The following is a 57671-nucleotide window of genomic DNA, read 5'->3' as shown; positions in this document are numbered from 1 at the left end:
GTGTTCCACAGCAGCACGGAGCGCCCCGGAACCTTCGCGATCTCACCGGCACTCGACAGGCTCGCCGCGCGGGTCAACGCCGCGGGAAACCTCACCTCCCAGGCAGGCACCGGAGCCTGGAACCCGACGCTGGTCGAGATCGCCGTACTCGGCTGCCATACGGAGCCGGACGCCGAGCCGCCGTCACCTCCTGTGCCCGACGAACCCGAGGCCATCGCCCTCGCGACGCACCAACTGCGTATGGCCCCCGACTATCCTGTCGCGCTCTCCCTTCCGCTTCCTCTGCACCTCGCCGGACTCGCTCAGGCGTATGTCCTTCCCACCGTCGCGGCAGGCGAGCCGGGAGCGGAGACGACGGACGGGGAGACCGTGCCTGAGCCTTCGGACGAGATGGCCGAGAGCCCTCCGGTCGGCCCGGACCCGGATGCCGCCGACCCACCCGGTCCGGGCGCGGAGCCCGAGGCACCCGACGAGCCTCCTCTCCGCTGATTCCGGCACCGGACTCCCGGTACGGCTGCCGCCCGGGTGGGCGGTCCATGCCCCGCTCGCCCCACCGGAAGCGGGCCGGGAACTCTCCCGGCCCGCCTCTCGCCGGTGCCGCTCAGGCCCCGCCTTCGCCCGGCTCCGGCATCATCGTTTCGGGCCCCGGTGGCCCGGTCCTACTCGAATTCGGAGAACAACGCCGATTCGCGGGCGAGCTCGGCCGCCGGCCGGACCGGCTTCCAGACCCGGCCGTGCCATGCGGCGGAGGCCGTACTGAGCGTCCGACGGGCATCGTGCCGCCGGGAGGAAACCGTCCCCCTGGCGCAGCGCCTCGGTGTGGGCCGACTGACACGGTGTTCGATGTGGCTTCGATTCACGAGCTTCTCCTTTTTCTGGGTTTTCCGCTGCTCAATCACCGGGTTGGATTCCTCCCGCATTCGACAATCGGTCGAGGCGTTCGAATGAGTCTCCCAGTGAATCCCCGTTCCGCCGAAGTGGTCGGAGTGGAGTGATCGAAGACTGACAGATCGACTCCGTCGCGGCCAAGTCATCAGCGTTAGGCGAACGTTAACAACCCGTCGTTGAGGTATGGCATGCTTTCCCTCCCGATGTTCGCGGATCCGCCGCGCACGGGAAGAGAGCGAGGCATCATGGAGTTCCGCTTATTGGGTCCGGTGACTGTCCTCCGGGGGGACCGGCCCGTCAGCATGAGATCGCGAAAAGTCTCTGAACTGCTGGCCGTTCTGCTCGTCTCACCCGGACATCGCGCGTCCCATGCCGAGGTCATGCGGTATCTGTGGCCGGGGGAGCCTTCGAACCAGAATCGAATTCGGCAGAACTTTCACCAGCTTCGGCTTTCCGTTCCCGAGATTTGCTCGGAGAGCAATGAGCGGGGGTTCTGCCGGATTCACGTCCAGTCGCAGGACCTCGATCACCTGCGCTTCCGTGGATTGCTACGGGCGGCGGATTCCACGCGTGACTCCTCGGTACGACTCAAGTCGCTCCGCGACGCGATCGACGAGTGGCGGGGGATTCCCTTCGAGGGAATGCAGGGTGCCGCGTTCGAGCGGAAACGGCATGAACTGATGACGGAGCTCCGGGAGACCACGATTGCCTGTGTCCTGGCAGAACTGGAGTGCTCTCAGTCGCGGGCCGCACTCGACCGGGCCGATTCCGCCATGACCCACTGGCCGACAAGTGAGGCGTTGCTCGAACTCAAGGTGCGCGCACTGCGCATGCTCGGCAGGCAGGACGAGATCCCGCCGCTCCTGGCCGAGTGGGAGCGGGAATGCGGCCGTCCCACCGCTCACCTGCTGCTCGCGGACACGTCGGAGGAACACGATCGGGGGAGTACCACCTCCCTCCGTGCGATGGCCCCTCCGAGGCCCCGTCAGCTTCCCCTCGGACCGGTCGAGCTGGTGGGGCGCCGACGTCGGCGCGAGCGGCTGGCGGAGGTCCTTCTGGGTCGAGCCCAGGGGCGGACCCGGCTGGCCGCCCTTTCGGGAATGCCCGGCGTCGGAAAATCCGCGCTCGCCGTCGAGGTCGCGGTGGCGCTCGATCAGTACTTCGCCGACGGCATCCTTCACGTCGATCTCGGAGGGGTCACCCCCGAAGGGCTGCTGCGCCACGAGCATGTGATCGCCCGGCTTCTGAACGATCTCGGAGTGCGCCCGGCGACGCCGACGCTGGACGGCATGGTGTCCGCGTACCGCACGGCGCTCGCGGACCGTGCGGTCCTCCTGATTCTGGACAACGCGCGGGACGAGGAGCACGTCCGTCCGCTGCTCCCCCCGGCCGGGCCCAGCGCGGCGATCGTCACCGGCCGCCGCCACTTGCACGGACTGGAGATCCGGGAGGACGCCGAACTCATCGCTCTCGAACCACTGGACCGGGCGGACGCCACCGAACTCCTTCGAGTGCGGCTCGGTGAGGACCGCATGCGCACAGCCGCTCCCTTCGTGGCCGACATCGTGGAACACTGTTCAGGTCTCCCGCTGGCGCTCGGAATCATGGCCGCGAGAATCACCCGGCGTCCCGCGCGGGCACTGTCGGACATGGTCCGTGAGCTGCGGGTGGAGAGCACCCGGCTGCGCTCACTCGATCTGGGTTCTGAGGACCTGAGCGTGCGCCTGTCGCTCGACGCGTCCCACCGGCAGCTCTCCGCGCCGGCGTCGAGACTGCTCCGACGACTGGCGATCCATCCGGGCCCGACGATCAGCTGGGCGGCACTGCGGGCGATCGACCCCGAGGACGAGGCCCATGTCAGTGAAGCGACCGACGAGCTTCTGCGGATGAGCCTGGTGACCGAGCCCTCTTTCGAGCGATACGCCCTGCATGATCTGGTCCGGGTTCATGCCGAAGCGCTGACCTGCGAGTGGGCCCAAGCCGAGCGGATCCGTGTGGTGAAGCGAGTGCTGCACTTCCTGCTGCACCATGCCTGGGCCTGCGATCGCCGGTTGGAGACCGGGCGTCGGTTGCCGATCGACCGGCCCGGCACACTCAGGGTCATGGCTCCGGCCGACGCGGCGGAGGCGATGAAGTGGTTCGAGGCGGAGTACTCGACTCTGACCGCCGCCGTCGGACTGGCCCAGCGGCACGGACTCGACCGCTACACATGGTTGTTGTCGATGACCCTGGTGACCTTCCAATGGCGGTCCGATCGCCATCTGGACGCGCTCGCCGGTCTCACCCGTGCTCTCCCCGCGGCGACACGGGAGTCGGGCCCGGCCGACGTCGCCATGGTGCGCCGCATGCTCGCGGGCACTCACCGGGCCGTGGGGAATGTCGCGGATGCCGTGCGGGAGCTGAACAGCGCGGTGCGGATCAGCGACGACGACGGAGACATGCTGGGGGCGGCCCTGGGGCGCCACGCCCTCGGGGTCCTGCTGCGGGAGAGCGGTGCACCCGGGGAGGCGCTGGAGCACTTCGGTGCGGCTCTGTCGGCCTTCGAAGAACTCCACGACACCCTTGGCCAAGGGGCTGTGCTGAACGGCATCGGCAGTGCGCGATACGACCTGGGACACCATGAAGAGGCGGTGGAGCACTGTCTGCGGTCCCTGTCCCTGCTGGCGGGCACGGGCGACATCAATGGGCAGGCGCATGCGCACTTCAGCCTGGGCCGCATCCGGATGGCGCGGGCAGATCCCGAGGCTGCTGTCGTCGAGTTGGTGCGTGCCCGCGTGCTGTACCGGTCGCTGACCTATGGGAGCAGGGAGGCCAGGACACTGGTCTGGCTCGCGAAGGCGCTCCGCGCCGCTGGACGGATCACCGAGTCGGCTGAGGCGATGGGGCAGGCCAGAGCCGTACTGAGAAGGGTAGGAGAGATGGATATCGACGCAGCCCTCGACGGGCTCGCCTGCCTTCCGTGACCGGTTCGGTGAGCGGCTGAGGAGGACATCACCCCCCTGCGCACGGCCTGAGGTCCGGTCCTGGCAGCACCCCGCCGAGGAATCCGATCACGGAATGCCGTGGCCCGGCAGTTTGGAATGCATGGCGCCCGGACAAGTGCTGGGCAAACCGGTCGATCCGGCCCACGCGGGCGAGGTTTGGCTGCGGCTCGCCCCCTGGCTCCCCGAACGCGGCGACCCGGCGGCGGCGCTCACCCCCTGGACCGAAGTTGATCCCCTGCGCCCCTTCCGGCACCCGATGGGACCAGAGGCGCGGCCGGTACGCGCGTGGGCGAACACGCGGCGGCCTGACCTCCCGAGGTGACGTACACGCCGGCGCTGTGCTTGTCTTCGATTCGGACATCCCTCACAGGTGAGGGCACCGGTCCGGAAGAATGGACCGACGATGACATCCCAGACCTCCGAGCCCGCTCAGCCGCCCGAGCCATCCGCCCCGGTCCCCGTCGGCTACGCCCCCTTCACCCATCTCACCGTCCCCAACGCCGCTCTCTACCGGCAGGTGATGAGGGCCTTTCTCGTCGCCAAGGAGCGGTTCGCGGTGCATCTGCGGCCGGAGGATGTGTACGCCGCGCTGGACGCGGGGAGCCGGCCCGCTGACGTCGAGGCGGTGGTGAAGGCGCTGGACAGCCTTGTGACCTGGGGCAATTTGCGTGCCGATCCGGACCACGCACGGGTGACGGCGGTCGAAGACTTCTACCGCAGACGGTTCATCTACCAGCTCACCCGGGCCGGTGAGGCGGCCGAGGCGGCGCTGGGGACGTATGACGAGGTGCTGGGGCGGCGCGGCGAACTTCAAGCGGTCGCGCTGCACGACATCGTCACGCAGCTGAGGGCGCTGCTCGTGATCGCGTCGCAGGACGAGCCCGACCCGGCGAAGGCGTACATCGCCCTGTCCGTGCTGACGGCGCGCTTCACCGACCTCGCGGACAACGCCCGTGCCTTCATGGGGTCGCTCCAGCGGAGCATCGACCTGCACGACATCGAGGTCGAGGCGTTCCTCGCGTACAAGGACCGGCTGATCCAGTACCTGGAGCGGTTCATCCAGGACCTCATCACCCTCGGGGGACGGATCGCCCTGCTGATCGGGGAGTTGGAGGATCAGGGGCGGGTCGGGCCGCTGCTGCGGCTCGCCGCCGCCCGCGGGGCCGCCGACGCCGCTCCCGAGGACGCCGAGCACGCGGAGGCGGTGGCGTACGAGAAGTGGGCTGCCCGGTGGTCCGGGCTCGCCCAGTGGTTCGTGTCGGCGGAGGGACGGGAGTCGCAGGCCCGGCTGCTGCGTGGTCGAGCTCTCGGGTCCATCCCGCAGCTTCTCGCCGTCGTACGGCAGTTGAACGAGCGGCGGGCCGGGCGATCAGACCGCTCGGCCGACTTCCGCACGCTGGCGCGGTGGTTCGCCCAGGCGCCGGATGACGTGGCGAGGCACCGGCTGTGGCGGGTGGCGTTCGGGCTGCACGCCTCCCGACACCTCACCGTCGACGCCGACACCCTCGCCGAGCGGACGGCCGCGCCGGAGCCGGCCTCGACCCCGTGGGGCGAGGCGCGACCGCTGCGGATCAGTCCCCAGCTGCGCCGTACCGGCAGTTACGAACGGCGCGGCAAGCCACGCCGGGTGGCCGACCGGGGCGAGGCGAAGCGCAGGCTCGCTGAGATCGCGGCCCGGCAGGCGGGGGAGGCCAGAGAGGCGCGGGACCGTCTCGTGACGGGCGGGCCGGTGAGGTTGTCCCGGCTGGGAGAACTCGATCCGTTCGCCTTCCAGTTGTTCCTGCGCCTGCTCGGCGACGCGCTCGCCACCTGGCGGCCGGGCATGACGACCACCGTGGTCGCCGGCGGTGACGGTTCGATGGAGATCCGGCTGACCGCGCTCGACGACGGCTCGACCGCCGAAGTGCACACCCCAGACGGGGTGTTCAGCGGCCCGGACCATCTGATCGACATCACCGACCTCACGGCGGGGGAAGAGGGCGGTGGCGAGGCCGGTGCGCCCGCCGGGGGTCCTTCCACCGGGGGACAGCCGACTCCACCGACAGCCATGCCCACAGCCATGCCCACAGCCATGCCCACAGCCATGCCCGCGTCCGTCCCCCGGCAGAGCGGCCCCCTACCGCCCGCTCGGGCCGCCGCGCACCTTCCGGAGGAACGATGAGCGGCCCCCTGGCCGAGGTCCTGGACGGCCAGCGCCAGGCCGACCTGCGGCGGGCCGCGCGAGCACTGCTGAAGGAGCCGCTGCTCACCGCCGACGGGCCGTACCCCGACGAGTTCCCGCTGGTGCGCCGGCACGTCGCCGAACTGCGGGAGTGGTTCGAGCGCAACACCGGCTGGACGCTCCGTACGGACGCCGACGCCGCACGGCTGCGCAAGACACCCGGCACCCTCACCGACGCCACGCACCCCGCGCGCGAGGCCGTCCGGACCGCCCTGCCCTTCACCCGCCGCCGCTACGTTCTGCTCTGTCTGACCCTGGCCGCGCTGGAAAGGGGCGAGTCGCAGGTGGCACTCGGACGCCTCGCCGAACAGGTCGTCCTGGCCGCCGCCGATCCCGAACTCGTCGCCGCCGGTATCACGTTCACCCTGGAGCGGCGCGACGAGCGCATCGACCTCGCGGCTGTCGTCCGCCTGCTGCTGCGACTCGGCGTACTGCGGCGGGTCGCCGGCGACGAGGACGCGTACGTCAGTGGCTCGGGGGACGTGCTGTACGACGTGAGACGGCGCGTGCTGGCAGGGATGCCGGCGTCCCTGCGGGGCCCCTCCACGGTCGAGGCCGAGGACTTCGAAGGACGCCTGGTGGAGATGACGGCGCAGACCGCGCTCGACAGCGACGAGCTCAGGTTCCGTGCGATCCGCTGGAAGCTGACCCGCCGCCTCCTCGACGACCCGGTGCTCTACTACGACGACCTGACCGACGACGAACTGGCCTACCTCACCCGGCAGCGCGGCTTCATCACCGCGCGTATCAACGAACTGACCGGGCTGGTCGCGGAGGTCCGGGCCGAAGGCATTGCCATGGTCGACCCGCTGGACGACCTGACGGACGTACGCATGCCGGAGCAGGGCACGCACGGACACATCACTCTGCTGCTGGCAGGGCACTTGGTCCGGGCGGCCGGGCCCGTCGCCCCGGCGGATCTGGCGTCCCGGGTAAGGGAACTGGCCGTGGAGCACGGCAGTTTCTGGTCCAAGTCGGCGAGGGAGGCGGGAGCGGAGCCCGAACTCGTGGAGCAGGCGCTGACGAAGCTGGTGGCCCTGGGACTCGCCGAGCGCACGGAACGGGGTGTCGTGCCGCGACCGGCCCTCGCCCGGTACGCGGTCGGCGAGCCCGTCGTCAGGGAACCGGGGCCGGTCCGCCGCCCGGCCGTGACACCGGACACGACCATGAAGGACGAAAGGTGAACAGCGCCGTGACCGCATTGCCCACCCCCGTGCCCGGCCGGTGGCGGCCCCTGCGTATCGGGCTCGTCGATCTGTTCCACTATGACGTCGAGGAGTTCTGGTTCCGCGACGGCCGACTGCTGCTGCGCGGCAACAACGGCACCGGCAAGTCCAAAGTGCTCGCCCTTACCCTGCCGTTCCTGCTGGACGGCGACCTCTCCGCCCGCCGTGTCGAACCCGACGGCGACCCGGGCAAGCGGATGGAGTGGAACCTGCTCCTGGGCGGCGAGCACCCGCATCCGGAACGGCTCGGCTACACCTGGATCGAGTTCGGACGGCTCGACGGGACCACGGGTGAGGCGTATTTCCGTACGCTGCTGTGCGGGCTGAAGGCGGTCGCCGGACGTGGCATCGCCCGCCACTGGTTCGCGGTGACGGATCAGCGGGTCGGCGCCGGCCTCGATCTGCTGGACGCGACCGGCACCGCTCTGTCCCGGGACCGGCTCGCGGAGGCCGTCGGCAGCCGCGGAATGGTCTACGACACCGCGAAGACCTACCGCAGAGCGGTCGACGAAGCTCTCTTCGGGCTCGGGGAGCGACGCTACGGCGCGCTGGTCGACCTCCTGATCCAGCTGCGCCAGCCCCAACTGTCCAAGCGCCCCAACGAAGCCGCCCTGTCCCGGGCGCTGACCGAGGCGCTGCCGCCGATGGACCAGGCGGTCGTCGCCGACGCGGCGGAGGCGTTCAGATCGCTGGACGAGGAGAAGGAGGAACTGCGGGCGGCCCGCGAGGCCGAGCAGGCGTCCACGGCATTCCTCGACCACTACCGGCGCTACGCCCGCCTCGCCTCCCGGCGCCGCGCCCGCCTGCCCCGCCGCGAGCACGCCCGGTACGAGAACCTTCAGCGTGAACTCGTCAGGGCGCAGGCGGACCGGGACCAGGCCGTGAAGGACCGGGAGGCGGCCGGGGAGCGGGGCGCGGCGCTGGACGAGAGGGCCGCGCGGTTGAGCGCCCAGGACGCCGCGCTGCGGTCCGGACCCGAGATGCGCGACGCCCGCGCACTCGACCGGGCGGCGGCCGACGCCTCCCGCACGGCCGGAGAACTGACACGGGCCGAGGCGGACCGGCGGACGGCGGCCGAAGCCCACACGCGGGCCCTGGGACGGCTGGCCACCGCGGACAACCGGCTCACAGCGGCCCAGGGGGCCTTGGAAGACATCCAGGACCGCGCGGCGGACAGCGCCGCGGCGGCCCGGCTCGGCGCCCCCCGGACGCGGGGAGCCCCCGACGCGGTCCTGCGCCGGGAGGCGGACGAGGCGACGTCGGGCAGGCGGCGCGCCGTCGAGCACGTGGAGGAACTCGCCACGCGGGCCGAGCGGACCGAGGAACAGCACAGGGCCGCCCGGCTGCGCGCGGACGAGGCCGACGAGGAGGTCGTGCACAGCGGGGAGAGGCTGGCCGAGGCGGAGGAGAACGTCGCCGGGGCGGGACGGACGCTGATCACAGCCGTGCGGGAGCACCTTTCCGGGTGCGTGGAACTGCGGGTACCCGGGCTGCCGGGGGTCTTGGACGCGGTGCAGGACTGGGTGAACGGTCTGGCCGGCCCTCTGCCGGCCCGCGCCGCGGCGGCCACGGCCCATCGCACCGCCGCCTCCCGTCTGGCCGACCGCGCGGCCGGACTGGCCCACCGCGAGGCGGTGCGGGCGGAACGGCAGCGGCTCACGGCCGAGGAACTGGCGGCGCTCGAAACGGGCGGTGAGCGCGGCCCGGCGGTTCCCCACACGCGCACGTCCGATGTCCGGGACCGGGGCCTCGGCGCCCCCCTGTGGCGGCTCGTCGACTTCCGCCCGCATGTCACCGAGCCCGAACGCGCGGGCCTGGAAGCCGCGCTGGAGGCGTCGGGGCTCCTCGACGCCTGGGTACGGCCGGACGGATCCGCGGTCGGGGCGGACGGCCACGACGTACTGCTCGACCCGGTCGGACCGTTCGGCGGAGCGCGCCTCGACCGTGCGCTGTGCCCGGCGGTCAACCACGCGGACGTGGGCGCCGCCACCGTGGGGGAGGCGACGGTCGCGCGACTGCTCGCCTCGATCGGGCTGGCCGGGATGAACGAGGACAGGCCCGAGGAGACCTCCTGGGAGGCCCGCGGCAACGACACCTGGGTCCGCGTGGACGGGCGCTTCCGGGTCGGTGCGCTCACCGGGAGCTGGGCCAAGGACAGCGCCCAGTACGTCGGAGAAGGCGCGCGGGAACAAGCGCGCCGCTCCCGGATCGGCGAACTGCGCACCGAACTGGACGCATTGGCGGCGCAACGCGAACGACTGGCTCAGGAGTCCCTGGCCGTGGCCGAGCGCCGTGGCGTGCTCGACGCCGAACTCGCCGCCGTACCGGGCGAGGACGACCTGCGTCATGCCCACGCACGCGTCACCGCCGCGGCCGAAGCGGCCCACCGGGCCCGGGCCCGGCAGAACGAGCGGGCCGCGGAACTGGCCGTGGTGGCGGAGCGGGCCGACCGTGCGGCGGCCGAACTCGCCGAGATCGCCGCCGCCCTGAACCTCCCCACCGACAGGGCGGGACTGGGCGCCGTGCGTCAGGCGCTCGCCGACCACACCGCCCTCTTGGCCGCGCTGTGGCCCGCGCTGCGCGAACGCGCGGAGGCTCAGCGCGCGGTGACCGGCGAGCGGGCGGAGACCCGCCGGGCCGAACTGCGCGTGGCCGAACTCGCGGAGCGCGTGACGGAGACCGCCCGGGTCGGCGCGGCGGCGGACGAACACCTCAGGACACTTCGGTCCACCGTCGGAGCGGCCGTCGCCGAACTCCAGCGGCTGCTGGCGGAAACGGCGGCGGCCGCCCGTACCTGCGAGCACGAACAGCGGCGGGCCCAGGCGGACTTCGGTGACGCGGACCGGCGGGCCAGTCGCGCCGAGGGGCGCATCGAGCGGCTGGCCGAGGACGTCACCGACGCGACCGCCGCGCGCGGAGAAGCCATCGCCGCTCTCCAACGGTTCGCCTCGACAGGGCTGCTCTCCGTCGCCCTGCCCGACATCGCCGTACCGGACGACGACGGAGGGACATGGGCGGCGACCCCCGCCGTCACTCTCGCTCGCGCCATCGAGTCCCGGCTCGCTTCCGTAGACGACTCGGACGCGGCCTGGGAGCGCGTACAGAAACGGCTGAGCGAGGAGTTCGGCAGGCTGCAGGACGCGCTGTCGCGGCACGGCCACACCGCCACCGCCCGCCCGAGTGAGGACGGGATGCGGGTCGACATCGTCTACCAGGGCCGGGAACGGGCCGTGCCCGAACTCGCCGAGGCACTGGTAGTCGAGGTCACCGAACTGACCCGCATCCTGTCCGCGCACGAGCGCGAGATCCTTCAGACCCACCTGATCACCGAGGTCGCCGGGACGCTCCAGGAGCTCATCGGGGCAGCCGAACGACAGGTACGCGCGATGAACAGAGAGCTGGAGGAACGCCCGACCTCGACAGGGATGACACTGCGGCTGGTGTGGCGGGCGTCCCGCCGGGCGCCGCGGGGACTGGCGCAGGCTCGTGAACGACTGCGTCAGTCCGCGGACGCCTGGTCACCCGAGGACCGGGCCGCGGTCGGCGCGTTCCTCCAGGAGCAGATCGCCCGTCGGCAGGCCGACGACAGCGCCGGGAGCTGGCTGGAGGACCTTACCGCCGCCCTCGACTACCGGACCTGGCATGAGTTCGGCGTCGAACGCCACCAGCACGGCAAATGGGTACCGGCCACCGGGCCCGCCTCGGGCGGTGAACGGGTACTGGCCGCGTCCGTGCCCCTGTTCGCCGCCGCGTCCTCCCATTACGCGAGCGCGGCGGGCGCCCACGCACCCCGTCTGGTCACCCTTGACGAGGCGTTCGCCGGCGTCGACGACGACTCGCGCGCCAAGTGTCTGGGTCTGTTGCGCGCCTTCGACCTCGACGTCGTCATGACCAGCGAACGGGAATGGGCCTGCTATCCCCAGGTACCGGGAATCGCGATCGCGCAGCTCTCGCGCGTGGACGACATCGCCGCCGTGCTGGTGACGCGGTGGGAGTGGGACGGCAGCGACCGACGGCGCGGCACGGAGCCCGGTGGACAGGCGGGCGCGTGGAAGGTGAACTCCCGTGCCGCCGGGCCCGGCGAGGTGGCGGGTGGGGCGACGAGCCCCTTCGGCGAGCCGGGGCGTAACACCGTCCTCGACGGCACCGGCGAACAGGAGTCCCTGTGGAGGTGAATCCCGCGGCGGAGGACCAGGCCGACATCGACGCCCGGCGCCTCGGCCGTCTGCTCGGTGACCCCGCCCTTGCCTGGCTCGTGGACCGCGCCCGGCAGCGGATGGAACGCGGCCGGCCGCTCACCGGCTCCGTCACACTGTCCGACCCCGGCGAATCCCAACGCCACGCCGCCGAACGCCTGCTGGGACGCGCACCACGAGCCGGTGGCTCCCTGAGCGTTCGCCTCGACACTGTGGACGCGATCCTCCGGCGCTCCGGTGTCAGCCCCGACGGCCTGGGGGCGGCCGTGGTGGCACTCACCGGGCCCGTGACACCTCGGTCGGAGATACGGAACAGGGAGGAACGGGCCTGGGAGGAGGCGTACGCGCCGCTGGGCACCCTCGACGCCGAGCTCGCCCACTGGGCGGAGCGGATCCGCGGAGACGGTCTCGTACGACGCCTCGCCCGCACACCGGAAGCGGCCGGCCCGCTGGTGAAGGCCGCCGTGCGCGCGCTGCGTGCGCTGCCCGCGTCACCCCCGACGTCGCGAGCGACGTTCGCGGCACAGAATCTCTCGGGCGCCCATGCCCTGGACGAGGGGACACCGCTCGCCACTCTTGTCCTGTCCGGGCTCCGTTCCCTCACCGGCTTTCCGGACGGCGCCGGTGCCCAGTGGCGGCGGGAGGCATGGGCTTCGGCGGGTCTGCTCAAGGACGACCTGTCATCGACCGTCCTCACCCTCAACCTGCGCGGTACTCCATCCCTCGACTGGATGGCCGACGCGGGTGAGCCCGCCGTACTGACGCTCCGGTCTCTCACCCGTCGCACACCGGTCGCCGCCGTCCCGGCCACGGGAACCGTCCACGTATGTGAGAACCCGGCCGTGCTGTCCGCCGCCGCCGACGCCTTCGGCCCGAAGTGTCCGCCGCTGGTGTGCCTCCAAGGGCAGCCGTCGGCCGCCGCCATCACGCTGCTGCGCGACCTGTCCGCGCGGGGGGCGGGCCTTCTTCTCCACGGCGACTTCGACTGGGGCGGGGTACGCATCGCCACGGCGCTGCGGCGCGGCGTCCCTTGGCGGCCGTGGCGCTACACCGCCGCCCACTACCGGGAAGCGGTGACCGGAGTGGCCGAGGCCCCGGACTTGACGGGCCCGCCCGCCGCGACGCCGTGGGATCCGGACCTGGCCGTCGCTCTCGCCGAGTGCGGTGTTCGGGTCGAGGAGGAAGCGGTGCTGGACGACTTGCTGGCGGACCTGGGACGCGGGGCCCGCTGAGGCGCGTCCCCACGTACGCGGTACGGGTACGGGTACGGCACAGCAGGCAGCGGGAACCAGTCCGACCTGGTCCGAACCGGTCCGAACCGGTCTGAACCGGGCCGGACCGCCGACTTCGCTTCGTGCGCCCCCGCTTCGCGACAGGGGCCGTTGGTCAATCCGTCGGTGCATACCCATTGACCCACTCGCGTCTGCATATCTAGTCTCCGTCTCTATACGTAGACGCCGTCTTTGTATGAAGACCTCATCCGTGGGAGTGGACAAGCGGGGGCGTGGGAGACAGCGGACGTCGTGAGCGCCGACCCGGCGGCGGCACTGCCCGCCGGCGGGCACACAGCTGACAGCACAGTTCAAAGGGGAACTGATTCATGCCACTTGTCGTCGTCGGCATCAGCGTATTGGCCCTTCTCTTCCTCATGACGAAGCTCAGACTGAACGGCTTCGCCGCCCTCCTCCTCGTGGCTGTCTGCGTCGCCCTGGTGCGGGGGATCCCCGTGGCGGAGATCCCGGATGTCCTCTCGGAGGGCATCGGTGGGCAGATCGGCGACACCATGCTCACCATCGGGCTCGGTGCCATGGTCGGCCGGGTGATGGGGGACTCCGGTGCCGCTCAGCGCATAGCCTCCAAGCTGCTCGCCGTCTGCGGTCCGCGCGGGGTGCAGGTGGCCATGGTGCTGACGGCCATGCTCATCGGCGTCACGATGTTCTACGAGGTCGCCTTCGTCATCATCGTGCCCGTCGCCTTCACCCTCGTGCGGGTCACCCGGTCGAACCTGCTGTGGGTCGGACTGCCGATGTCCATCGCTCTGTCCACGATGCACAGCTTCCTGCCCCCGCATCCCGGCCCGACGGCGGTGGCCTCGACCTTCCACGCCTCGGTCGGACTGACCCTGTTCTACGGCCTGTTCATCGCGGTCCCCGTCGGCGTGCTCATCGCGCTGGTGTGGCCGAGGCTGCCCTTCGTCCGGGCGATGAACCCCTCCGTACCCAAGGGCCTGGTGAGCGAACGCGTCTTCGAGGACGAGGAGATGCCGGGCACGGCCTGGTCGCTGGCGGTCGCGCTGCTGCCCGTGGTGCTGATCGCCGGGGCCGCCGTGACCGACATGGTCACCTCGGCGAAGACCCCGGTCGTGCATGTGGTCGAGTTCGTCGGTTCGGCGCCGGTCGCGCTGCTGCTGACGCTGCTCGTCGCGATCTGGGCCTTCGGACCCCGGATCGGCCGGAGCCTGGAGGAGGTCGGCGCCTCCTGCCGCGGCGCGGCGCAGGCGATGGCGATGATCTTGCTGGTGATCGGGGCCGGCGGTGCCTTCAAGCAGGTTCTCGTCGACGGCGGGATATCGGACTACATCAAGGACGTGACCGAGGGCTGGTCCATCTCGCCGATCATCCTCGCCTGGCTCGTCGCCGTGATCCTCAGGGTGGCCCTGGGCTCGGCTACGGTCGCCGTCGTCACGGCGTCCGGCGTCGTACTGCCGCTGGTCGCGGGCAGCGGGGTCGCTCCCGAGATCATGGTGCTCGCCGTCTCCTGCGGCTCGATCGCCTTCTCACACGTCAACGACCCGGGCTTCTGGATGTTCAAGGAGTACTTCAACCTGTCGGTCATGGAGGCGATCAAGGTACGTACCTCCTATACGACCGTGCTCGCCGTCCTCGGCCTCGGGGGCGTCCTCGTCCTGGAACGCGTCCTGAACGCCCTCAACCTCTGAACGCGCGCCGCCCGCTCCGTGAGACAACGACCCCCGATCACGAAGGATTCATGTCATGAGCCAACCCGTCGTCACCCGCTTCTCCGTGTATCCGGTGGCCGGCCGTGACTCCATGCTGCTCAACCTCTCCGGCGCGCACGCCCCGTACTTCACCCGGAACGTCCTGGTCATCGAGGACTCCCAGGGCCGGACGGGACTGGGCGAAGTGCCGGGAGGCGAGGAGATCACCCGCACGCTGCGCGAAGCGGAATCCCTCGTCGTCGGTGCGCGGGTGGGCGACCACCTGAGCGTCCTGCGTGCCATGGGGGAGCGATTCGGTGGCCGTGACGACCGGGGACGGGGCGAGCAGACCTTCGACCTGCGTACCGCGGTGCACGCCGTCACGGCCGTCGAATCCGGACTGCTGGATCTGCTGGGCCAGCATCTGGAGGTACCCGTGGCGGCACTGCTCGGCGACGGCAAGCAGCGTGATTCCGTGCGGGTCCTCGGTTATCTGTTCTACGTGGGCGACCCCGGTCGGACCGACCTGGAGTACGTCCGCGAACCCGACTCCGCCGTGGAGTGGTACCGGATCCGGCGCGAGGAGGCACTGACCCCGGAAGCGATCGTCCGCCAGGCGGAGGCCACGTACGCGCGCTACGGCTTCCGCGACTTCAAGCTCAAGGGCGGTGTGCTGGCGGGCGCCGAGGAGGTCAAGGCGGTACGAGCGCTCAAGGAACGCTTCCCCGAGGCGCGGATCACCCTCGATCCCAATGGGGCCTGGTCGCTGCGGGAAGCCGTCGAGCTGTGCCGGCCCCTGGTCGGCACACTCGCCTACGCCGAGGACCCGTGCGGAGCCGAGAGCGGCTACTCGGGCCGGGAGATCCTCGCGGAGTTCCGCCGCGCCACCGCTCTGCCCACCGCGACCAACATGATCGCGACCGACTGGCGCCAGCTCAGCCACGCGCTGGCGCTGCGGTCCGTCGACATCCCGCTCGCGGACCCGCACTTCTGGACCATGCGGGGGTCGGTGCGGGTGGCCCAGCTGTGCGATGCGACGGGTCTGACATGGGGGTGCCATTCCAACAACCACTTCGACATATCCCTCGCCATGATGGCCCACTGCGGAGCCGCCGCCCCGGGTGACTACAACGCGCTGGACACGCACTGGATCTGGCAGGAGGGCCTGGATCGCCTGACCGTCGAAGCCCCGCGCATCGTCGACGGAGCGGTCGCGGTCGACGACACGCCCGGACTCGGTGTCCGCCTCGACATGGACCGGCTGCTCGCGGCCCATGAGCTCTACCTGGCGAAGGGGCTCTCGGGGCGTGACGACGCCGTCGGGATGCGCTACCTGGTGAACGACTGGACCTTCGACAGCAAGCGTCCCTGCCTGGCGCGGTGAACCGAGTCCGTGAGGCGGCGACCGCGGGGGTGACGACCGCGGGGACGACGACCGCGGGGACGACGACCGCGGGGGGTGATCACGGTGATCACGCGCCGCGCGCTTCGCCACGCGGTCACTCAGGCCGCGCGTTCCCACTCTCCGGTCGCTCGTCCGCCTCGACCAGCCGGGCGAGATTCGCCAAGGCCATGCGGGTGCCCAGCTCATTGTCGGCGGCGGGCACATCGTCGGGAATTCCCTCGTGCACGATCAGGACATCCGTCGCGCCGTCCGCGTCCGCGTCCGCGTCGGTGAGTGTGGTCGTCATCGTCATCGTGCCGCGCAAGCCGGGGTCCGCCGTCTCGAACGCGAACACCTCGGTCACCTGCTCGTCGGGCACGAGCCGTGTGAAGTGGCCGTGGTACGTGTCGGTGTGCGCGCCCGACTTGCCGCCGGCCGTGGGCTCGTCGTAGGTGAGTGAGACACGGAACGTGCCACCTTCGCGGGGATCGAACGCGTGTACGTGGCTGGTCATGCCGTCGGGCACCCGCCATCGTGCGACCGCGTCCGCGTCGAGAAGCGCTCGGTAGACGGCCGCGCGGGGCGCGTTCACGCGTCGGGAGACTCGCGTCGAATGCATGGCCCCAACGTATCGCCGACAGCTCCGTAGTGGCAGGGGCGTGAGCAGTGGTGGCAGTGGTGGCAGTGGTGGCAGTGACGGCGGGGGGTGTCACACGCGGGATGGATATATCAATCATTTTGATTTATCGTCTGTCCCACAGCACCACTGCCTGCCGCACCGGGACGGAAGGAACCACCATGTCGGGCGACATCTTGGTCAGCGCCCTCGCGAACGCCCCCGCGACCCCGCTGCCGCACTTCTGGAGCCGCGTCGTCGGCGCCGGACGCGCCAATGAGGGGCTGCGCGCCGACTGGCAGCGCCAGCTCCGCGAGGCCCACGAGGCGTGCGGCTTCGAGTACATACGCTTCCACGGGCTCTTCCACGACGACATGTTCGTGTACACGGAGCGTGAGGACGGCACCCCCGTCCATAACTTCCAGTACGTCGACGCGCTCTTCGACTTCCTCCTGGACCTCGGGGTCCGGCCGTTCGTGGAGTTCGGCTTCAGCCCGCGTGCCCTCGCCCGGGAGACCAGCACCGTCTTCTGGTGGGGAGCGCACGGCGCCCCGCCCGTGGACCTCGACAAGTGGGCCGCGCTGATCGACGGCATCACCCGCCACTGGATCACCCGGTACGGGATCGAGGAAGTGCGCCGCTGGTACTTCGAGGTGTGGAACGAGGCCAACCTCTGGGGCTTCTTCCACGGCACCCGCTCCGAGTACTTCGAGCTGTACAAGGTCACCGCGGGCGCGGTGAAGAACGTCGACCCGCGGCTGCGCGTCGGCGGCCCCGCCACCTCCAACTTCGTACCCGACGAGCGCTTCGGCGGTGAGTCCGAGGATGTCTCCCGGCGCATCGTCGCCGGCCGCGACGACATCGACGACCTGGAGTGGCGTCCGGTGTGGATGGCGGCCTTCCTGGACTACTGCGCCGGGGAAGGGCTGCCCGTCGACTTCGTCTCCACCCACCCGTACCCCACGGACTGGGCGCTGGACGAGCACGGCCAGGGCGAGAAGCTCACCCGCGGCAAGGACGCCACCCCGGTCGACCTGGCCCTGCTGCGTGATCTGATCGCCAAGAGCCCGTATCCGGAGGCCGAGATCCATCTCACCGAGTGGTCCTCGTCCTCCTCGCCGCGCGACCACACCCATGACACGCTGCCCGCCGCCACCTACGTCACGCGCTCGATCCTGCACTCGCTCGGTACGGTCGACTCGCTCGCGTACTGGACGTTCACGGATGTCTTCGAGGAGGGCGGGGCAGGCGACGAGCTGTTCCACGGCGGCTTCGGAATGATCACGCTGCCCGGGATCCCGAAGCCGACCTTCCACGCGTACCGCATGCTGCACGCCCTCGGCGACGAACTGATCGAGCGCGGCGAGGACCATGTCGTGACCCGCTCGGCCGCCACCGGCCGGATCACCGCTCTCATCCACCACTACCCGCAGGAGGAGCCCAAGTCCGTGCCGGCCTCCTTCGACGACCGGACCATGGCCGAGGCCACCCAGGCCAAGGGCGGGCCCCGGCGGCTGACGCTGGAGATCGGCGAGCTCACGGCCGGCGCGCCCTTCCGCGTCGAGGTGCTGGACTCCGCGCACGGCGACGCCATCGGGGCCTGGCGGGCCCTCGGCTCACCGGCCGCGCCCACCCGCGAGCAACTGGCCCATCTCGACCGGCTGGCCCGTGCCACCGAGGTACGGACCGCCGCCGCCGGTGTGGACGGGGTGCTGCGGCTCGACACGGACGTCAGCCCCTGGTCGCTCGTCCTTGTCGAGCAGCTGGGCTGACACCGGCACAAGCGGGCTTCGCGGACACGGCATACGCCCCAGCCGGTACGATTCCATCGATTTGACGCACCCAGGGAACGGCGGCATCTGGCCGCCGTCCCTTTCCGGGGCCGGGAGACGGATTTTGACGAGCAAGAAGGCGAACGCCGGGAAGGCGTCGATCAGACGCGGCACCAACCTGCCGCGCATGGGGGACTTCAACGAATCCGTCGTCCTGGACGCGATCCGGCGCCACTCCGCGGGCCTGAGCCGGGTCGAACTCGCCCAGGCCACCGGGCTGTCGGCGCAGACCGTCTCCAACATCACCCGCAGGCTGCTCGACCAGGGCGTGGCTCGCGAGTCCGGGAAGCAGAGCACCGGCAGCGGCAAACCGCGTACGCTCCTGCGGATCGCTCCGGGTGCCCGGTACGCCGTGGGCGTGCATCTCGACCCGGCCGTCATCACGTACGTACTGCTCGATCTGCTCGGTACAGTCGTCGCCCAGCGCAGCGAACGGACCCCGCGCGGCGGCGACACCGACCAGGTCGTGGCGGGCATCGCCGCCTCGGTGACCGCGCTGGTGGCCGAGTCGGGGGTGGACAGGGAACGCGTACTGGGCCTGGGGATCGCCGCGCCGGGACCGATCGACGCGGCGGCCGGGCTGGTCGTGGACCCGCCCGAACTGCCCGGCTGGGGCAGCGTTCCACTGCGCGACCAGCTCAGCGAGGCGACCGGCTATCCGGCCCTGCTGGACAAGGACGTGATCGCGGCCGTCGTCGCCGAGCGCTGGTCCGGGGCCGCCACCGAGAGCCGTAACTTCCTCTTCTTCTACCTCGGCACAGGCTCCGGCATGGGGCTGGTCATCGACGACACCGTGCTGCGCGGCGTCTCCGGCAACGTCGGCGAGGTCGGTGGTCTCGGCGCGGCCTGCTCGACCCGGGTCCTGGTCGACGAGGCCATCGCGCTCGGTGTGCTCGGCGGGGAGTTCACCCCCATGGATCCCGGGGACGCCCAGCGCGGCCTTGAGCAGCTGGCGGCCCTCGCCGCGCGGGGAGAGGAGCGGGCCGGCAGCATCATCGACCGCTGGGGGATCCGAATCGGCCGGGGTGTCTGCGCGGCGGCGACGCTCCTGGACGTGGACACCATCGTCTTCGGCGGCCCGATATGGCACCTTCTCGCCGACCGGCTCCTCGCCCTCATCGAGCCGATGGTCGCGCAGTCCCCGTTCGTCAAGCCGATCCATCCCACGCTGGTCATCACCACCGCCGTCGGCGAGAACGTCGCGGCCGTGGGAGCGGCGTCGCTGGTCCTGGACCGGACGCTCTCCGCGCAGCCGAAATCCCTGTTGCTGGGGTGAGCGGCGGGTAGGGGTGAGCCGCGGGTATGCGTGAGGCCCCGCCGGCCGGCGGGGCCTCACGCGTGTACGGCAACGGTCAGGGCCGCTGCACGCTGCCGTCCGTGTTGCGCAGCAGCGCCCAGCGGTCGTGCTCCAGGGGCTCGGTCACCGGGTACCTGCGTACGGCCGACTCGTCGAAGTCGACGCCCAGGCCCGGCTGTTCGGAGGGGTACAGGCGCCCCTCGCGCGGCACGGGCGCACCGGGGAAGACCTCCAGGGTCGCTTCCTTGAAGGCGGCGGCCTCCTGGACGCCGAACGCGGGCGAGCTGATGTCCAGGGCCAGGTTGGCGGCCATGCCGACGGGGCTGACATCGCCGGGGCCGTGCGGCGCCGTCCGTACGCCGAACAGCTCGCAGGCCGCGACGAGTTTGCGGGTGGGCGTCAGGCCGCCCAGGGTGGGGATACGGATCCGGGCGAAGTCGATGACCCGTTGTTCCAGCAGCGGCAGGTACATCGTGATGTCGTGGTAGAGCTCGCCCACCGCGAGCGGGACCGAGCCGGCCCGGCGGAGCTGACCGAAGTGGGCCGCGTCCTCGGGGGCGAGGGCGTCCTCCAGGAAGAACAGCCGCGCGTCCTCCACCTCGTGCACCAGCTCACGGGCCTGCGAGGGCGTCAGCCGCTCGTGCGCGTCGTGCAGCAGCTCCACACCCGTGCCGACCCGCTCACGGATCTCGCGCAGCACGGGCGGGACATGACGCAGATAGCTCAGGGAGTCCCAGCTCCCCGCGCGCAGCCGGCGCCGGCGGGCTTCGGCCTCGTCGCGCGGGGCCGTGCCGTAGGTGTCGGTGCCGGGGACCGCGACCTGGACGCGGACATGGCGGTAACCGCGCTCGGCGGCGGCGAGCACCCGCTCGGCGATCTCGCCCGCCTCCTGGCCGTCCACGTGCGTGTACGCCTCGGCGGCCTCCCGGGCCCTGCCCCCGAGCAGCTGGTGCAGCGGCAGTCCCGCCGCCTTGCCCTTGATGTCCCAGAGCGCCACGTCGACGCCCGCCAGGGCGTTCTGCGCGATCGAACCGCCCCGCCAGTAGCCGCTGTTGAGCAGCAGCCGGTGCAGGTCCTCGATGTCGTGCGGGTCGCGGCCGAGCAGCATCGGACCGAAGTAGTCGTCGACGACCGAACGGATCGCGAGGGTGCGCTGCGGGTCGCTGGCGCAGCCGAGCCCGTACAGACCGGGCTGGTTCGTCTCCACGCGCACGATCACGTACGGACAGCCCTGCGGGGCGCACAGGAAGGTACGGACCGCTGTCACCCGCAGGGAGTCGGAGCCCTGCGCGGAGCCGGAGCCGGATCGTGCCCAGGGGGCCGGGGCCAGTACCTCCGCGCTCTCCGTCGTATCCCGTGTCTTCGCTGCCGTCATGGGTTCCCTCCGAGGTGATGGCACGTCCGTGTTTTCCGGGTGTTACAACTGTTGACACCGTACATCAAGTCGATTTAGATTCGCAGCGTCATAGAGGAGCTGGACGGACAGCCCCGAAGAAAGGCGCTGGGAACGTGATACGACTTCTCCCAGCCGCGCGTCGCACCTCGATACTCGCTTCGGTCGCCGCCATGGGCGTGCTGATCGCGGGATGTGGTTCGGACGGCGGAAATGGTGCCGGACGCGATGAACTTTCCATGTGGACCTTTAAACAGTCCCATGTGGCCGCCCTCCAGGCGGCAGCGGAAAAGTTCACCGCCGCGACCGGGACAAAGGTGAATATTCAGGCGGTGACGCCGGATGATGCCTTTCTGACCAAGGTTCAGGCCGCGGCCCGCACCAATGATCTGCCCGATGTGCTCGAAGTGCACGCCAACGGCGACGACCTCGCGTTCGGCGGGGCGGGACTGCTGGAAGACCTCTCCAAGGACGTCGACCAGAAATGGCTGGACCAATACCTCCCTCAGGTCCTCACGGACGGCACGGTCACGCCCGATGTCTACAAGGCGTCGCTCACCGAGGGCTCCAAGACCCAGGGTGTCCAACTGGGGCAGCGATTCAGTGTGCCGCTCACCGTCGGAACCCAGGGCGTCGTCTATATGAACAAGAGCCGCGCGGCGAAGGCCGGGGTCACCCGGGCGCCCGCCACCTGGGAGGAATTCATCGACGCCCTCGACAAGGTGAAGCGGGCATACCCCGATAACGGCGGGGTGACCGTCGGTGTGAAGCAGCCCTCCACGGCTCTCGAATGGCTGATGCAGCCGATGGCGTTCGGGATGCTCGGAAAGCAGAAGTTCGAGGCGCTCTTCGGCCGGGACGCCGCTCAGGGCTGGTCGTCACCGAACGGCCAGAAGGTTCTGAACACCTACAACCAGGTGACCCCGTACTGGATGCCGGGCACCCAGTCCAAGGGGATCGACGAGGCGGATCTCGCCTTCGCCCAGGGCAAGGCGTCCTTCGACATCGGCGGCACCTACACGCTGGCGTTTCTCGCCGAGAACGGCTACGACGCGGACAATCTCATGACGTTTCCCGTGCCGCCGCCGAAGGACGCGGCCATCCCCGGCCTCCAGCTCTCGCCCTTCTCGCTCACGGGTCTGTCCATCACCCGGAAATCGGAGAAGAAGGACGAGGCGCTGCAATGGCTGAAGTTCCTCTCCAGGGACGATGTCGCGGCCGACTTCGGAAAACAGGCACTCGACGTGCCGCCGAATGATCTCGACAAGAAGCAGAGCGCGGCGCTCGGCCCGGTCCTGAATTCCATGGAAGCGGCCTTCGGCTCCGGCAAGAATTCCTACAACGCCGGCTATACCGCCTACCGTCCCAGCCTGTACGACCCCGGAAAGGTCGGAGCCGTACTGGCCCAGTTCACTCCGCTGAAGTCACGCAGCGCGGAAAGCACGGGTGGCCAGATGAGTTCCATGATCAAGTCCTACTGGTCGGAGCAGAACAAATGACGGCCGCGACCGGTACGGCGACGGCCGCCGGCACCGGGAAAGGCGCGCGCTCCTCGTCCGCCGGGGAGCCCGGCGGCGGCACACCTCGCCGCGGACTCTTCGGGGGACTGCGCGAGAAGCGCAAGCAGGCCGTCTGGGGCTATCTCTTCGTCGCTCCCGCGATCGTCCTGTTCGCCGTCATGGGCGTCTACACGATCGTCTACGGCTTCTCGCTGAGCTTCGCCCAGTGGAACGGCTTCTGGCCCGAGTGGAACTGGCGCGGCTTCCGGAACTACTCGGATCTGCTCGGCGGCAGCCCGACGTACTGGCCGATCGTGAAGAAGGCCGCGGTCAACACCCTGTGGGTCGTCATCGCGGTCCCCCTGCTCACGGTGCTCGTCGCGTTCCCGCTCGCCCTCGTACTGAACCAGGTCAAGCGCTTCCAGGGCGTCCTGCGCTCCGTCTACTTCGTGCCCTACGTGACGACCGGGATCGCCGTCTACTTCGCCTGGAACTACATCCTGGAGCCCAACGGCGCCGTCAACCTGCTGCTGAAGTCCGTCGGCCTCGGCTCGCTCCAGCAGCCCCAGGGCTGGCTCGGCAACCCGGACACCGCCCTGGCCACGATGATCGTCGTCATGGTCTGGTCGGCCGTGCCGGTGGCGATGCTGCTGTATCTGACCGGGCTCCAGTCGCTGGACAGCTCCCTGCTGGAGGCCGCGCAGATCGACGGCGCCGGCTGGCTGCGCTCGACCACGACCGTCGTGTGGCCGCTCATGAAGCCCATCACCGTTGTCGTGCTCCTGCTCAATGTGCGTGACTCCCTCCAGGGCTTCCAGTCCTTCCTGATCATGACCAACGGCGGTCCGGGCGACTCCACGAGCGTGCTCGGTCTTGAGACCTACCGGCTCGCCTTCCTCTCCGAGCTGTCCCCGACGCTGGGTCTCGCCAGCGCCCTGGGCTGGCTCCTGTTCCTGGCGGCCCTCGTCGTCGCCTTCATCAACCAGCGGGTGATGAGGAGGATGGGATGAGCGGCGAAACGTTTTCCCAGCCGCGGCGGGCGGGCATCCGCGTCCAGGACCGGACCGTGCCGCGGACCGGCGGCCGCAAGCCCGTCGGCCGGACCGTCGTCCGCACCATCGTCGGGATCGCGCTCGCCGCCTACGCGGCGGTCAGCGTCTATCCGTTCCTGTGGATGGTCTCGGCGGCCTTCAAGACCAACAAGGAGGTGCAGGAGGGCGGTCATCTCATACCGCACGACCCGACTCTCCGTACCTTCGCCGACACCTGGAACAAGCTCGACTTCTTCGACTACTTCCTCAACAGCGTCAAGGTCACCGTCCTGACGACCGTGCTGGTCGTGGTGGTCTACTCGGCCGCCTCGTACGCCTTCTCCGTACTGGCGTTCCCCGGCAAGAAGTGGCTGTACCGGCTGTTCCTGGTACTGCTCTTCGTCCCCGGAGTGGTGACACTGCTGCCGATCGTGCTGCTGGAGAGCAAGCTCGACATCCTCGGCACCCACTGGGGCCTGATCCTGCCGTTCGTCAACGGCAGCGCCCCGCTGGCGATCCTGATGCTGACCAACGCCTTCAGCTCGGTACCGGGGGAGCTGCGCGAGGCGGCGCGCATGGACGGCGCGGGCGAGCTGCGGATCTTCAGCCGGATCTATCTGCCGCTGGCCCGGCCCGCGGTCATCACGATCGCGCTGCTCACGGCCATCCCGACGTGGAACGAATACCAGCTCACCCGGATCTCGCTGAACGACCCGCACACATACACGCTGCCCATCGCGCTCCAGGCGATGCAGTCGCAGAGTGTCGTGCAGTACAACTCGCTGATGGCGGCGGCGCTGATCATGGTGGTCCCGGTGATCGTCCTGTTCCTGTGCGCCCAGCGCTATTTCGTCAACGGACTGATGGGAGCTGTCAAGGGATGAGTGAACGGACGGTACGGAAGAGCGGCCGGACGGTACTGGTGACGGGCGCGGCCGGCGGGATCGGCCGGGCCGTCGTGGCGGACCTCATCGGCGCGGGCTTCCGCGTCGTGGGCGCCGACCTGGAGCGGGGTGACAGCGAGGACGGCTGTGTCCGGTTCGTCACCGGCGACCTCAGCGAGGCGAAGACGGTGACGGAGTGCTTCGCCGCCGCCCGGAAGGCGGCGGACGAGGACGGTGTGTTCGCCGGGGTCGTGCATCTCGCGGCGTACCCGGCGCCCGGCATCGTGTCGGAGGACGAGACCCTGCGCGCCAACGTCCTCGCCGCCTACCTGGTGTTCCAGGAGGCGGGCCGGCTCGGGGTGCCGCGCGTGGTCGGCGCCTCCAGCGCGTCGGCCGTCGGTATCGCGTGGGCCGACCGGGATCTGCACCCGGTGTACGTCCCCGTCGATGAGGACCACCCGGACCTCACCGTCGACTCCTACGGTCTGTCCAAGGTCATGTCGGAGAAGGCCGCGGAGTTCACGACTCGGCGCTACGGCACGGTGACCGTCATGCTGCGGTTCCCGTTCGTCGGGGCCGGCGCCCGGCTGCGGGAACGGCTGGCCGAGGTGCACGGCGACCCCGCGTCCAACCGCCGTGAACTGTGGGGGTGGCTGCACACCCCGGACGCGGCCCGAGCCGTACGGGCCGCCCTGACGGCCGACCTCACGGGCCACCATGTCGTCAATGTGGCCGCGCCCGACAGCGCCGCTCTGGAACCCACCCGGGAACTGCTGGCGGCGTACCACCCCACCAGCGAGATCCGGGGCGCGCTCGACGGACACGCGTCGCCGTTCGACACCACCCGCAGCCGCGAACTCCTCGGGTTCACCGCGGCGCGGCGGGAGGACATCACGGAGACGGACTGAGCCGCGCGCCCCGCCCGTCGGCCGAGGACGCCCGCCGACGGCCCGTCAGCCCGGACGTCGGGCGAGGCCGTGGAGATGGGCGTAGACCACCGCGTGGACGCGGTCGCGCAGGTTGAGCTTGGTGAGGATCCGGGAGACATGGGTCTTGACCGTTTCATCGCCGATGCCCAGCCGGGCGGCGATCTCGGCGTTGCTGTGCGCGGCGGCCAGCTGGAGCAGCACCTCGTACTCGCGGGCGGTGAGCTGGTCGAGTTCGGGCGGGGCCGGGGGCGGCGCGATGCTGCCGGTGAAGCGGGCGATCAGGCGCCGGGTCACCGACGGGTCGATGAGAGCGTCCCCCCGGGCGGCGACGCGTACCGCCGCGATGAGCTCTTCCGGCGGCAGGCTCTTGAGAAGGAAGCCGCTGGCTCCGGCCCGCAGGGCCTGGTGGACGTACGCGTCGTCGTCGTAGGTGGTCAGAACGATCACTTTGGTGGTGTTGTCCGGGCGGGCCAGGATGTTTTCGGTGGCCCGCAGCCCGTCCAGGCGCGGCATCCGGATGTCGAGGATGGCCACGTCGGGGCGGAGCCTGATGACTTCGCTCACCGCCGTGCCGCCGTCGGCGACCTCCGCGACACACTCAAGATCGGGCTGCGTCTCCAGGACGGCGCGCAGCCCGGAACGGAACATGGCGTGGTCGTCGGAGAGCAGGATGCGCACCTTCATGGCTGGGTCCCGGGGGCTCATGAGCGGTCCAGGGGGAAGGCCACCGCGGTGGTCCAGGCGGTGCCGTCGGGCGTCGGGCCGTAAGTGGCCGACCCGTTGAACAGAGCGGCGCGGCCGCGTATCCCGGCCAGTCCGCGCTGCGCGGAGTCGGGCGGGCGGCGCGGCCGGAGGGAGCGGGGGAGGGGGTTGGCGGCGGTCACGGTGAGCGAGGTGTCCGTGTAGGCCAGCTCCACCTCCACCCGGCTGCCGTCCCCGTGCCGCAGGGCATTGGTGAGCAGTTCCTGCACGATCCGGTATACGGCGATGTCCAGGGACTCCGGGAGTACGGGAGGGGTGCCGCGCGTGGTGAGGCGCGCCGTCAGTCCCGCGGAGTCCACGGCGCGCAGGAGCTCGTCGATGTTGTCCAGACCGGGCTGGCGCGCACCCCGGGAGTGGTTGCCGTGCAGGAAGTCCAGGAGCCGCCGCAGATCGAGCATGGCGGCGCGGCTGGACTTCTCGACGGCGGTCAGCGAGCCGGCGAGCGCCGTGGTGTCGGGGGAGGTGGTGAGCCCCAGGCGGGCGGCGCCCGCGTGCACACCGATCGCGCTGACATGGTGGGCGATCACATCGTGCAGATCGCGGGCGATGGCGCTGCGCTCCTCCGCGATCGCCTCGGTCAGCGCCTGCCTGGCGTGGTTCCGCTCGCGCTCCGAACGCTGCTCCAGCTCGGCGATGTAGGCCCGGCGTGTGGTGGTGTACCGGCCCACCAGCCAGGGCAGCAGGGCGTTCTGCATCGCCTGGATGAGAAGCAGATGGATCTGGGCGAGCCCCGCACCGGCGATCAGACTCGACGCGACGATTCCGGTTGCCAGACCGGCCAGCGATACGGCGGCCGGGCGCAGTGTCAGCCAGGCGCCCGCGCGGTACGCCGAGATGAGCAGGCCCGCGTCGTTGAGATCGGGCAGGGGCCGGCCGTCGGGGAGGAAGGCCGCGCAGGTCACCAGCAGGGCCGCCTGGGCGAGCGCCACCACCCCCGACCTCCGGGCCGAGGTGGCAAGCGCCGCGTCCACGAGCACGATCGCCGCCAGGACGAGCCAGTTCCAGAGGCCGGGGTAGGAGTGGAAACCTTCGAACCGGAACGACAGGGTGTCCACCACCACGCAGACCACGGCGACCAGCAGGGACTGGCGGGTCAGGGGTCCGCTGATGTCGCGGGCGCCCGCGAGCAGCGCGGTGCCCAGGCCGCGCAGCCTCCTCCGCGCGGGCCGTGGCGCCGTGTCGCGCCGGTGGTTCCTCATACGTCGTCTCGATTCCATGTCGCGCCGGGCCGCCTGTGCCGCCTGTGCCGTCCGTACCGCGTGGCTGCCCGTACCGCGTGGTGGTGCCGCCTGCCCCGATGATGCCGGGCCGTACGTACCGGCGGGTCCCCCGAACGGGGGACCCGGGATCCCCTGTCTCCGTGACGACGGCGTCCGGCGGGGTTCCTAATCTCTGCCGGGATGAACGACAACGTACTCAAACGCCGCCCGCGCGCGCTGGTGGCCGTGCTGCTGTGCGCCGTGGGTCTGCTGTTCGTGGCGAGTCCCCCCGCCGGGGCGGACGGCGGATCGAGCGGCGGGGACCTTCAGGTCGCCCAGACGCTCGGCGACCGCGAGCTGACGGTCACCCTGCGCCGCGTCACCGGTGTCCCCGGACCACTCCATGTGGATGTGCTCACCCACACGGGCACGCCCGCCGGACGGCTCCGGCTCGCGGCCACCCCGACAGGCATCTCCACGAACGCCTCGGCGGCGGCCACCTCCGGCACCGCCACCAGCACGGCCTCCGTCACCCTGGGCGCCACCCCGGGCTCGTACTCCGCCGTTCTGCGAGTCGACGGAGCCGGGCCGTGGGAGCTGTCGCTCGACGACGGCCGGCGTACGGCGAAGATCCCCTTCGTCGTCCCCGCACAGACCGCCTCCCCGCCCGAACTCACCGTGTACGCGGGCTTCGTCACGGCGGGGGTCCTCATCCTGATCACGCTCGTCGTCGCGGTCCGTGCCCGCCGGGGCTGGTGGGTGACGGTGCCCGCGGGCGGGGCGGTCGCCGCGCTCGCCACGGCGGTCACCGGCGCGCTGCTCTCCGCCTCCCTGCCCCTGCCGCCCGAGCAGGGGCAGCAGGTGGATCCCACCATCGACGGCGTCGCCCGCCCCTACTCCCTCGTCAGACCGCTGACAAGCGACTACTCACGTCCACCGGCCTCCTTCGTGCTGCGGCCCGTGACCGCCGGCGCCGGGGACGCCGCCGACCTGCGCTTCTCCCTGTACGACGGCTCCACCGGCCTGCCCGCGGACGATCTCGTCGTCCACGACGGGGCGCTATTGCATCTGCTGGTGATCGGGCCGTCCGGTGAGCTCTGGCATCTGCACCCCATCAGGACGGGACCCGGTGCCTTCGACGTACGGCTGCGGCTGCCCGCGGCAGGTCACTACGCGGTGTCCGCCGAGTTCGCCCGGCGTGGAGGGGGCGTACAGCAGATTCGCTCCGCCACCGGGTTCGAGGCGGAGAAGCCCCCGGGCCCCGCGCCGGGCGGCGCCGTACGGGCCACCTCCCCCGGCACCACACCCGCCCCGGAGCCGCCGTCGGGTCCCGGCACCACGCGGACCGTCGGGGGCGTACCGGTACGGCTCACCGCGCCGTCACTGACCGCGGGCAGGCCCAGTGCGCTGACCGCCCGCATCGGGGATACGGCGACCTTGCAGCCCTGGCTCGGCATGGTCGGGCACATGATCGTCGTCGGACCGCTGTCCCGGGCGGACGCGACCCGCACCACCGGACTGGGAGAAGCGGCCCACGACGCCGAGGTCTGGGCCCATGCCCACTCCATGGGCGGCATGTCGCATGAATCGTCACATTCAGCACACTCCGGGCACGACATGGAGGGCATGAGCGGCACGCACCCGGATCGGACGTCGGGAGGTTCCCCGGATACGCGATCGATGAGCGGCCTCATGCCGCTCAACGGCGACAGCCCGGCCGACGAGACCGTCGCCGCCTACGGCCCGGACGCCACGTTCGTCTACACCTTCCCGGCCCCCGGCCACTACCGCGTCTGGATCCAGGCGGAGCGGGACAACACCATCCTGACCGTCCCCTATCTGCTCCAGGTCACCTCACCCTCAGGGGGCACGCCATGACCGGACCTCTCGCGCCGCCGGTCCGCCGGGGTCTGCTCGGCGCGGCCGCCCTGGCCGCCGTCGCGGCGTCCGTACTGGCGATCGGGGCGATCCTGCCGGGCCACGCCACCGATACGACCCTGACCGGCGGCACCGCCCGGGAGGTGGTGACCCTCACCGTCTCCCCTCCCCGTACCGGTACAGCCACCGTCGACGTCCGCCTGACGCCTCGTCGGAACACCGAGGCCACCGGCCCGGCGACGGTCGTCACGGCGCAGGCCGTCCTGCCGACCGCGGGACACGCGACCCCCGCGGCCACCGCGACCCCGGACGGGAGAGGCGGCTACCGCGTCTCCGGCGTCCATCTGATGATGCCCGGCCGCTGGGAACTCCTGATCGGCATCGAAGGGGACGGCCGCCGGGACCGCCTTGTCTTCCCCCTCACCGTCACCGGCTGAGCGGCCTCGTTACCCCCGTACGCGACCGACGACCCACCCCCCCACCGGAAAGAAGCCGCGATGAACCCCATCTCCGCAACCGTTCCCCACGACCTGGCCCCGCCACGCCGCGCGGGCCTCGTCCGGACGTACGGGCAGCCGGGCGTCCTCGGCGCCTACCTCGTACTGGCCGGCACGCTGGTGTCACTGATCGGCATCAGCTGGGACGTCCAATGGCACGTCGACGTCGGCCCGGACACCTTCTTCACCCTCTCCCATCTCCTGCTGTACTCCGGCAGCGCCGTCGCCGGTCTCACCAGCCTGGTCATGGTGGTGCGCGCCACCGCCGCGCAGCGCGCGGGACGCCCGGCCGAGCGAGCCGTCGGCGGCAGCCCCGTCCGGGTGTTCGGCGGGACCTTCACGGCGCCCCTGGGGTATCTGGTCGCCGGGACGGGCGGTGCGCTCTTCCTGCTCTACGGGCTGCTGGATCTGTGGTGGCACTCCCTGTACGGATTCGACGCCGTACTCGACTCACCACCGCACGTCGGGCTGTTCGTCTCGATCTCGCTCACGATGGTCGGCAGCGTCATCGTCTTCGCCGCGGCCCGCGCGGAACGCTGGGGCCGGGTCGGACTGATCGTCAGCATCCCTGTCCTGATGACGTTCAGCCCCATCACCACCAACGCCTTCGCCGCCCTGCCCCTGCCCTTCGAACCGGTCGTCGCGGGTACCGTCTTCTTCGCCGTCCTCCTGGTCATCATGGGAGGGCTCACCCTCGGCCGGGGAGCCGTCCTCGCCATCAGCGCCACCCTCGCCGCCATCCAGGGCTTCCTGTGGTGGTTCTCCCCCTGGGCCTCTCATGTCTACGCCGCCTCGCAGGGCCTGCCGCTGCGCGACAACCTCGGCAACCAGGCTCCGGAACTGCCCGCGAGCATCCCCATGTTCATGCTCCTGGCGGCGGCTGTCATCGAAACGCTGCTGTGGCTGGGCTCGACGCGTGGCTGGTCGAACCGGTGGCTGCCCCAGCTTCTGGGCGCGTCCGGCGGACTGGTGATCAGCGTCTCGGTGCTCCTCCAGAAGTCCCTGCTCGGTGATTCCGGCACTCCCGACGCCGCCGGTCTGCTGGCCGCCGCCGTCGTGGGCCTGGCCTTCGGCGCCCTCGCCGGCTTCCTCGGCGCGCGCTTCGCCGTCATCCTGCGCGCCAATACCCCGACCTCAAGCCCGGAAGGCAACTGATCCGTGCACAGCCATCTCACCGGCCCCGCCCCGGCGCCGTCCTCACGCACCACCACTCCCCGGCCCCCGGCCCGCCGCGTACGCTCCCTGGTCCTCGCGCTGTCCGCGGTGGCGGCCCTGCTCTTCGCGTCGGCCACGCCGGCCGCCGCCTACGAGCCAGTCGGGATCGTGCACACCGAACGCGTCCAGGCGGGCCCGTACAGCCTGACCATCGGGTTCTCCACCTGGCCGCTGCGTGCCATGCAGTCGCTGGACTTCACCTTCGCCCCCGAAGGAGGGATAGCGGGCAAATCGGGCACGCTCACCCGTGACGCCACCGGCCTCGACTCCGGTGACCGCGTCACCCCGCTGGCGCGCCACCCCCGCAAACTCGATGTCTGGGGTCTGGACATCAAGTCCTTCCCCGACCCGGGCGACGTGGCGCTCACCTTCGCCATCGACGGCCCCGAGGGTCATGGCACGGGGACCCTCAAGCACCTGACCGTCCTCGACCAGCCGGGCCCGCCCCTGTCGCTGAGCTGGAGCGTCTGCGCCCTGCCCGTCCTCGGGCTGATCGCCTTCCTGGTCATCGCCTGGCGGCGCAACGAACCGGCGCGCCGGCTCGCCGAGTTGGGCATATAGCGCGGAACGCGCGCTGTGCGCGCAGGCGGCCGAAGGGGGAGCGTGGGACTGGACCACGCTCCCCCTTCGGCCGCGAACTGCCTTTTGCCGAAGGGGTGGTCGTCGCTTTCGATCCACTCTTCGGTGAAAGGCTGCCACGGAACTGACACGTGGCCCGCCCGTGTTCGGAAACGATAGAAGGTCAGAAACGCGCACGGCTCCGCCAATTCGATGGCGTTGAGCGGTTCAATGGCCGCGAGAAGCGGCTCGCACGGGGGCCGCAGGGGTTCGCGAGAGGCCGCCAAGGGCGGCTTCCGAATTACGCGATCATGCGCGATACGGCGGCCCTTGTGAGGCGCCCGCATTTCCGGTCATGGGTGGGACTGTCGAGGTCGGACCGACCAGGCCACATCACGCCTTTATGGGCGATTTATGTCTGTTCTCCCCGAAGTCCATTTATGTAGCGTTTACGCGGCTTTCCATGCTCTGCTCGGTGTCGTGACCTGGACATTTCCGTCATGGGCGTGATGTGTGTCACGTAAGTTCCCGGTCGCGGGCCCGCCTCCTCGTCCATTTCGCGCGCGGGGAAGGCGAGTTGAGTTCCCCGGTATCGGGCCGATAACGAGATCATTTCGGGCCGGATTCACGAATTGGATTCCGTTGTGAATTCAGGGCTTGTTTCGTCCGGGCGTCCTCGCTTACGTTCTCGTCACTCCGGATGGAACGCCGAATCCTGCCGCTGTCCGGAGCCCCACACCCACCCACGTCCGGCAGGAGCGGGGGACCCAGGTAAGTCGCCGATCCGTACTCCGGACCGGCTTGGGGTTAAGCCGCGTTCACAGTGCGGCCGGGCATCTCCAGTCCGAACCCGACAGCTCACCTCGCAGGCGCAGGAGAGGAATTCGTCATGGCCTCAAAGGCTAAGCACCGTCGTCCCAAGAACAGCCCCGTCGCCAGAGGTCTCGTCACCGCGGGCACGGGCGGTGCCGTACTCGCCTTCCCCCTGCTGGCCGCCACCACCGCGGAAGCGGCCCCGTCGGCGCACACCGCCGCCACCGCAAAGGTGACCCTGACCCCGGCCGCCACCGTCCAGACGGAAACCCCGGCGACCTACTCCGTGGTCTGGGGGGACTCGCTGTCCAAGATCGCGGACGAGTACTCGCTGAGCGGCGGCTGGCAGCAGCTCTACGAGGACAACCGCGACGTCATCGGCGGCGACCCGTGCTTTATCCTCCCCGGTCTCACACTGACGCTCGGTACGGGGTCCGACTCGCAGACCCCGGCAGACTCGACCGCCGACTCCAGCGCGGACTCGACCGGCGACTCCACCGCCGACGAGCAGGCCACGTCGGCGCCTGACGAGAGCGCCACGGCCGATACGGGCGCCGACGCCACCGCGGCGGCCACGACGACGTACGCCGACAACCTGGACGGCTGGATCCAGGAGTCGCTGGACGTCATGGCGGCGCACGGCATCCCCGGCTCGTACGACGGCATCTACCGCAACATCATGCGCGAGTCCTCGGGCAACCCGTGGGCCATCAACAACTGGGACTCCAACGCCGCCGCCGGTACCCCGTCCAAGGGGCTCCTGCAGGTCATCGACCCCACGTTCCAGGCCTACCACGTGCCCGGTACGTCGACGGACAGCTACGACCCGGTCGCCAACATCACCGCCGCGTCCAACTACGCGGCCGACCGGTACGGCTCGATCGACAACGTGAACGGCCCCTACTGACAGGCCCGCACACCGCTCGCGGCGGGCCGGACCAGCCCTCAGGGCCGGTCCGGCCCGCCGCGTTCCGCGTGCGCGCGTTCCCGCGTTCCCGCGTCCCGGGCTCAGGCGCGCCGCGCGCGCAGCTCCCGTACCCCCGCCGCCGCCAGGACGAGCGCCGTCGCGCCCAGGGACCACAGCAGCTGTGGGCGTGCCGCGTCATTCGTCAGCATCAGGCCGAACACGACCGCCATCGCGGCGAGCGTGGCCCAGGTCAGCCCCGGGAAGAGCCACATCCGCAGCACCAGCCGCTCCGGCGCCTCCCGTTCGATACGGGGTCGCAGCCGCAGCTGCGACACGGCGATCAGGGCCCATACGAAGAGGAGCACCGCGCCGACCGCGTTGAGCATGTACAGGAAGACCGAGTCGGGCCACTTGAGATTGAGCAGCACCGAGACGAAGCCGAACGCCACGGACGCGAGGACCGCACGCCGGGGCACACCGCCGCCACTCACCTTCAGCAGGGACCTCGGCGCCTCGCCCCGCTCGGCCAGCGAGAAGACCATCCGGGACGATCCGTAGAGGTTGGCGTTGAGCGCCGACAGCAGGGCCACGAACACCACGATGTTCATGATCTGCCCGGCGGACGGGACACCGATCGCGTCGAGGACGGTGACATAGGGGCTCAGCTCCGCCTGCTGCGCCGTCCAGGGCAGTACCGTCACGATGACCAGCATCGATCCGACATAGAAGAACAGGATCCGGAACACCGCGCTGCGCACCGCCCGGGACACCGAGCGCACCGGGTCGTCGGACTCGGCCGCCGCGATCGTGACGACCTCCAGGCCGCCGAAGGCGAAGACGACGGCGAGCACACCGGAGATGACGCCCTGCCAGCCGCCCGGCAGGAAGCCGTCCTGTCCAGCGAGGTGGGTGAAGCCGACCGGGTCGGTGTCGGGCAGCAGACCGAAGACGGCAAGCAGCCCGAGGGCCAGGAACGCGACGATCGCGAACACCTTCAGGGCCGCGAACCAGAACTCGAACTCGCCGAAGTTCTTCACGGCGGCGAGGTTCGCGCCGGTGAAGAACACCATGAAGAGCAGCACCCACGCCCACTGCGGCACAGAAGGGAGCCAGCCGTTCGCGATCCGCGCCGCGCCCGTCGCCTCCACCGCGAGGACGACGACCAGCAGGAACCAGTACAGCCAGCCCGCGCTGAACCCCGCCCACCGGCCGAGCGCCCGCTCGGCGTGCACGGAGAACGAACCCGACGCCGGCATCGCGGCCGACATCTCGCCCAGCATCCGCATCACGCACATCGCGAGCGCGCCCGCGATCAGATACGAGACGACGATCCCGGGCCCGGCCATCGCGATCCCGGCCCCCGAGCCGACGAAGAGCCCGGCGCCGATGACCCCGCCCAGGCCGAGCATGGTCAGATGGTGCTGCTTCAGCCCACCGGCGAGCGGTATGTGAGCCGTAGCCGTGTCAGCGTCCGCCCCCGTATCCGTAGCTGTCCTGGGTGAGGCGTCGGGCGAGGTCCGGTCGTGCATGAGCGGTCAGGCTGCCTTCGGGGCTTGTGGGGGGATCTGCGGTATCCCGCAGTCTCCCCGGACCACACCCTCCCAGGCAAAACGAGCCGATCTCGACCGAAGCGACGGGCAGGTCAGCGCACGCGGCCGACCGCGGCGTAGATACCGCTGTCGAAGTCGCCGCTCTCCTCCTCCGTCGGCGCGGCCGTGTCCTTGTACCAGTGCGGAGCCGTGACCAGTCCCGGCTCGGCGAGGTCCATGCCCTCGAAGAACCGCGCCACCCCCTCGCGGGTACGGAAGCCCAGCGTGATGCCACCCCGCTTGTACTGCGCGACCACCTGTTCCACCAGGTCGGGGTAGAGATCCGACGAGGCGTGCGAGAGCACCAGATAGCTGCCGGTGGGAAGGGCTTCCACCAGGGTGCTGACGATGTCGTAGGGCTTCTCGTCCTCCGGGACGAAGTGCATGAGGGCGATGAGGGAGAGCGCGATCGGGCGGCTGAAATCCAGGAAGCCCTGGGCATGGTCCAGGATCGCCCGTGGCTCGCGGACATCCGCCTGGATGTAGTCGGTGGCGCCTTCCGGCGTACTGATCAGCAGAGCCTCGGCGTGCCGCAGGACGATGGGGTCGTTGTCGGTGTAGACGACCCGGGCCTTCGGGTTGATCCGCTGGACGATCTGGTGCAGGTTCGGCTGGGTCGGGATGCCGGTGCCGATATCGAGGAACTGGTCGATCCCGCTGAGCGCCAGCCAGGCGGTCGCCCGGCGCATGAAGGCACGGTTCTGCCGCGCGGCGGCCCTCGCCTCGGCCGGCAGCTTCGCCCCCACCGCCTGGTCGACGGCGTAGTTGTCCTTACCGCCGAGGAGATAGTCGTAGACACGTGCGGGATGAGGCTTGCTCGTGTCGATCCGGGGCGTGGGCATCTCGGCCGTCATGGAACGCTCCCAAGGAGTGGAGGCGGGGAAAAAACCTGGTGGAGGAGAACGCGTCGCCGACGTTCCCGTTTCGGGTGATCCGGGTGGGGCGAGCGGTAACAGCGTAGGCGATGGGGGGAGTTGCTGTTCGAATGAGGCGTGTCTGTGCGAGTGGCCGGATGTCACGCGCCGACGGCCGGACGCGAGCCGGGCTGGGCTCGCACAGGATTCTCGTCCATACTTCCGGACGTGGAGCAGCGCATAGACTCGAATATCTGGCCCGAGCGTGCCGTGGGGAAAGACCCGGCGTACGTTCCCGGCCTCATGGTCCCCCGCCCTGTCGGCACGGCGGGGACGGATCCGGAGCAGGCGGAGACCGAGGAGCGCGCGCCCGAAGGCGGCGCCCCCTCGGACGCCCTCCCGGAGGACGTTCCCGATGAGCCCGCCCTCGACGCGGACAGCACCACCACCGACAGGGCCGAACCGGCGGAGGACGCCCCCTCCGAGGAGGATGTCTCCGCCGGCGAGGACGCCCCCACGGACGGCGCTTCCGCCGAGGAGGGCCCCGTCTTCGAGGCCACCGACCGCCGTGGCGCGATCACCGCGGACAGCAAGGGCGTCCGGTTCCGGCTGGACGACCAGGAGGCCGACTTCTGGTGGGACGAGATCGGCGCGGTCGAGATCAAGACCCCTCGCTTCGGGCGCCGGTTCACGGTCACGGTGCATGTGTCGGAGCGCCGCTGGTTCGACGCCGAGGTCGAGGCCGACACCAGGAACCGGCTCAAGGAGTGGACGGAAGAGCTCGACGCCGTCCTGGACGCCTACTTCGAGGAATCCTGAGCGGCCGATCCGGTCCCGGCCGATCCGCCGGCCGGGACGGCCGGGACCACGAGGTCCCGGCCGACGGCGTACGGCGGAGGGCCCCGCGTCGAGCCTGATCGCGTCCGACCGGTTCGCGTCCGACCGGGCGCGATTCGGACGCGGGACGCCTCGTCATGTCCCCCGCCCGCCGCCGCGAAGTCCCAACTCGATGGGGACGGCCACTGTTTGAGGGCGTATCGGCCGCGCGACGACGGGCCACGCGGTCAGCCGCTCTTCGCGAGCACCCGGTCCCCGAGTCGCGCCCGGCGCCCGTCCCTCGCTCCCTCCCGGCACTCCCGCTCCTGCTCCCGCTCACGCACCCGCGCGAGCAGCAGCGCCGGGTCGGGATCCGTCTGAAGCGCGGTCAGGAGCAGCAGCCACAGATCCGACAGCCCCTCCTCGATCTGCTGCCTCCCCTCCAGGGCGTCGGAGACCGTATGCAGCCCGAAAAAGGCGCAGACGAGTCCGTGCGCGGCCACTTGGGGGCACACGCCCTCGGCGAGTGCCCCCTCGGCGCGGGCCTCTTCGAGCAGCGCGGTGACCGTCTCCAGCCAGCCGACGAAGGGCCGGGGCAATGTGACGTCGATGGCCGCGCGTTCCGCCCACAGCCGGGATCCGGCGCGGATGACGACATCGTCGCGGAAAGCTCTGGCCACATCGAAACTCAGGGCGACCAGTCTTTCGAGCGCCGGGCGGTCGGCCGCCTTGTAACGGCCGATCAGCTCGGGCCAGGTCGCGAAATGCTCCTCCACAATGGCCAGGGCCAGATTCTCCTTGCTGGCGTAGTGGAAGTAGATGGCCCCGCTGGTACGCCCGGACCGCGTGCTGATATCGCTGATACTGGTGCCGGCATAGCCACGCTCATCGAACAAATGTGCCGCGGCCTCCAGGAGAAACCTGCGCGTCGCTTTCGCCCGAACCTGCTCCGCCCGAACCTGCACGTGTACCTCGGATTCCCGTTCCGTGAAATGACAGCACGCAATGTAGCGGCTTTTCGCGCGGGGCGTGACGGCGTGCGGCGGGGGCGGGCTGGGGTGCGCGTACCGGAGAATTGCGATGTTCTTATCGCATGAATACATCGATTGGTGACATCGCCGCGGAGGTCCGGCCGCTGTCCTGGTCGCGCACTGTCGCCCGGGAGATGGTGCATCGTGCCTCCGTGGCGGAGGTACTGCTCACCGACGTTCGGCAGACCGAAAGCGGCCAATTCGAAGCCGCCGCCTCCTGGCCCCGCTCCCATCCGACTTTTCCACGCGACGGCGCCGATCTGCACAGCCCCTTGATGATCGTCGAGACACTGCGTCAGCTCGGGATCTACATTCCGCTGCGGTATTTCGGCGTCTCACCCGTCGCGAGCCTGATCATCACCGATCTCTTCTTCGATCTCGACCCCTCCTCGGAGCCGCGCGCGGTCTCCGGCGCCACCGGCGTCACCTGCCGGGTACGGGTGACGGAGGTGCGCCGCGCGCCGGACGGTTCCGTGACCGGGCTGCGCCTCCAGGTCTCCTATCTGGCCGACGGGGCGCTGTTCGCGCTGGCCGGCGGTGGTGCGCGCTTCCTCGAACGCGAGCAGTACGACGCCGTACGGGCGGGTCGCGCGGGGTCCGCCGCTCCGGCCGTCGCGCGTGCGGACGGCCGGTCCCGCCCCGATGCCCGGCGGTTGGGGGTGACCGGCGCGCACGATGTCGTGATCGGTTCCGAGGGCGCCGGCCTGCTGGTGGATCCCGTCGATATGAGACATCCCTTCTTCTTCGACCACGCGACGGATCATGTCCCGGGCATGATCGTGCTGGAGGCCGCCCGGCAGGCGGCGGCCTTCGAAAGTGGCGGAAGGCTGCTGCGGCCTACCGCCGGTCGGCTGAAAACGGCGCGCTTCATCGAATACAGCCCGCCCGCCCGCGTTCTGTGCGTGCCGCACCACGCGACCTGCGTCTTCCGCTTTCTCCAGGACGGCGAACAGAAGGCCTTTGGTGTCCTCCGCTACCAATAAACAGATTTAGACACTAAATGCAATCGCTTGACTGCCGAGAGTAGTTCTCTCTAGCGTAGCGATCGTTATGTTCCTGGCGGTCGCCGGAACTGGCCTTCTCCTGTGGCCGCGCCCGCCAGGGATCGCACCCGTCCGACAACGGGTGACCAACACGCCCGCGGTGATTCGCACCGTTGCGGCGGCCAGCGCTGCCGCTTTTAGGGCACTCCTGAACGGAAGCACGCGGATGACAGCTCAACGCATCCTTTCCTGGACTCCCTCAGCCATCGTCTTCGACTGCGACGGCACTCTCATGGACACCGAATGCCACTGGCAGGACGCGCGCATTCTGGCTTTGCGCGAGCACGGATTCACCCCAGCTCCGGGCTTCGCGGAGCGGGCCAAAGGGCTCCACTACAGCGAATGCGGGCGCCTGATGGCGGACGAGTCGGGGCGCCCGGACCTCGGCGAGGAGATGACCGACCGGCTGCTCGCGCACTTCCGCGCCCTGGTCGCCGACAACCCCATGACCATGCCCGGCGCGCGCGAACTCGTGGAAACAGCCGCGCAGTTCGCGCCGCTCGCCGTCGCCAGCAACTGCCCGCGGGAGGTCGTCGAGTCCTGCCTCGACACCGCGGGCCTGCTCGACCTCTTCGGGCACGTCGTGGTGCCCGAGTACGAGATGCGGCCCAAGCCGCATCCGGACGTCTATCTCACCGCGGCCAGGCTCTGCGGCGCCGACCCGGCCGACACCCTGGCGATCGAGGACTCCCACTGCGGCATCCAGGCCGCGGACCAGGCCGGAATGCGCATCATGGGCGTGGGCCCCTGGCCCGACGCGCGGACCGTAGCGCTGGTGGACCTCTGGGTACGCTCGCTGGACGAGCCGGAAGTCTCCGGCTGGGCCACCGGGCGCGTACCGCCGCAGTACTCACGCTGACCGCCGGCCCCGTCGGTCGCCACGCCAAGGGCTGTCCGGCGGGGCGGGATCGAGCGCTTCCCGGCTCCTCCCTCGCTCTCCTCCTCTCTTCTCTCCTCCTCCTTGTCTCCTCCCTCTCCTTCGGACCTCTCCTTCGGAAGTCGCCCTCCCCGGAAATCGGCCTACCATGAGTGCCAGAGGACATATCCGTCCAGAAGCTGCCGCACAGGGAGATGGCCATCGGATGGATGAGGATCGTGCCGGCCGTCTCGTGTCGTCGCTGCGGGCCCGCGGGGTGATGGCCCATCTGGCGCACTTGGGGGTCTACCAGTGCGGGGTGCAGATCGTGCTCGCCGAGGGCGGTGAGGCGATCTGGGACATCGACGGGGTGCTGGGGCTGCGGGCCGAGGTGGTGGAGGACGGCGTCCTCGTGGGATTCGTCCCGCATGTCCGGGACTCCGAGACCTTCACCGAGGAGCAGCTTGTGGCGACGATCGCCGCCACTCGGTACGACAAGGAGGGCCTGCGCCCTCCGGTGGACACGGGCACCGGACCGGACGGCGCCGACGGCGCGCGACCGGGCGAGAGCCGCTTCTCCGGCCCCGCGCTGCCGAGGCGGGCCGCTCGCCGCAGACTCCGACTCCCCTGGCGCCTTCGCCGGCCGAGATGACTCGTACGCCGGTTCGGCCCCACATCCGCCCGGATGGGCGTACGTATGTGCGGGTACGGCACCGTGTCACGCGGTCGGTGGTTCTTTCCATGGAATCGCCCCTCGCGCCCCGGCTGTGTGGGCATGCTCGGGGGCATGGCTGAGCTTGGTGAGAACGTGCCCGCGTACCGCACGATCAGGGTGTCAGGACCGGCGGGACCGGTCGAGGCGGTGGCCGATGTGGAGGCATGGCGGGCGCGGGAGCGCTATCCGGACATCCTCTCGGCGGGCGGCCCGCTCTTCGGAGTGGTGCGCGAACGCGAGGCGGGCGGCTGGGAGCTGATCTCCTCGTTCACGGGGCTGGCCCCGCAGGACGGGCGAGACAGCATGGGCTCCCGGTTCCGCAGACGGGCCGAGGAGTGCGAGCGGGCCGGTGACCGGGCCGGGTACGAGGAGTGCGTGCGCGCCGCCGAGCGAATGGAGTGGGAGACCCTTGACGAGCTGACCGTGCTCGGCGTCCGCCACCGGGTCGCGCGGGCGGAGTGCTACGTACGCTCGGGACCCGACGGACCTGAGCCCCCGCGCCCGGGCGACCCGGACCCCATGGCGTCCGGCGAGTCGCACAAGGCCCCGGATCCCACGGCCGGGTTCGTCTTCGATCCCGTCATCGCCACCGGAATGTCCCAGGGCATTCTCAAGGTCGAACTGCTCTCCCTCGTACGCAAGTCGGGCACCGTACCCGACGAGATCCGCGACGATTCCCGGATCGCGGCGCGAACGCACCCGGGAGGTGTCCTCCTTCCGGCGACCTTCATGACGGCGGAGAAGGAGTCCGGGCGCTGGCGGCCCGACTCCACCGGGACGTGCACCACACCGCAGGGCGCGCGGGACACCCTCGCCGTCGCGCTGCGCGTCATGATCCCGTGGCAGCTCGGCCTCGAACAGGAACGGCGCGCACCGTACTTGGCCGCCGCTGACCGGCTCGACGCGGAGCGCCGCAATGAAGTGGAGGTGGAGGGACGGCGGTTCAGGGTGGTACGGATCGAACGCCTGGTCCGTATCGGGCCGGACGGCCCCGAGGGCCCACGCCCCTCCGACCCGGACCCGCAGCCTCCCGTGATGGTGCAGCACCAGCGCGCCGTCGCGGAGGGGCTGATCTCCGAGGACGACGACGGGGACGCCCCCATCGAACTCGACGAGAACACACGGCGGCTGGCGGCGCTCGTCAGCGAGGAGGAGGCGCGCCGCAAGGAGCTGCTGGCCCGGCGGCGGGAGCGGGGCCGTGACGCCTGAGCGGGGGCGCCGGCGCGAGAATCCGCCCAACGCACCTTTCAGCAGCGCGCGTTGACATGGCCGGGCTCTCCGGCCGGTACGACGTCCCGGTCCCGCAGGACGACCGAGAGCCGGTCGCCCCACTCCCGGCACGCGACGGTGAAGTCCGCCCGCCGGTACTCGATCACCAGCACCTTGTCGTCATAGGCGTCCGCGTACGCGTCGCACTCCTCGTATCGCGCGCACTCCTCGGCCACGGCGAAATCGAAGCCGGTCTCGTCCCGTACCCCGGTCATCTCCGCCGCGTTCTTCTGGCCGATCGCCAGCCCCGCCCGGTGGGCGCGCTCGGCCAGCCGCCCCGCGAAGGCGGCTGCCTCCTCGCGGTCGAGCAGGCCGTCCGAGCGCAGATACGAGTCCAGGTTGTCCGCCTCGACGGCGTCGAATCCCCGGTCGGCGCAGCCGTCGATCCAGCCGCCGACGATGCCGGCCAGCCGGTCGCGACGGTCCTCGGAGGAGATGTCCAGCAGCGGTTCCTCCCAGTCCTCGTCGATGACGGCCGCGCCGTCCGCGTCGCGCAGCAGCAGGTCGGGGTGGTTCTTCCGCCACCACGCCACGGCGTCCGGCTGCGCCTGGTACGCGTTGACGTAGCAGATGTTGTAGATGCCCGGGTCCGGGTCCGGGGCCGCCGTACGGTCCCTGATGACCGTCCGCACCCCCGCGGGCGGGTCGTACGCACCGCCGAGCTGGTAGTCGAAGGGGGCGTTCGCCCGGGGCAGGCGCGCCGTGTGACCGGTGGCGGCTGAGCTCTCGGCCCCCTTGGGGGCGCCGGAGGCGCCGGAGTCGTCGGCCGTGTCGGCGGCGGCGCACCCGGAGAGGGCCAGCGCCAGCGCGAGCAGAGGGGCCACCGATACACGGGCGGCGGGGGCGAACGGCAAGGCGGCGTCTCGATTCCGGAGCGGTGTGAAGGAGCCCCCAGTCTCGCACCGGGGCCGGGGCCGGGGCCGGGGTGTGCCCGGCCCCGGTGCACGCCCCCTCCCGGCTCACACCGTCAGCAGACTTGGCCTGGCCGCCCGGTCGACGGGCAGGAACGCGTCCGGCACCGGGTACTGGCCCAGCAGGAAGCGCAGGATCGAGGCGTGCATCGCCTCGACGGGCGCGATCGTGGCCGCGGTCTCCATCTCCGAGGTGCCCCCCACGCCGTAGGTGGCCATCAGATAGGTCTGCGCGGCCTGTTCCTCCAGCTGCAACGCGAGCGTGGCGGCGTCGGCCGCGCTGGTGGCCCTGGCCAGCGTGGTGGTGATCTCCTTCTGGTCGGAGAGCGGCACACCCGTGAGGGCGGGCTTGCCGGCGCGGGTCAGTACGGTGTTCCACACCTTGGCGTGGTCGGTGTGCTGGGCCATCGCCCGGGTGAGGAAACTCGTCAGCGCGCGCGGTACGGTCCCGAGCCTGCCCGCCCTGGCGGCGGCCAGGGCCGACGTATAGACGCCCACGACCTGGTTCTCCAGCGCGACCGCCAGCGCGACCGTCCGCAGATCGCCGGGGTAGGCGACCCGGTGCGCGATCACGCTGGCCTGGTCGACGGGCGACCGCGAGGACAGGTCGTTCTCACCGGAGCAGGCCGGCAGGAGGAAGGCGGCCCCCGCGCCTCCCGCCCCCAGCAGGAACCTCCGGCGGGCGGGGCCGCGCGCCTCGGTCTCCTCGGCCGGACCGGCGAGGGGCGGCTCGCAGCCACCCCGTTCGGGTGCGGAACTCACTGCACGGCCCCTTCGGAGATCGGCGAGGCCTTGGCGGTCGGATAGAAGGCGTCGGGGAATCCGGTCCATCCGACGGCGGCGGGCAGTACGGCGGCGTCCGTCGGGATCGCCATCAGATCGCTGTCGCCCGCGCCGAGCAGCGCCTGAAAGGTCAGCAGTGTGGCGCGGTGCTGCGCCTCGACCGGGGCGACGGAGGCGAAGAGCCGGCGCAGTCGCGCGGTACCGGCCACGCCCACGTCCTTGGTGTACGTCTGCGCGGCCACGTCCTCCAGCGAGAGCGCGAGCGTGATCACGTCCTCCGGGGTCTTGGCGGCCGGCAGCGCCTTCTCGGCCACGGCCGCGTACTTCGGGTCGGTCCCGGTCTGCGGCGAGCCGCCCGCCTGGACGGCCGCCGTGTTGAACGCCTTGGCGTGCTCCTCGTGGTGCCGGGTCGTCGTGGCGATGAACTCCTGGATCGTCGCGTTGCCGTCCTTGATGAACGGCAGCTCGGCGGCGGTCCGGTAGACGCTCACCGCGAGGTTTTCCAGTGACGCCGCCGTCTGCAACGCCATGATGTCGTCCCGCGTCGTGGGTTCCAGCAGCCGGGTGTCGATGTGCTCCGAGCTCATCACGCCCCCTCTTTCGTCGGCGCCCGCACCACCGCGGGTGCTCTCTGTCACCGACACATTCGCGACGCGGGCGCCACCGAAGGGTGGGACATCCAGGATGATTCGGGCTGTTTCACCTCTATGGCGGAGTACACGACTGCCCCGTCGCCGTAACCGGCGACGGGGCAGTGCGGGAGCCGGACTCCGGCCGTACTTGTGCCAGGGCGTGTCTTCACAGTCCCGCCCGGCTCGCGGGCGGCCGGAGCTACTTCGAAGCCACGCCCTACTCCTTGACCGCGCCCGAGTTGGCGCCGTTGACGAAGTAGCGCTGGAAGCAGAAGAACAGCGCGGCCACCGGCAGGGTGGAGAGCAGCGCCGCCGCCAGCTTCAGCGGATACTGTGTGCCGCCGCCGAGACCGCCCGAGATGAAGCGGGCCAGACCCGTGGTGAGCGTCTCGTACTGGCCGGACTGGGTGGCGACCAGGAAGTGCGTGAACTCGTTCCACGACCCCTGGAACGACAGGATCGTCAGTGTGATCAGCGCGGGCCTGGCCATCGGCAGGACGACGGACCAGAAGATCCGGAACACCCCCGCCCCGTCGACCCGCGCGGCCTCCTCGACCTCGCGCGGCACGGACTCGAAGAACTGCTTCATGATGAAGATGCCCGCCGCGTCCACCAGCAGCGGCAGGATCATGCCGGTGTACGTGTCGAAGATCCCGAAGGTGTTGAGCACCAGGAACTTCGGGATGAGCAGGGCCACCCCGGGCACCGCCATCACGGCGAGCACGAAGCCGAACAGCAGCGAGCGGCCCCGGAAGCGCAGCCGCGCCAGCGCGTACCCGGCCATCGAGTTGAACAGCACCCGGCCCGCGGTCACGATCACCGCGACCAGCGTCGAGTTGGAGAGCCAGCGCAGGAAGGGCACACCGTCCGCCGACTCGCTCAGCCCGAACAGCCGCTGGTAGGCCGCCGTCGTGGGAGTGGTCGGCAGCAGGGAGAGCGGATTCGCGGCCGCGTCCGGGTCCGTCTTGAAGCCGGTCACCAACTGGATGAGGAACGGCAGCAGATAGAGCAGCGCCATCCCCACCACCAGGGCGTACCCCACCACCCGCAGCGGGACCGGGAACCGTCCCAGGACCGGCGGACGGGCGGGGTCGCGCGTGGCGCGCCGGAGCCGGGCCCGCTCGATCCGGTCGCGTATGGCCGTACCACCGGCGCTCATCGCTTCCTCCCCTTACGTGTGCCACGCTCCCGCAGGACCCAGCGCTGGAACCCGGTCAGACAGAGGATCAGGGTGAGCAGGACGAACGCGATCGCCGCTCCCTGGCCGAAGTCCGCGTTGTCGAAGCCCGAGGAGTACGACAGGAACGCGGGCGTGAGCGTCGTATTGCCCGGGGCGCCCTGGCCCATCACATACACCTGGTCGAAGACCTGCCAGGTGGCGATCAGTCCCAGCGTGAGCACCAGGAACAGCACGGGACGCAGCGCGGGCAGCGTCACGTACCGCAGCAGCTGACGGCGGTTGACCCCTTCCAGGGCGGCAGACTCCTCCAGCTCCCTGGGGATGTCCTGGAGCGCCGCGAGGAAGATCAGCATGAATGTGCCGGAGGTCGTCCACACGGACAGCAGGATGATCGTGCACATCGCGATCGAGGGGCCGGACAGCCACTCGAACCACGAGAGCCCCATGAAGGAGTGGTCCGCCAGCATCCCGGCGGGCCGTTCGGGATCGACGATCCCGAGGCCGCCCAGGATCAGGGAGAGCACTCCGCGGGGGTCCGAGAACCAGTTCGGTCCCTTCACCCCGAACCACGACAGCAGGGAGTTGACGGCCCCGCTGCCCTGGAAGAGGAAGAGGAAGATCGTGGAGACGGCGATGGAGCTGGTGACCGACGGGAAGAAGAAGGTCGTACGCAGCGCACTGCGCGCCCGCAGCAGCTTCTGGTTGACGATCAGCGCCAGGCCCAGCGCCAGCCCCGTCTGGAGGGGCACGGTCAGCAGGACGTAGTAGGCGTTGTTGCGCAGGGCGGTCGCGAAGAGGGTGCGGTCGAGACCGTCCTGCGTGAACAGCGTCCGGTAGTTGTCCAGGCCCACGAAGTCGGCTTCGCCGCTGAACGGGTTCGACTGTCCGTCCCAGTTCAGCAGGCTGACCCACAGCGCCATGAGGATGGGCAGTACCAGGAAGAGTCCGAGGACCAGCACCATGGGGCTGACGAACAGCCAGCCCCAGATGCCTTCCCGGCGCTGGTCCCCGCGACGGCCCGCGCGCGGGGCGCTGGCACGGGCCGTCGCGGTCGTACCGGTCACACCGGGCGTGTCAGGTTCGCCCGGTGTGCCGGTCGATCGGTGCGCGCGGTCCGCGCGCACAGTACGGAGGGGCATGGGGCTCAGTTGCCCTTCGCGATCGCCTGTTCGCCGTTGCGCTGGAGGTCGGCGAGGATCTTCTTCGGGTCCGCCGTACGCAGAGACTGGAGGTCGGTGTTGAACTGGCTGGCCACCTTGTCGAAGCCGGCGATCGTGACCGGGCCCTGCGCGTACGCGCTGCCGTCCACCCACGCCTTGGCGTGCGGCGTCTTCTCGGCGTACGTCTTGAGCGCGCTCGTCCGCGACGGCATCACACCGAACGCGTCGGCGAAGGCGAGCTGCTGGTCGGCGGAGGCCAGGTGCTTGACGAGGTCGACGCTCGCGGCCTGGTGGGTGCTGTCGGCGGCGACGCCCCAGCAGGTGCTGAAGGCGAGCGTGCCCTCGCCCTTCGGACCCGCCGGCAGCGGGGCGATGGAGTACTTCACGTCCGGGTAGTCGAGCTTCATGCCGCCGTCGAGCCAGTTGCCCTCGATGGTCATCGCGGCCTTGCCCTTGCCGAGCGCCTCACCGCCCCAGCTGGTGTCCACCTGCTTGGCGAACTTCATCGAGCCGGACTTCAGCATCGACTGGACGAAGGCGAGACCCTCGGCGTTCTCCGGGGTGTCGGCGGTCATCTTGCTCTGGTCCGCGTCGGTGAGCCAGCCGCCCGCCTGCTTCATGAAGACGCCGAGGCGCTGGTACTCGTCGCTGGTCACCAGGCCGGTGACACCATTGGTGGTGAGCTTCTTGGCGACGCTCTGGAGCTCCTGCCAGCTCTTCGGGTAGTCCTTCTCCGTCAGCCCGGCCTTCTTCCACAGGTCGGAGTTGATGGCGAGCCCGAGGGTGGAGGTGTCCTTGGGCAGGCAGACCTGCTTCCCGCCGTACGAGAAGGACGAGAGCAGCTGCTCGGAGAAGTCCGAGGCGTCGGGTATCTGGTCGCCGTACGCGTAGAGCGATCCGCCCTTGGCGTAGTTCGCGAACTGGTCGGAGTTGACATAGAAGACGTCCGGCGGCTTGTGGCCGGCGAAGGCCTGCGCCAGCTGCTGGTTCATGTCCTTGGCGACCTCGACGGTCACCGTGTTGCCGGACGTCTTCGCGTACGAGGCTGCGGCCGCCTTCACCGCCTGGGTCTCGGCGTCACCCGAGGTGGCGATCAGGACGGTCAGGTTCTGCTTCTCGGCCTTGTCCTGCGTCTGCTCCTTGCCACTGTCGAAGTTGGACGAGCAGCCGGTGGCGGCCAGGAGCGCCGCGCAGGTGACGAGTGCGGCGGCGGCCGCCGTGCGGGTGACCATGAATTCCTCCAGAAGAGATGAAACGTGCGGCTCAGTAGCCCAGGAAGGGCGCCTGGAATCGGTGGCCCGGGAGCGTTCTTCGCTCCTGGGCGCTGGGGGGCGCGGTCAGCTTCCCGGGGCGGGTGTGCTGTCGCGGATGACAAGGGACGGTTCGAGCAGGACACGCCCGGGCGGGGCACCGGGCTCCGACATCCGGGCGAGCAGGAGACGTACGCACTCGCGGCCGACGGCCTCCAGCGGCTGGGCGACGGTGGACAGACCGGGGGAGAGCAGGGCCGCGGTGGGGGAGTCGTCGAAGCCGATGACGGCGACGTCCTTGCCCGGCGCGGCATTCCGCTCGCGCAGCGCCTGGTAGCAGCCCATCGCGAGCATGTCGCTGGCGGCGATCACGGCCGTCGCCCCCGCCTTGAGCAGCGGTGCCACGGCGGCCCGCGCCGAGGAGGTGTCGTCGACGCTCTGCGCGCGTCGGCCGCGTACCGGCAGACCGTGCCGGCGCATGGCGCGCTGCCAGCCCTCGGCCCGGTCGTCGCCGACACCGGAGCCACGCGGCCAGCCGAGGAACGCGATTCTGCGATGCCCGAGGGCCACCAGATGCTCGACCGCGGCGTCGGTGCCCGAGGCGCCGTCGACATCCGCCCAGTCGCCTATCTGCCGGCCCGACCACATCCGGCCGAAGCCCACGAACGGTATGCCGCGCTTGGCCAGCCAGGCCTGGCGCGGGTCACCGCGGTCGGTGCCGCTGAGCACGAACCCGTCGACGCTGTGCAGATCGAGCAGCTCCTCGTGCCCGTCCAGACTGGCGTTGCCGGGCGGCGAGGCGAACAGCAGGATCCGGTAGCCGGCCTCGTCGGCCGCCTGGGACAGCGCGTGCAGGAAGCGGTCCATGACCGGTGCCGACATACCGGGCGCACTCGGACGTATGCCGTAGCCGATCAGTTTGCTGGAGCGGGTACGCAGCGTCTGCGCCGCCCGGTGTGGGCGGTACCCCATCTCGTCGATGGTGCGCTGGACCCGCTCCAGCGTCTCAGAGCGCAACAGTTCGGGCGAATTCAGGGCATTTGACACCGTCTGCGGAGAGACCCCGGCGCGCCGCGCGACCATGGCCAGGGTCACTGAACCGGCCTTGGGCGAAGGCGCGTTGGCGGGGCGGGGCATAGCTGTCTCCGGGACGGTTTGTGCGAATCGACGAGTTTTTTGGAGCGTTCAAATGCCATTGTCAACGAGCTGAAGTCGTCGTTAGGGTTCTTGGAACGCTCCAATGACTGAGAGGTTCTGCTCTGTTGTCCACTACTGTCAAGACCCACGACACTATGAACTCCGTCGCAGCCGCGGTCCCCTCGGCCGAGGGCCTTCAGCCGTTCCTGCACGACGCCTGTGTGACGCTGTACGCGCCGAGCTTCGTGATCTCCCACGCGGACGGACAGATCGGCGGCGGCGCCGAAGGCTTCTACCACGGTGACAGCAGAGCGCTGGCCCAGCTGACGGTCGAGGCCGACGGGATCCCGATCGCGCCGGTACGCGGAGCCTTGGACGGTGCGGACCGGGCGGCCTTCCGCGGAGTGCTGCGCGGCCTCGGCGAGGAGACCGCGGACCCGGCGGTCACCCTGCACCGAAGGCGGCGCGTCACCCCCGGCCGGCTGGAGGAAACCCTCGAAGTCTCCAACGCGGGACGGCAGAACGTCCGCGCCCGGCTGATCATCACCGCCGCCACCGACCTCGCCGAGATGGAGCGCGTCAAGACCGGGCAGCCGCAGAGCCCGGTCCCCGCGACCGCCACCGCGGCCGGACTCGACTGGTCCAAGGAGACGTTCGCCGTACGCCTCACCTCCACCCCGGCGCCCACCGCCGTCGACCCGGCGTCCGGGCGGCTGGAGTACGACATCGAGCTGGCGCCCGGAGAGGTCTGGACCGCCGTACTGCACTGTGACGCCGCGCACGAGGACGGCGACCAGTTCCCCGCCCCGACGGCGGACAGCGTGCCCTGGCGCACCCCGGTGCTGCGCAGCGCCGACCGGCGCTTCGACCACTGGATCAGCCAGTCGGCCGCCGACCTCGACCGGCTGCGCCTGACCGACTCCGAGGAGCCCGCCGACCAGTTCCTGGCCGCCGGAGCCCCCTGGTTCCTCACGCTCTTCGGCCGCGACTCCCTGTGGGCGGCCCGGATGCTGCTGCCGCTGGGCACCGGACTCGCCGCCGGAACGCTGCGTACGCTGGCACGCCGCCAGGGCGTCAAGGTGGACCAGGACACCGAGGAGCAGCCCGGCAAGATCCTGCACGAAGTGCGCCGTGGGACCCAGGACTTCCACGACGGCTTCTCGCTGCCGCCGTCCTACTACGGCACGGTCGACGCCACCCCGCTCTGGGTCACGCTGCTGCACGACTCCTGGCGCTGGGGTCTCGCCCCCGACCAGGTCGAGCCGCTGCTGCCGCACGCCGAGGCCGCCCTCGCGTGGATGCGTGACCACGGCGACGCCGACGGCGACGGCTTCCTGAAGTACATCGACCACACCGGACGCGGTCTGGCCAACCAGGGCTGGAAGGACTCCGGCGACTCCATCCGGCACCGCGACGGACGCCTCGCCGCCTCTCCGATCGCGCTGTGCGAGGTCCAGGCGTACGCGTACGAGGCGGCCCGCGGCGGCGCCGCGCTGCTGCGCGCCTTCGGCCGGCCCGGCGCCGACGAGTGGGAGGAGTGGGCCGAGCGGCTTTCCGACCGGTTCCGCAGCCACTTCTGGGTGGAGGACGAGCGCGGCGCCTACCCGGCCGTCGCCCTCGACCGGGACAAGCGGCCGGTGGACTCGGTCACCTCGGGCTTCGGCCATCTGCTGGGCACGGGCCTGCTCAACCACGAGGAGAGCGCTCTGCTGGCCGCCCGGCTCAGCGCGCCCGACCTCGACTCGGGCCATGGGCTGCGCACCCTGAGCAGCGACTCCGTGGGCTACAACCCGTACGGCTACCACATCGGTGCCATCTGGCCGCACGACACCGCGATCGCGGTGCACGGGCTGACCAGGGCCGGGTTCCCGGACGCCGCGGCGGGGCTCGCGACGGGGCTGCTGACCGCCTCGACGGGCTTCGACGCCCGGCTGCCGGAGCTGTTCGCCGGCCATGGCTCGGCGACCGACTCGGTGCCCTCGCCCTATCCGGCGTCCTGCCGGCCGCAGGCGTGGGCGGCCGCCTCGTCCGTCCTGGTCCTCCAGTCCGCGCTGGGGCTCTCGGCCGACGTCCCCGGCGGCACCCTGACCGTCGCGCCCACGTTCGCCGAGGCGTACCGGCCGCTGAAGGTGGAGGGGTTCGATGTCGCGGGCGGGCGCCTGGACATCTCCGTGGCCGCCGACGGTACGGCGCACATCGAGGCGCCGGCCGGCCTGGAGGTGAAGAGGGAGTCCGTGACGCCCCGTTGAGGCCATGGGCGCGCGGTGTGAGGATGGGACCCCGGCGAGACGGACTCACCTGTCTCGGGGGCGGGGTCCCGTCTGTGGCTCCGGCGGCGCTTCGGCGGCGGTTTCCGGTCAGGGCGGGCGAAGCCGGTCCTCCGCCGGGCCGTGTCGCTCTTGGGCCGAACGGGTGAGGCGCGGGAGGATGGCCGGATGCAGACACAGTGCACGGGCGGGGTGGTCCGATGAGCCGCTACGGCAGGTACGACGGATACGACGCCACCGATGAGCAGTGGGAGGGCCTGGCCCAGGTCGTACCGCTGCGCGGCCGCAACGAGTGGCCCTCGCGGGTCGATCACCGCACCGTCCCCCAGGACTTCAAGGCGGAGAACCGGCGCTTCATCGTGCTGCGGGTGCAGGTGTTCGCGGACGCGCGGGAGGTCGCCGACCATCTGATCGCGCGGATTCCGGTGCTGCTGGATCTGACCGGCGCGGAGCCCGATGTGGCCAAACGCATCCTGGACTTCAGCAGCGGGGTCGTCTTCGGGCTCGGCAGCGGGATGCACCGGGTCGACAAGAACGTCTTCCTGCTGGCCCCGATCGGCACGGAGGTCGAGGGGATCGCGGCCGACGCCGTCCCCCGATCGTAGGAAGGTGGCCAAGGCGTAACGGTTCGGCAGCTTTTGGGCCGCGTACGGTCCGGCCATGGAAGCAACCCGCGCGCGTCCCACCATCACCGAACTGCGGCTCTCCGCCTTCACCTCGCACCGCGGAGCGGCTTTTCCCCTGAGCCCCATGACGCTGTTCACCGGAGCGAGCGGCAGCGGGAAGTCCACGGCACTGCGGGCCTACGAGGCGCTCGCCAGGCTCGGCGCGGGCGCGCCCCTCGCCGAGGTCTTCCCGGATCCGGTGGCCTGCGTTCCGGAACGGGCCGCGCCCGACGCCCAGGGGCGGCGCGGCTTCCGGATCGGCTGCACCGTCGACGGCCCGGTCGGTCCCGTACGACTCGATCTCGCCGTCCAGGCCGAGCCCGAACTCCGTATCGTCGGCGAACGGCTGACCGGCCGCGGGCAGACCCTGCTCACCACGGCGCTGCGCGACCCGGGGCGGCCCACGGTCCAGGCGGCCTGGCACACGGCCGGCGCCGTGCCGGTGACCCGGGCCCCGCTGCCCGACGACCGGCTGGGTACGGCGCTGCTCCCGCTGCGGGTGGGGGGCCGCACGGAGGGCGAGTCGCTGGTGCTCGCCGCCGCCGAGCAGACCGTGCTGGCCCTGCGGTCCGTCTTCGTCTGCGACCCGCAGCCCCAGCTCATGCGGTATCCGGTGGCCGCCGGACAGGGGCGGCTGCGCCGGGGCTGCGAGAATCTGGCGGCGGTGCTCGACCGGGCACTCGACCGCTCGCGCGACGGCTGCGCCCGCCGGCGGGCCCGGCTGGCCGCGGCGGCGCGGGCCGGCTGCGCGGGCCCGGTGACGGAACTCGCCGTCGAGCAGCTGGCCGACGGTACGGTACGGGCGCTGCTCGCCCGGGACGCCTCGGGCACCAGGGCGGCCACCCCCGTGGGCAGGCTCGGCGAGGGCGAGCTGAGATATCTGGCGCTCGCGCTCGTGCTGCTCACCGGTCCGGGCGTACTGGCCGTGGACCAGGTCCCCGAGGTGCCTCCGGCGCTGCGGTCGCTCACCGTCCTCGCGGACGGATTCGACCGGAGCCTGGACCGGCGGCAGGCGCGCGAACTGCTCTCGCTGGCGTCGGCGGTCTGTGCGGAGGGGCGGATCGCACTGGTCGGGGCGGTCGGCGACGCCTCCTGCGCGCGGGGGGCCGCCGGGGTGACGGTGGTAGACCTGGATCCGTGACAGAACTCGATGTGGCGGAAATGCAGCGCAGACTCGCCCAGTTCGCGGCGGCGCGCGACTGGGAGCGGTACCACACCCCCAAGAATCTGGCGGCGGCGCTGAGTGTCGAGGCGTCGGAACTGCTGGAGATCTTCCAGTGGTTGACGCCCGAGCAGTCGGCGCGGGTGATGGAGGACCCGGAGTCGGCCCACCGGGTCTCGGACGAGGTCGCGGATGTGCTCGCCTATCTGCTCCAGCTCTGCGAGGTGCTGGGGATCGACCCGCTCATGGCGCTCGCCGCGAAGATGGACCGGAATGAGGTCCGCTACCCGCCCAAGCGACCGGCGGATGGCCGCGATTCACCCTGATCGTCACTCTGCGGAGTGGGCAAGTTATGCACAACGAGCCTGCTGTCCAGAGATTTCCGCATTGCTCTGGCCTTTCCGTCGCCAATACCTCACTCTGGGTAGTGGAGTGCGTGGGCAGGATTGTCGTACGAACGGGGGCTGCGGATGGATGCGGAACGGCTCATCGGACTGAGCCGGCATGCCCTGGCCGGGAGCACGGACGAGTGGGATGTCATCGCGGAGGCCTGGCAGGCGCAGAGCCTCGCCCGGGCGATCGGCGTCCAGTTGGCTTTGAACGGACCGAAGGAGCTGAGGAGCGAGGCGCGGGAGCTGGCCGAGGGGGGCGGGCACGACTGCGGACTGCCGGACGGACTGTCCGACGGGTTGGCGGGGTTACCGGACCGTCCGGGGCCGCGCATCGGCCGGATACGGGCCGGACAGCTCTCCGGGGTGGCCGACATCCGGGCGGCGCTGACCGGGCTCGGCGCGCTGCTGGGCGAGGTCGGGATCGCGCTGGTGGCGGTGGCGTGTGCCACGGACGAGGAGGGGCTGTACTGGCAGTGCGTCGACGCGATCGACGCGGCCGACGAGTCCAACGACCGGGTGGGCGTGATGCTGCGCCGGCTCGTGGCGCGGGACCGCGAGCGGGAGCGGGAGTGGGCGCGTCAGCGCGAGGAGCGGCAGCTCGGGCTGGAGTGGCAGCGACAGAGGGAGCGGGAGAGCGGGATCGGCCGGGACGGCAGGGGGGAGCCCTGTCCGAAGGTGCAGGATGGAGGGCATGGATCTTCGAATCTTCACCGAGCCCCAGCAAGGGGCGAGCTACGAGACACTGCTGACCGTGGCCAAGGCCACCGAGGAGCTGGGCTTTGACGCCTTTTTCCGGTCCGACCACTATCTGAAGATGGGGTCCGCCGACGGGCTCCCCGGGCCGACGGACGCCTGGATCACGCTGGCCGGGCTGGCCAGGGAGACCAAGCGGATCCGCCTCGGCACGCTCATGACGGCCGGCACGTTCCGGCTGCCGGGTGTGCTGGCCATCCAGGTCGCCCAGGTGGACCAGATGTCCGGCGGCCGAATCGAACTGGGCCTGGGCGCGGGCTGGTTCGAGGAGGAGCACAAGGCGTACGGGATTCCGTTCCCCAAGGAGAAGTTCGCCCGGCTGGAGGAGCAGCTGGCGATCGTGACCGGCCTCTGGGCCACGGAGACCGGCCGGACCTTCTCCTACGACGGCACGTACTACCAGCTGACCGACTCACCCGCGCTGCCCAAGCCCGCCCAGAGCAAGGTGCCGATCCTGATCGGCGGCCACGGCGCGAAGCGCACCCCGCGGCTGACCGCGCGGTACGCGGACGAGTTCAATCTTCCGTTCGCCTCCATCGAGGACACCGAGGCACAGTTCGGCCGGGTGCGGGCGGCGGCCGAGGCGGTGGGGCGCCCGGCGGATGATCTTGTGTATTCGAACGCGCTGATCGTGTGTGTCGGCAAGGACGACGCGGAGGTGGCCCGCCGGGCCGCCTCCATCGGACGGGAGGTGGCGGAGCTGAAGGTGAACGGACTCGCCGGCTCGCCCGACGAGGTGGTCGACAAGATCGGCCGTTACGGCGCCGTCGGCTCGTCGCGGATCTATCTCCAGATGATGGATCTGGACGATCTCGACCATCTGGAGCTGATCTCCTCACAGGTCCAGTCCCAGCTGGGCTAGGACTGCTGTCGGCAAGTTCCGCGGACAGGCCCTGGCCGACCGGACAGGGCCTGGCCCCGCCGTACCACGTACTGGAGCGACTGTGAAACCCACCCGCACCCTCGCCGCCGCCCTCGCCGGCGGGACCGTCGTTCTCGACGGCGGTCTCTCCAACCAGCTCGCCGCGCAGGGCTGCGATCTGTCCGACGCCCTCTGGTCGGCGCGGCTTCTCGTCGACAGCCCCGGGCAGATCGAAGCGGCCCACGGGGCGTATGTGCGGGCGGGTGCGCGGGTGTTGACCACCTCCAGCTATCAGGCGACGTACGAGGGATTCGCGCGGCGCGGGGTGTCGCGCGACACGGCGAGCGCGCTGCTGGTCCGCAGTGTGGAGCTGGCGCGCCGGGCGGGCGCGGCGGAGCAGGACGAGGTGTGGGTGGCGGCCTCGGTCGGTCCGTACGGCGCGATGCTCGCCGACGGCAGTGAGTACCGGGGCCGGTACGGACTGTCGGTGCGGGAGCTGGAGCGGTTCCACCGGCCGAGGATCGAGACCCTTGCCTCGGCCGGTCCCGACGTGCTCGCGCTGGAGACCGTCCCGGACACCGACGAGGCGGAGGCGCTGCTGCGGGCCGCCGCCGGCTGCGGGGTGCCGGTCTGGCTCTCGTACTCCATCGAGGGCGGGCGCACCCGGGCCGGCCAGCCGCTCGCCGATGCCTTCGCCCTGGCGGCGGGCGACGACCAGGTGATCGCGGTGGGGATCAACTGCTGTGAGCCGGGGGACGCGGACCGCGCGGTCGAGCAGGCCGCCTCGGTGACAGGCAAGCCGGTCGTCGTCTATCCGAACAGCGGGGAGGGCTGGGACGCGGCGGCGCGGAGCTGGCGCGGGGACGCCACGTTCGATCCGTCCAGGGTGCGGTCCTGGCAGGCGGCGGGGGCGCGGCTCGTCGGGGGCTGCTGCCGGGTCGGGCCGGAGCGGATCGCGGAGCTGAGTGCGCTGACCGGGCGCTGAGCGGATCTCGACGGCGTGGTGCCGATGGCTTCGGCGGGCCCGGAGCCATCGGGAAAACCCCTGGTCGTGACCGATTCGGCGGGCAATACTCGGTCGGGTGTTCCTGACGATCAGTACGACCGGCACCCCGGAGCGTCCCGCGACCGACCTCGGATTCCTGCTGCACAAGCATCCCGACCGCGCGCAGACGTTCTCCACGTCGCATGGCACCGCCCATGTGCTCTACCCCGAGGCGTCCGCCGACAGTCTGAGGACCCGCAGACCACAGGTCCCCTCTCGGTCAGACCGGCGGGCCGGAGGGTTCCTGCACGTTCATCGCCACGGCGTGGTCCACCTCGGCATGCCCGACTTCAGACAGACAACTGGGCGACAAGGTTAGCGATCCTGCGGTCCCGTCACTCAACGATTTCTGCATCAACGACATCGTCGTCAGGGCCTTCGATGGCGGCAAGGGGCGGCGGCTGCCGCAGTTGGCCGAGCTTTTCGGCTACCAGGAATCTGAAGAGGTTCAGGGCTCCGTCATGCCGCTCACTGGTCTCACCGGGGGTGAGGGCTTCGAGCAGGAGCAGGGCAAACACCAGGTTGCTGTCCTCTGGGTGGCTGTTCAACTGCTGCTTGACCAGCGACATCAGGTCAAAAGGCGCGTCGCTCGCGGTGCCCGGAGGCAAAGGCAGGCTCAGGAGGGCGTCCTCTGTGACGTCAGCCAGTGCGGCCCTCTGCCACAGTGCGTCGAACTGGAGGAGCTGTTCTTCTGGCGTCGTGTTGCGTGCTCGGGTGCCGAGAATCTCGACCAGGGCATCGACTGTGTCCCGCCTGGGCAAGGCAGGGCTGGCTAAAGCAGCATGCAAAGTGCTGCGAGAGATCTTCTTCTTCGCCTCATCGCTGAGGGCTGCATACATCTCGCTCAGAGACGGGCGGCCAGCCCACAGGTGAAGCGTGTGAAGAGCATCGTTTAGGTCTCTCAACGGCCCACCTTCCAGCTGCGGCCTCTTGAATACCCCCGGCTTGCCCACCCGAACTCCCTGAGCGTCCAGAACCGTACAGAACCATTCAGCAGCATGTCATCCCGTCCGGATGCAGCGGGACTGCATCCGGAAACGTACTGAACCGACCGCAGATCGTCTGACCCGGCCGAGGCCAGATGCACCTTGGTGACCACGCCCAAACACCTGTCACTCGGGGAGTACTAGGCATGAACCAGATACTCGGCCTCGTCATCGAGGGCCTGCTTACGAACCTGCCGTCCGACATCGTTGGTGGTGTTGCCGTGGCCGTGGCCGGCCACGCATGGATGCGTTGGGGCCGGCGGCGGGCGTCCAGCAACGAGAAGATCCGTCGCCAAGACTGATGCGCACTTGGCCCTAACCGGTGGGATTGAAGGCGGTTCCCTTGCCGGTTGCCATCTCCTCAAGTCGTTGAAATAGGGGCCTGATCCGAGCTCAACCGGGACAGGCCCCGCGGCGTTCTGTCGCAGCTGCCACCAGCGAGGCGGCACCGCCAGGAGATTGAACAGAAGCACTTGACGGGGAACGCCACCAACGTCCGGCCCGAGAGCCGCGAGCGGCTGGTGCGGCTCGCCCGCGAGCACGATGTACTGCCCGTCGCGATAGTCCTGGACCTGCCCGAGGAAGTGTGCGCCGAGCGCAACGCCGGCCGCCCCGACCGGGCCGGGACGCCGCGCCATGTGATCAAGCGGCACCGCGGCGAACTGCGCCGCTCACTGCGCGGTCTGGAGCGCGAGGGCTTCCGCAAGGTGCATGTCCTGCGCGGCGAGCGGGAAGTGGAGAGCGCCGAGATCGTTCTCGAACGCCGCTACAACGACCTCACCCATCTCACCGGCCCCTTCGACATCATCGGGGACATCCACGGCTGCCGCTCCGAGCCGGAGACGCTGCTCGGCAGGCTCGGATACGAGAACGGTGCTCATCCCGAGGGCCGTGCGGCGGTTTTCGTCGGCGATCTCGTCGACCGCGGCCCCGACAGCCCAGGGGTGCTGCGCAGGGTGATGGGCATGGTCACAGCCGTTTCCCGGGGCATCATTCCGTTCCGGATCATGGTTCCCGCGTAGGAGCCCACGGACGGCCACGGGAGCGCACAGAGACGCCCCGCCGGGGCGAGTCTTGAGTTCTAGTGGTCCTCGCAACACCCCAGCTCAGGGGATGCGATGGACTTCGAGATCCGGGACCGGACGGTCAACCGGGGGCGTAAGAAG

47 protein-coding genes, 3 pseudogenes and 1 riboswitch (1 of these 51 running past the window's edge) are annotated in these 57671 nt (G+C 70.5%); of the genes and pseudogenes, 35 read left to right on the top strand and 15 right to left on the bottom strand.

Annotated features, from left to right (window positions below):
- The 9 genes from ACFRMN_RS27570 to ACFRMN_RS27530 all read left to right on the top strand — a co-directional run.
- A protein-coding gene (locus tag ACFRMN_RS27570) for a pPIWI_RE module domain-containing protein (protein WP_383024038.1) crosses the window boundary here: on the top strand, window positions 1-489 show its 3' portion. It extends 2571 nt beyond the left edge of the window; the window shows 489 of its 3060 coding nt (coding positions 2572-3060); its start codon lies off the left edge, out of view; it ends in the stop codon at window positions 487-489.
- A 587-nt stretch (window positions 490-1076) separates the two neighbouring features.
- A complete protein-coding gene (locus ACFRMN_RS27565) occupies window positions 1077-3851 on the top strand; it encodes a tetratricopeptide repeat protein (protein ID WP_383024036.1) in 2775 nt (924 codons plus the stop codon).
- Window positions 3852-3972: 121 nt separating this feature from the next.
- Window positions 3973-4194, top strand: coding sequence for a hypothetical protein (locus tag ACFRMN_RS27560; RefSeq protein ID WP_383024032.1), 222 nt, complete (start codon window positions 3973-3975; stop codon window positions 4192-4194).
- 81 nt (window positions 4195-4275) lie between these two features.
- Window positions 4276-6033 (top strand): TIGR02677 family protein, encoded by a 1758-nt coding sequence (locus ACFRMN_RS27555; protein ID WP_383024029.1) that lies wholly within the window; start codon window positions 4276-4278, stop codon window positions 6031-6033.
- Window positions 6030-7277, top strand: a complete 1248-nt coding sequence (locus ACFRMN_RS27550; RefSeq protein ID WP_383024026.1) for a TIGR02678 family protein — start codon at window positions 6030-6032, stop codon at window positions 7275-7277. The genes ACFRMN_RS27555 and ACFRMN_RS27550 overlap by 4 nt, the downstream gene beginning before the upstream one ends.
- An 8-nt stretch (window positions 7278-7285) precedes the next feature.
- A complete protein-coding gene (locus ACFRMN_RS27545; RefSeq protein WP_383024024.1) occupies window positions 7286-11494 on the top strand; it encodes a TIGR02680 family protein in 4209 nt (1402 codons plus the stop codon).
- Window positions 11485-12747: a TIGR02679 family protein gene (locus ACFRMN_RS27540; protein ID WP_383024021.1), complete on the top strand. Its 1263-nt coding sequence runs from the start codon at window positions 11485-11487 to the stop codon at window positions 12745-12747. Before ACFRMN_RS27545 ends, ACFRMN_RS27540 begins: the two co-directional genes overlap by 10 nt.
- Before the next feature lie 368 nt (window positions 12748-13115).
- Window positions 13116-14453, top strand: coding sequence for a gluconate:H+ symporter (locus ACFRMN_RS27535; RefSeq protein ID WP_383024019.1), 1338 nt, complete (start codon window positions 13116-13118; stop codon window positions 14451-14453).
- 55 nt (window positions 14454-14508) lie between these two features.
- Window positions 14509-15837, top strand: coding sequence for an enolase C-terminal domain-like protein (locus ACFRMN_RS27530; RefSeq protein WP_383024016.1), 1329 nt, complete (start codon window positions 14509-14511; stop codon window positions 15835-15837).
- A gap of 115 nt (window positions 15838-15952) precedes the next feature.
- Here ACFRMN_RS27530 and ACFRMN_RS27525 read toward each other — a convergent pair whose 3' ends face one another.
- Window positions 15953-16456 carry an SRPBCC domain-containing protein gene (locus tag ACFRMN_RS27525; RefSeq protein ID WP_383024012.1) on the bottom strand — a complete coding sequence of 168 codons (504 nt, stop codon included), beginning with the start codon at window positions 16454-16456 and terminating at the stop codon, window positions 15953-15955.
- Between the two features lie 179 nt (window positions 16457-16635).
- Here ACFRMN_RS27525 and ACFRMN_RS27520 point away from each other — a divergent pair, with 179 nt between their 5' ends.
- Together ACFRMN_RS27520 and ACFRMN_RS27515 are read left to right on the top strand one after the other, a co-directional pair.
- Window positions 16636-18225, top strand: a complete 1590-nt coding sequence (locus ACFRMN_RS27520) for a beta-xylosidase (protein ID WP_383024009.1) — start codon at window positions 16636-16638, stop codon at window positions 18223-18225.
- 124 nt (window positions 18226-18349) lie between these two features.
- A complete protein-coding gene (locus ACFRMN_RS27515) occupies window positions 18350-19561 on the top strand; it encodes an ROK family protein (protein WP_383024007.1) in 1212 nt (403 codons plus the stop codon).
- Between the two features lie 76 nt (window positions 19562-19637).
- Here the strand turns inward: ACFRMN_RS27515 and ACFRMN_RS27510 are convergent, their stop codons facing one another.
- Complete coding sequence (locus ACFRMN_RS27510) at window positions 19638-20957, bottom strand: enolase C-terminal domain-like protein (protein WP_383024004.1); 1320 nt, start codon at window positions 20955-20957, stop codon at window positions 19638-19640.
- Between the two features lie 191 nt (window positions 20958-21148).
- Between ACFRMN_RS27510 and ACFRMN_RS27505 the strand changes: the two genes are divergently transcribed.
- Genes ACFRMN_RS27505 through ACFRMN_RS27490 form a run of 4 tightly spaced genes read left to right on the top strand, consistent with a single transcriptional unit; the run spans window position 21149 to window position 25297 of the window.
- Window positions 21149-22474, top strand: coding sequence for an ABC transporter substrate-binding protein (locus ACFRMN_RS27505; protein WP_383024160.1), 1326 nt, complete (start codon window positions 21149-21151; stop codon window positions 22472-22474).
- Complete coding sequence (locus ACFRMN_RS27500) at window positions 22471-23484, top strand: carbohydrate ABC transporter permease (protein WP_383024001.1); 1014 nt, start codon at window positions 22471-22473, stop codon at window positions 23482-23484. Before ACFRMN_RS27505 ends, ACFRMN_RS27500 begins: the two co-directional genes overlap by 4 nt.
- Window positions 23481-24389, top strand: coding sequence for a carbohydrate ABC transporter permease (locus tag ACFRMN_RS27495; RefSeq protein ID WP_383023999.1), 909 nt, complete (start codon window positions 23481-23483; stop codon window positions 24387-24389). The genes ACFRMN_RS27500 and ACFRMN_RS27495 overlap by 4 nt, the downstream gene beginning before the upstream one ends.
- Window positions 24386-25297 (top strand): NAD-dependent epimerase/dehydratase family protein, encoded by a 912-nt coding sequence (locus ACFRMN_RS27490; RefSeq protein WP_383023996.1) that lies wholly within the window; start codon window positions 24386-24388, stop codon window positions 25295-25297. Before ACFRMN_RS27495 ends, ACFRMN_RS27490 begins: the two co-directional genes overlap by 4 nt.
- Before the next feature lie 45 nt (window positions 25298-25342).
- On the opposite strand, the gene ACFRMN_RS27485 is transcribed toward ACFRMN_RS27490, so the two are convergent.
- Together ACFRMN_RS27485 and ACFRMN_RS27480 are read right to left on the bottom strand one after the other, a co-directional pair.
- A complete protein-coding gene (locus ACFRMN_RS27485; RefSeq protein WP_383023993.1) occupies window positions 25343-26002 on the bottom strand; it encodes a response regulator in 660 nt (219 codons plus the stop codon).
- Between the two features lie 17 nt (window positions 26003-26019).
- A complete protein-coding gene (locus tag ACFRMN_RS27480) occupies window positions 26020-27279 on the bottom strand; it encodes a sensor histidine kinase (RefSeq protein WP_383023990.1) in 1260 nt (419 codons plus the stop codon).
- 201 nt (window positions 27280-27480) lie between these two features.
- Here ACFRMN_RS27480 and ACFRMN_RS27475 point away from each other — a divergent pair, with 201 nt between their 5' ends.
- The 5 genes from ACFRMN_RS27475 to ACFRMN_RS27455 all read left to right on the top strand — a co-directional run bounded on the left by ACFRMN_RS27475 (window position 27481) and on the right by ACFRMN_RS27455 (window position 33147).
- Window positions 27481-29157 (top strand): hypothetical protein, encoded by a 1677-nt coding sequence (locus ACFRMN_RS27475; protein WP_383023987.1) that lies wholly within the window; start codon window positions 27481-27483, stop codon window positions 29155-29157.
- Window positions 29154-29594, top strand: coding sequence for a hypothetical protein (locus tag ACFRMN_RS27470; RefSeq protein WP_383023984.1), 441 nt, complete (start codon window positions 29154-29156; stop codon window positions 29592-29594). Before ACFRMN_RS27475 ends, ACFRMN_RS27470 begins: the two co-directional genes overlap by 4 nt.
- 60 nt (window positions 29595-29654) lie before the next feature.
- Complete coding sequence (locus ACFRMN_RS27465) at window positions 29655-30809, top strand: hypothetical protein (protein ID WP_383023981.1); 1155 nt, start codon at window positions 29655-29657, stop codon at window positions 30807-30809.
- Between the two features lie 3 nt (window positions 30810-30812).
- A complete protein-coding gene (locus ACFRMN_RS27460) occupies window positions 30813-31430 on the top strand; it encodes a hypothetical protein (RefSeq protein ID WP_383023979.1) in 618 nt (205 codons plus the stop codon).
- Window positions 31431-32123: 693 nt separating this feature from the next.
- Window positions 32124-32312: riboswitch (cyclic di-AMP (ydaO/yuaA leader) on the top strand.
- A gap of 4 nt (window positions 32313-32316) precedes the next feature.
- Entirely contained in the window at window positions 32317-33147 is an 831-nt protein-coding gene (locus ACFRMN_RS27455; RefSeq protein ID WP_383023976.1) for a transglycosylase SLT domain-containing protein, read from the top strand.
- 101 nt (window positions 33148-33248) lie between these two features.
- On the opposite strand, the gene ACFRMN_RS27450 is transcribed toward ACFRMN_RS27455, so the two are convergent.
- Window positions 33249-34676 (bottom strand): amino acid permease, encoded by a 1428-nt coding sequence (locus ACFRMN_RS27450; protein ID WP_383023974.1) that lies wholly within the window; start codon window positions 34674-34676, stop codon window positions 33249-33251.
- A gap of 113 nt (window positions 34677-34789) precedes the next feature.
- Window positions 34790-35590, bottom strand: coding sequence for an SAM-dependent methyltransferase (locus tag ACFRMN_RS27445; protein WP_383023971.1), 801 nt, complete (start codon window positions 35588-35590; stop codon window positions 34790-34792).
- 228 nt (window positions 35591-35818) lie between these two features.
- On the opposite strand from ACFRMN_RS27445, the gene ACFRMN_RS27440 reads away from it, so the two are divergent.
- On the top strand, window positions 35819-36409 hold the full coding sequence (locus tag ACFRMN_RS27440) for a hypothetical protein (RefSeq protein WP_383023968.1): 591 nt from the start codon (window positions 35819-35821) through the stop codon (window positions 36407-36409).
- Between the two features lie 245 nt (window positions 36410-36654).
- On the opposite strand, the gene ACFRMN_RS27435 is transcribed toward ACFRMN_RS27440, so the two are convergent.
- Window positions 36655-37371, bottom strand: a complete 717-nt coding sequence (locus ACFRMN_RS27435; protein ID WP_383023966.1) for a ScbR family autoregulator-binding transcription factor — start codon at window positions 37369-37371, stop codon at window positions 36655-36657.
- Between the two features lie 128 nt (window positions 37372-37499).
- Here ACFRMN_RS27435 and ACFRMN_RS27430 point away from each other — a divergent pair, with 128 nt between their 5' ends.
- The 4 genes from ACFRMN_RS27430 (at window position 37500) to ACFRMN_RS27415 (ending at window position 41260) form a co-directional block, all read left to right on the top strand.
- Window positions 37500-38420 carry a ScbA/BarX family gamma-butyrolactone biosynthesis protein gene (locus ACFRMN_RS27430; RefSeq protein WP_383023963.1) on the top strand — a complete coding sequence of 307 codons (921 nt, stop codon included), beginning with the start codon at window positions 37500-37502 and terminating at the stop codon, window positions 38418-38420.
- A 226-nt stretch (window positions 38421-38646) separates the two neighbouring features.
- Window positions 38647-39339, top strand: a complete 693-nt coding sequence (locus ACFRMN_RS27425) for an HAD family hydrolase (RefSeq protein WP_383023961.1) — start codon at window positions 38647-38649, stop codon at window positions 39337-39339.
- Window positions 39340-39562: 223 nt separating this feature from the next.
- Entirely contained in the window at window positions 39563-39988 is a 426-nt protein-coding gene (locus tag ACFRMN_RS27420) for a hypothetical protein (RefSeq protein WP_383023958.1), read from the top strand.
- Window positions 39989-40123: 135 nt separating this feature from the next.
- Window positions 40124-41260: a DUF5954 family protein gene (locus ACFRMN_RS27415; RefSeq protein ID WP_383023955.1), complete on the top strand. Its 1137-nt coding sequence runs from the start codon at window positions 40124-40126 to the stop codon at window positions 41258-41260.
- 38 nt (window positions 41261-41298) lie between these two features.
- Here the strand turns inward: ACFRMN_RS27415 and ACFRMN_RS27410 are convergent, their stop codons facing one another.
- The 7 genes from ACFRMN_RS27410 to ACFRMN_RS27380 all read right to left on the bottom strand — a co-directional run bounded on the left by ACFRMN_RS27410 (window position 41299) and on the right by ACFRMN_RS27380 (window position 48373).
- On the bottom strand, window positions 41299-42144 hold the full coding sequence (locus ACFRMN_RS27410; RefSeq protein WP_383023953.1) for an endo alpha-1,4 polygalactosaminidase: 846 nt from the start codon (window positions 42142-42144) through the stop codon (window positions 41299-41301).
- Window positions 42145-42279: 135 nt separating this feature from the next.
- On the bottom strand, window positions 42280-42993 hold the full coding sequence (locus ACFRMN_RS27405; RefSeq protein WP_383023951.1) for a ferritin-like domain-containing protein: 714 nt from the start codon (window positions 42991-42993) through the stop codon (window positions 42280-42282).
- Window positions 42990-43601 (bottom strand): ferritin-like domain-containing protein, encoded by a 612-nt coding sequence (locus tag ACFRMN_RS27400; RefSeq protein WP_383023949.1) that lies wholly within the window; start codon window positions 43599-43601, stop codon window positions 42990-42992. The genes ACFRMN_RS27405 and ACFRMN_RS27400 overlap by 4 nt, the downstream gene beginning before the upstream one ends.
- Before the next feature lie 262 nt (window positions 43602-43863).
- Window positions 43864-44805 (bottom strand): carbohydrate ABC transporter permease, encoded by a 942-nt coding sequence (locus tag ACFRMN_RS27395; protein ID WP_383023947.1) that lies wholly within the window; start codon window positions 44803-44805, stop codon window positions 43864-43866.
- Entirely contained in the window at window positions 44802-45965 is a 1164-nt protein-coding gene (locus ACFRMN_RS27390) for a carbohydrate ABC transporter permease (RefSeq protein ID WP_383023945.1), read from the bottom strand. Before ACFRMN_RS27390 ends, ACFRMN_RS27395 begins: the two co-directional genes overlap by 4 nt.
- Before the next feature lie 5 nt (window positions 45966-45970).
- On the bottom strand, window positions 45971-47218 hold the full coding sequence (locus ACFRMN_RS27385; protein ID WP_383023943.1) for an extracellular solute-binding protein: 1248 nt from the start codon (window positions 47216-47218) through the stop codon (window positions 45971-45973).
- Window positions 47219-47323: 105 nt separating this feature from the next.
- Window positions 47324-48373 carry a LacI family DNA-binding transcriptional regulator gene (locus ACFRMN_RS27380; RefSeq protein ID WP_383023941.1) on the bottom strand — a complete coding sequence of 350 codons (1050 nt, stop codon included), beginning with the start codon at window positions 48371-48373 and terminating at the stop codon, window positions 47324-47326.
- A gap of 155 nt (window positions 48374-48528) precedes the next feature.
- On the opposite strand from ACFRMN_RS27380, the gene ACFRMN_RS27375 reads away from it, so the two are divergent.
- The 8 genes and pseudogenes from ACFRMN_RS27375 to ACFRMN_RS27340 all read left to right on the top strand — a co-directional run.
- The gene (locus ACFRMN_RS27375) at window positions 48529-50622 is read left to right on the top strand and encodes a glycogen debranching N-terminal domain-containing protein (RefSeq protein ID WP_383023939.1); all 2094 of its coding nucleotides are present in this window, start codon (window positions 48529-48531) and stop codon (window positions 50620-50622) included.
- Window positions 50623-50840: 218 nt separating this feature from the next.
- A complete protein-coding gene (locus tag ACFRMN_RS27370; protein ID WP_383023937.1) occupies window positions 50841-51245 on the top strand; it encodes a cell division protein SepF in 405 nt (134 codons plus the stop codon).
- Window positions 51246-51300: 55 nt separating this feature from the next.
- Window positions 51301-52446 carry an ATP-binding protein gene (locus ACFRMN_RS27365; RefSeq protein ID WP_383023935.1) on the top strand — a complete coding sequence of 382 codons (1146 nt, stop codon included), beginning with the start codon at window positions 51301-51303 and terminating at the stop codon, window positions 52444-52446.
- The gene (locus ACFRMN_RS27360; RefSeq protein WP_383023933.1) at window positions 52443-52793 is read left to right on the top strand and encodes a nucleotide pyrophosphohydrolase; all 351 of its coding nucleotides are present in this window, start codon (window positions 52443-52445) and stop codon (window positions 52791-52793) included. The genes ACFRMN_RS27365 and ACFRMN_RS27360 overlap by 4 nt, the downstream gene beginning before the upstream one ends.
- Before the next feature lie 144 nt (window positions 52794-52937).
- Window positions 52938-53438, top strand: a pseudogene (locus ACFRMN_RS27355) (DUF6099 family protein); the annotation flags it as partial.
- A gap of 112 nt (window positions 53439-53550) precedes the next feature.
- Complete coding sequence (locus tag ACFRMN_RS27350; RefSeq protein WP_383023931.1) at window positions 53551-54474, top strand: LLM class F420-dependent oxidoreductase; 924 nt, start codon at window positions 53551-53553, stop codon at window positions 54472-54474.
- 82 nt (window positions 54475-54556) lie between these two features.
- Complete coding sequence (gene mmuM, locus ACFRMN_RS27345; RefSeq protein ID WP_383023929.1) at window positions 54557-55459, top strand: homocysteine S-methyltransferase; 903 nt, start codon at window positions 54557-54559, stop codon at window positions 55457-55459.
- A 97-nt stretch (window positions 55460-55556) separates the two neighbouring features.
- Window positions 55557-55703 (top strand): annotated as a pseudogene (locus tag ACFRMN_RS27340) (hypothetical protein); the annotation flags it as partial.
- 151 nt (window positions 55704-55854) lie between these two features.
- On the opposite strand, the gene ACFRMN_RS27335 reads toward ACFRMN_RS27340, so the two are convergent.
- The gene (locus tag ACFRMN_RS27335; RefSeq protein WP_383023927.1) at window positions 55855-56472 is read right to left on the bottom strand and encodes a hypothetical protein; all 618 of its coding nucleotides are present in this window, start codon (window positions 56470-56472) and stop codon (window positions 55855-55857) included.
- Window positions 56473-56651: 179 nt separating this feature from the next.
- On the opposite strand from ACFRMN_RS27335, the gene ACFRMN_RS27330 reads away from it, so the two are divergent.
- Both ACFRMN_RS27330 and ACFRMN_RS27325 read left to right on the top strand, forming a co-directional pair.
- Window positions 56652-56807, top strand: a complete 156-nt coding sequence (locus ACFRMN_RS27330) for a hypothetical protein (RefSeq protein WP_383023925.1) — start codon at window positions 56652-56654, stop codon at window positions 56805-56807.
- Between the two features lie 180 nt (window positions 56808-56987).
- A pseudogene (locus ACFRMN_RS27325) lies at window positions 56988-57503 on the top strand (AAA family ATPase); the annotation flags it as partial.
- Between the last annotated feature and the right edge of the window lie 168 nt (window positions 57504-57671).

It is taken from the genome of Streptomyces sp. NPDC056835, assembly GCF_042789485.1.
Classification (GTDB): domain Bacteria; phylum Actinomycetota; class Actinomycetes; order Streptomycetales; family Streptomycetaceae; genus Streptomyces.
Note: the sequence above shows the minus strand (reverse complement) of the source record. Positions and strands in the feature narration are given on the sequence as shown.

Bases quoted from the DNA above. Each gene is read 5' to 3' on its own strand.
- ACFRMN_RS27565 (WP_383024036.1), top strand. From the start codon at position 1,077: ATGCTTTCCCTCCCGATGTTCGCGGATCCGCCGCGCACGGGAAGAGAG.
- ACFRMN_RS27560 (WP_383024032.1), top strand. From the start codon at position 3,973: ATGGCGCCCGGACAAGTGCTGGGCAAACCGGTCGATCCGGCCCACGCG.
- ACFRMN_RS27555 (WP_383024029.1), top strand. From the start codon at position 4,276: ATGACATCCCAGACCTCCGAGCCCGCTCAGCCGCCCGAGCCATCCGCC.
- ACFRMN_RS27550 (WP_383024026.1), top strand. From the start codon at position 6,030: ATGAGCGGCCCCCTGGCCGAGGTCCTGGACGGCCAGCGCCAGGCCGAC.
- ACFRMN_RS27535 (WP_383024019.1), top strand. From the start codon at position 13,116: ATGCCACTTGTCGTCGTCGGCATCAGCGTATTGGCCCTTCTCTTCCTC.
- ACFRMN_RS27530 (WP_383024016.1), top strand. From the start codon at position 14,509: ATGAGCCAACCCGTCGTCACCCGCTTCTCCGTGTATCCGGTGGCCGGC.
- ACFRMN_RS27525 (WP_383024012.1), bottom strand. From the start codon at position 16,456: ATGCATTCGACGCGAGTCTCCCGACGCGTGAACGCGCCCCGCGCGGCC.
- ACFRMN_RS27520 (WP_383024009.1), top strand. From the start codon at position 16,636: ATGTCGGGCGACATCTTGGTCAGCGCCCTCGCGAACGCCCCCGCGACC.
- ACFRMN_RS27510 (WP_383024004.1), bottom strand. From the start codon at position 20,957: ATGACGGCAGCGAAGACACGGGATACGACGGAGAGCGCGGAGGTACTG.
- ACFRMN_RS27505 (WP_383024160.1), top strand. From the start codon at position 21,149: ATGGGCGTGCTGATCGCGGGATGTGGTTCGGACGGCGGAAATGGTGCC.
- ACFRMN_RS27500 (WP_383024001.1), top strand. From the start codon at position 22,471: ATGACGGCCGCGACCGGTACGGCGACGGCCGCCGGCACCGGGAAAGGC.
- ACFRMN_RS27495 (WP_383023999.1), top strand. From the start codon at position 23,481: ATGAGCGGCGAAACGTTTTCCCAGCCGCGGCGGGCGGGCATCCGCGTC.
- ACFRMN_RS27490 (WP_383023996.1), top strand. From the start codon at position 24,386: ATGAGTGAACGGACGGTACGGAAGAGCGGCCGGACGGTACTGGTGACG.
- ACFRMN_RS27485 (WP_383023993.1), bottom strand. From the start codon at position 26,002: ATGAAGGTGCGCATCCTGCTCTCCGACGACCACGCCATGTTCCGTTCC.
- ACFRMN_RS27480 (WP_383023990.1), bottom strand. From the start codon at position 27,279: ATGAGGAACCACCGGCGCGACACGGCGCCACGGCCCGCGCGGAGGAGG.
- ACFRMN_RS27475 (WP_383023987.1), top strand. From the start codon at position 27,481: ATGAACGACAACGTACTCAAACGCCGCCCGCGCGCGCTGGTGGCCGTG.
- ACFRMN_RS27470 (WP_383023984.1), top strand. From the start codon at position 29,154: ATGACCGGACCTCTCGCGCCGCCGGTCCGCCGGGGTCTGCTCGGCGCG.
- ACFRMN_RS27465 (WP_383023981.1), top strand. From the start codon at position 29,655: ATGAACCCCATCTCCGCAACCGTTCCCCACGACCTGGCCCCGCCACGC.
- ACFRMN_RS27455 (WP_383023976.1), top strand. From the start codon at position 32,317: ATGGCCTCAAAGGCTAAGCACCGTCGTCCCAAGAACAGCCCCGTCGCC.
- ACFRMN_RS27450 (WP_383023974.1), bottom strand. From the start codon at position 34,676: ATGCACGACCGGACCTCGCCCGACGCCTCACCCAGGACAGCTACGGAT.
- ACFRMN_RS27445 (WP_383023971.1), bottom strand. From the start codon at position 35,590: ATGACGGCCGAGATGCCCACGCCCCGGATCGACACGAGCAAGCCTCAT.
- ACFRMN_RS27430 (WP_383023963.1), top strand. From the start codon at position 37,500: ATGAATACATCGATTGGTGACATCGCCGCGGAGGTCCGGCCGCTGTCC.
- ACFRMN_RS27425 (WP_383023961.1), top strand. From the start codon at position 38,647: ATGACAGCTCAACGCATCCTTTCCTGGACTCCCTCAGCCATCGTCTTC.
- ACFRMN_RS27420 (WP_383023958.1), top strand. From the start codon at position 39,563: ATGGATGAGGATCGTGCCGGCCGTCTCGTGTCGTCGCTGCGGGCCCGC.
- ACFRMN_RS27415 (WP_383023955.1), top strand. From the start codon at position 40,124: ATGGCTGAGCTTGGTGAGAACGTGCCCGCGTACCGCACGATCAGGGTG.
- ACFRMN_RS27400 (WP_383023949.1), bottom strand. From the start codon at position 43,601: ATGAGCTCGGAGCACATCGACACCCGGCTGCTGGAACCCACGACGCGG.
- ACFRMN_RS27395 (WP_383023947.1), bottom strand. From the start codon at position 44,805: ATGAGCGCCGGTGGTACGGCCATACGCGACCGGATCGAGCGGGCCCGG.
- ACFRMN_RS27390 (WP_383023945.1), bottom strand. From the start codon at position 45,965: ATGCCCCTCCGTACTGTGCGCGCGGACCGCGCGCACCGATCGACCGGC.
- ACFRMN_RS27385 (WP_383023943.1), bottom strand. From the start codon at position 47,218: ATGGTCACCCGCACGGCGGCCGCCGCCGCACTCGTCACCTGCGCGGCG.
- ACFRMN_RS27380 (WP_383023941.1), bottom strand. From the start codon at position 48,373: ATGCCCCGCCCCGCCAACGCGCCTTCGCCCAAGGCCGGTTCAGTGACC.
- ACFRMN_RS27375 (WP_383023939.1), top strand. From the start codon at position 48,529: ATGAACTCCGTCGCAGCCGCGGTCCCCTCGGCCGAGGGCCTTCAGCCG.
- ACFRMN_RS27370 (WP_383023937.1), top strand. From the start codon at position 50,841: ATGAGCCGCTACGGCAGGTACGACGGATACGACGCCACCGATGAGCAG.
- ACFRMN_RS27365 (WP_383023935.1), top strand. From the start codon at position 51,301: ATGGAAGCAACCCGCGCGCGTCCCACCATCACCGAACTGCGGCTCTCC.
- ACFRMN_RS27350 (WP_383023931.1), top strand. From the start codon at position 53,551: ATGGATCTTCGAATCTTCACCGAGCCCCAGCAAGGGGCGAGCTACGAG.
- ACFRMN_RS27330 (WP_383023925.1), top strand. From the start codon at position 56,652: ATGAACCAGATACTCGGCCTCGTCATCGAGGGCCTGCTTACGAACCTG.